The sequence below is a fragment of the Methylobacterium sp. AC433 genome (assembly GCF_979253015.1).
In genome coordinates this window covers 228,309-281,839 of the sequence record NZ_CEEDBN010000004.1, presented here as the reverse complement: position 1 = coordinate 281,839, position 53,531 = coordinate 228,309, and the positions used below count along the sequence as shown (strand labels likewise).

Genomic DNA, 53,531 nt, shown 5'->3' with positions numbered 1-53,531 from the left:
GCTTCGACGACAAGCGGGCCGCCGTCGAGGGCGATCTCGCTTGGGCCGGCTGGGAAGAAGCGATCGCGCTCCTCGGCCTCGCCGAGCTGGCGCCTCGCGTCTCTGCTGCGCGCCAGGATGGGCGGCTCACCGCGGAGATCAGCGACCCGTCCTGGTTCCCCGGGGCGCTGCGCGAGGCGATGGAGCTCGACGACCCCGCCCGGTTCGACCGCGAGCGCTTCGGTATCCTCGACGACCCCGTTGCGGAGCTCGCCTGGACGGCGGAGGGGTTCGGTCAGCCGGTCCGCAATCCGCTCAAGCATGTCGGCCGCAACGATCCGTGTCCCTGCGGCAGCGGCAAGAAGTTCAAGAAGTGCTGCCTCGATAAGGCCGTGGCCTGACAGAACCCAAGGGGAGCCCGCCCGTGCCACGGGCGCATCCTGAAAGCGGCCGGCTCGCCCTTCGATCCCCGTCTGCCGGCGTCACCGAGAGTCAAGACTTGCTGCGACAGGGCTGTTAATCCCGTCCGTCACGAAATTCTCGCATGGTGAGGCCCCGTTTTAATCCCGCCTGACCCGAACAAAATACCAGCAAAGGCGGGTGCGATTCACGCGATTCAGCCTTGGCCGGCCTCTTGTGCGGGGCAGCGTGACCGAACATATTTCGTCGTGAGGCGTCGCTTGGCGCCAAGAGGTCCTGTGCGTGAGCCTCATTCCGAAATCACACGCTGAGAGAGCTTCCAAGGGAAACTCCCATGGCATTCGATAACAGCCCCTTCCGGTACGGCGCCCAGCCGACCGGGTATGCCGGTAGCCAGGTCGAGATCGACCAGGGCCTGCGTACCTTCATGCTCGGCGTCTACAACAACATGGTCATCGGCCTCGGGATCTCCGGTCTCGTGGCGCTCGGCCTCAACATGGCCGCCGTCGCCCAGACGGCGACCGGTCGCGTCGCCCTGACGCCGTTCGGCCAGCTACTCTACACCAGCCCGCTCAAGTGGGTGATCATGCTGGCTCCGCTCGCCTTCATCTTCATCTTCTCGATGCGGATGGATCGGATGTCCGCCGCTTCGGCGCGCCTGACCTTCTTCGCCTTCGCGGCGGTGATGGGCGCCTCGATGTCCTCGCTGCTGCTCGTCTTCACGGGCGCGAGCGTGGTGCGGGTGTTCTTCATCACGGCGGCGACCTTCGGCGGTCTCAGCCTCTACGGCTACACGACCAAGCGTAGCCTGTCGGGCATGGGCTCGTTCCTGATCATGGGCTTGATCGGCCTGATCATCGCTTCGCTGGTGAATATCTTCCTTGCCTCCTCGGCGCTTCAGTTCGCGATCTCGGTGATCGGCGTCCTGATCTTCGCGGGCCTCACCGCCTACGACACGCAGAAGCTCAAGGAGATGTTCCTCTATAGCGGGGCCGATGCCGAGGGCGCGGCCAAGCTGTCGGTGAACGGAGCCCTGACGCTGTACCTGGATTTCATCAACATGTTCCAGATGCTGCTCTCGCTCCTCGGCGACCGCCGCTAAGCAGACCGGCTGCTGGACGAACCAGAAGGCCCCGGCGGATACCGCCGGGGCCTTTCTGCTGGGCTGGAGCTTTTTGCTGGGCGGGAGACCTGTCCGGCCCGGCTACACCGCACGAAGCGGCGGCTCCAGCACGGCGAGCACTCGGGCGAGGTCGGCGCCGCGCTTCAACACCAGGCCGGAGGCGGCCACGACCGCGTAGGCGCCCTGGCGCCGGGCGAGCTTCGGGTCCTTCTCGACCCGGTAGAGCGGCATCTCCGAACTGCGCCGGTAGATCGAGAACACCGCCTTATCGCGCCGGAAATCGAGGGCGTAGTCGCGCCATTCGCCCTGCGACACCATCCGTCCATAGAGATTGAAGAGGACGCGGAGCTCCGCGCGGTCGAAGGCGATCTGAGGCGGAACCGGCGCGGTCGGGAAGGGGATGACCCGCGCGGCCGCTTCGGACAATCGCGGATCGGCACCGGTTCTCTCGCTCATCGTCACTCCTGTTCCGGACTGATCCTTCATCATGGTGCCGCGCTTCCACCGCCGCAAGGGTGGTGATTCGCTGCGCGCTTCCGAAACACATCACCATGATTTCGCCGCCATAAGGCCCAGCGTCGGCCTTGATGCGGCGCGACACCTGTTGCCGAAACTTCGTCGATCCTGCCCCCGTGCGGCGTCCGATCTCACCGGCTCCCCAGCTCTTCGGCCGGCGCCCGGTTCGGCGGGACCGACATCCCAGAGGTTTCGAGACCCAAGGACTTCAGGCCGCCTCCCCGGAGCGCGGCCCTTTTTTTTGGCCCTGTGCCGCTTCGCGGATTCCAAAAGATCGGCCTCGCGGAGAAACTCCGTCTATGAAGGAGACGCATTCATCGCCGGGGACGGGTCGTGGTCAGCTTCGATGCCGAGTTTCGCCAGACGCTCACGACGCTGTTCGCCTGGCGCCGCGACGTACGCCGTTTCCGGGCTGACCCGGTCGACGAGGCGCTGCTGCGCCGCTGCCTCGATCTGGCGAGCTTCAGCCCCTCCGTCGGCAACAGCCAGCCTTGGCGCTTCGTCCGTGTCGCCGACCCGCAACGCCGCGCCGCGGTCGTCGCCAGCTTCGAGCGCTGCAACGCCGCTGCCGCCGAGGCTTACGCGGCCGAGCAACGGGAAGCTTATGTCCGCCTGAAGCTCGCCGGCCTGCGCGAGGCGCCGGTCCACCTCGCCGTCTTCTGCGACGAGGCCACCGCCACCGGGCACGGCCTCGGGCGCGCGACCATGCCGGAGATGTTGCGCTACTCCGTCGTCACGGCGGTCCAGACCTTCTGGCTCGCCGCGAGGGCCCACGGCCTCGGGGTCGGCTGGGTCTCCATCCTCGAACCCGAAACGGTCTGCGAGACCTTGGAGGTGCCCTGCGCCTGGAGCCTCGTCGCCTACCTCTGCGTCGGCTTTCCGGTGGAGGAGCACGAGGATCCGGAACTCGTCCGGCACGGTTGGCAGCAGCGCCTCGACACCGGGACGGCGCTGATCGAGCGCTGATCTTACCGGGACAGATAGAGTCAACGGACTCATAAGACGAAGCGCGGCATTTACCCGGATCCCGGACGCCATGCTTTACCGCGCCGAAAGGTTTCCGGGTACTGCCACCCACCGATCACTTCCCTTTACCGGAACGAGAACCTGCGCACGCGATTGATCATCGGGCAAACGGTCACGCTTTCGGAGAGTCAGGTCATGTTCGGGTACGGGAAGTGGATTGCGGCGGGTGTTGCCCTTGGCGTGAGCCTCCTGGGCTCGCCGGCTCAGGCGCGGGAAGTCGTCGCCTTCCCCGACGGCGTCACGCCCGGTTCGATCATCGTCCGCACCACGGAGCGGCGGCTCTATCTCGTCAACGGTGACGGAACCGCGATCCGTTATCCCGTCGCCGTCGGAAAGCCGGGCAAGCAGTGGAGCGGCGCCACACAGATCGATGGCAAGTACGTGGAGCCGGCCTGGTCGCCCCCACGCGAGGTCAAGCGCGACAACCCGCGCCTGCCCGCCGTGATCGCCGGCGGCTCGCCGTCGAACCCCATGGGCGTGGCGGCGATGACCCTGGCCGGCGGCGAGTACGCCATCCACGGCACCAACCGGCCGAACTCGATCGGCACCTACGCGTCCTACGGCTGCATCCGCATGTACAACCAGGACATCACCGATCTCTACGCACGCGTCTCGGTGGGCACCCAGGTCTACGTGACCCGCTGACGGATCCGACGCCATCGGGTCGATGGGCGGAGGCGGGCATGTTCCGCACCGTCTTGGCCGGGTTGCCGGAATGGGCGCATCGAGCCGCGCGCGTCCGAGCATCGCCGTACGACACGCGCCGGACAGGGCCGTTGCGGACCCTTTTGGCCCGTGATCCCCGGTGCGCAGCATCCCGTTTGGAACGAGGATTCGACCCGCAGCGTCGACCTTCTACGTTGAGTGGCATGATGGTGGATCATGACGACCGGCGACGGGCCCTCGATCGGGATGAAGCGGACGCGGCGCGCCCGGAGCCACGTCTCGAAACGACCGACGGGCAGCCGGAGACGACCGGCAGACATCCCGACGCATCGCCCCCCGTTTCCCTGATGATCACCAATCGTCAGAGGGCCGATCTGCGCGCCCTCGGGTTCACGGAAGATGCGATCAGGATGCTGACGCCCGCCGAAGCGCACCGGCATCTCGGGCTCGACCGCGCGAAGGGCTGAACGATCGAGCGAACACCCCGCCGTTCGACACGGCGGGGCCGATCATCTGCGTGAGCGCGCATTCTTCTGGGGATGCCGAATGAACCTGCCTATCCGAGCGCGTGCCTCCCCGTTTAGGTTCCCGGTCACGCAGCGCGGGGTCCGACCCGCGCGATCGGAGACCGGCCGGACCTGGACGAAGTGGTACCGATGCACGCCCTGGACGCGATCGCAGCCGCCCTCGAGACGACCGGGGCGTACCGGGTACTCCGTCAGATCGAGCCGTTCGCGGATGCCGAGGCGCGGCCCGACGAGCCGACCTTCATCGGGCTCATCGTCGACACCGAGACCACCGGCTTGGATCACACCCGCGACACGGTGATCGAACTCGGCATGATCAAGTTCGAGTACGGCGCGAGCGGGCGCGTCTATCGCGTGCTCGCCACCCTCAACCAACTCCACGACCCGGGCGTGCCCATCCCGGCCGAGATCACGCGCCTGACCGGCATCAGCGATTCCGACGTGGCGGGGCAGCGCATCGACGACGGCGCCGTGGCGGCCATGGCAGCCGACGCCGCCGTCGTGATCGCGCACAATGCCAGCTTCGACCGGCAGATGTGCGAGGCCCGCTGGCCGGTCTTCGCGGACAAGAACTGGGCCTGCTCATGCCATCAGGTGCCCTGGCGCGCGGAAGGGCACGAGGGGTCGAAGCTCGGCTACCTGCTCATCGACCACGGCTACTTCCACAAGGGCCACCGCGCCATCGACGATTGCCACGCGCTCCTGGCGCTCCTCGCCGTGCCTCTCAGGAACTCCGGGCGCCTCGCTCTGTCCTGCCTCCTCGAGACCGCGCGCAGACCCACCGTGCGGGTCTGGGCCGCCGGTTCGCCGATCGCCACCAAGGACGTCCTGAAGGGGCGCAGCTACCGCTGGAGCGGGCGGCGGCGCTGCTGGTACATCGACATCGAGGAAGACCGTCTCGACCTCGAACGCGCCTTCCTGTGTCGTGAGATCTACCAGCGCGAGATCCACGACCTCGTGGCCGACAGGATCACCGCCCGCGACCGCTTCTCCATCCGCACCAACCCGGACGCCTGACCCGGCCCACAGCGTCTCACGTCAGAGGGGGCGCTTGGCTCGCCGCCCGAGGACCAGGGCGCCCGCGGTCGCCAGGCCGGTGGCGATCGCCAGGGTCGTCAACGGATGGAGCGTGGCGCGGGTATAGGCACTCGTGCGCATGACGTAGATCGGCGGATCGCCGCGCTCCGCGCCGGCCTGGACAGGGGCGTGCAGCGCGCCGCTGGGGTTCCGGGGCGACTCGCTGCGCTTCTGAAGGGCGATGATGGCGGGCGCGAGCTCGTCGTAGGCGCCGGGCACGAATTCCTTGCCCATCACGAACATCTTGCCGCCGCCGCCCACGAAGATGTCCCGCTGTGGATGCACGGCGGCGTGCAGGATGGCGTTGGCGACCTCGGACGGCGGGTAGATCGGCGGGGGCAGCGTCGGCTCGCGGTCCATGTAGTTGCGCGCCCGGTTCGGCAGCGGCGTGTCGACGGAGGCCGGCTTGACCAGGGTGACGGAGACCGGCGCTCCCTCGGCGATCAGCTCCATGCGCAGGGTGTCGGTAAATCCCTTCACGGCGTGCTTCGAGGTGGCGTAGAGGCCCTGGAAGGGGAAGGCGAGGTCGGAGGCGACGCTGCCGACGTTGATCAGCGCGCCTCCGTGCCGGCGCAGGTGCTCGACCGCGACCAGGGAGCCGTTCACCGTGCCCCACAGGTTGGTCTGGATCAGGCGCTCGTGGTCGGCGAAGTCGATCTCGCTCAGCGGGCCGTAGACGGTCAGCCCTGCGACGTTGACCCAGGTATCGAAGCCGCCGAAGCTCGCCCGCGCCTCGTCGGCGATCGCCTGCACGTCCGCGCGTCGGCCGACATCCGCCGTGACGTGGACGGCACGTCCGCCCTCGGCTTCGATCTCGCCGGCCACGCGGGCGAGCACCTCGGTGCTGCGCGCCGCCAGCACGACCCGGGCGCCTCGCCGGGCCGCCATCCGCGCCGTCGCGAGCCCGATTCCACTGGAGGCGCCGGTGATGACGATGACCTGATCCCGCAAGGACTTATGTCTCATGCGCACGCCCCCTGATCGAACCGGGAAATCCGCCGGTCGAGGGAACTACGCATGGAAGCGCCGCCCGTTGCGTGAATGAGTGCCGCTTGCGGGAATTTCGCGCCGGGCGCCGGGCTGCGACGGCTACCCGCCGCCGAGAACCAGGCGCAGCGAACGGGCGAGCTCGTCCCGCCGATAGGGCTTGTTCAGCACCGGCACCTCGCCCCGACCGATGAGCTGGTCCTCGTCGAGGTTGGCGACGTAGCCGGAGGTGAGCAGCACCTTGATGCCAGGGCGCACGCGCTGCGCCTCGGCCGCCAGTTGCGAGCCGTTCATGCCACCCGGCATCACGACGTCGGAGAACAGGATGTCGATGCGTTCCACGCCCTTGAGGTGGTTCAGGGCCTCGGCGGCGTTGCGTGCGACGATGACCCGGTAGCGCAACTCCTCCAGGCTCTCGACCGCCATGCCGAGCACCTGCTCGTCGTCCTCGACCAGGAGAACCGTCTCTCCGTCGTCGGCGCGACGGAGCGGGATCGCGCCGATGAGGGCAGCGTTCGGTTCCTCGCCAGCCGGGTCGGTCGAGCGCGGGAAGTGGAGGTGCACGCTGGTACCCGTCCCGACCTCCGACGTGATGTCGACGAACCCCTTGGCGCTGCGCGTGAAGCCGTAGACCTGGCTCAGACCGAGGCCCGTGCCCTTGCCGACCTCCTTGGTGGTGAAGAACGGCTCGAACACGCGCTGGAGCCGGTCCGGTGGGATGCCGCTGCCGGTATCCGTCACCGAGACCACGACGTAGGGGCCGGGCGGAACGCCCTTGTCCGCGACCGCCGCCGTCCCGAGATGGATGTTGCGGCTCGTGACCGCCACGCGGGCGTGGCCGGCGATGCCTTCCATCGCGTCGCGCGCGTTGACGATCAGGTTCAGTACCGCCGCCTCGAACTGTGCCGGATCGATGCGGATCGGGTCCAGGGCCGGATCGAGGTCGAAGGCGAGCTCAACGGCGCCGCCGGCCGCGCGCTCCGCCAGCGGCTTGAACTCCAGCAGCAGACGGTTCGGATTGAGGGTCTGAGGGCGCAGCATCTGCCGGCGGGAGAAGGCCAGGAGCTGCTGCGTCAGCTGCTCGCCGCGCCGGGCCGCACTCATGGCCGCCTCCGCCAGCCGTTTCACTCGGTCGATCTGCTCGGGCCGGCGCAGGATCATGTCGAGGCCACCGACGATGACGGTGAGCAGGTTGTTGAAGTCGTGCGCGACGCCGCCGGTCAGCTGCCCGATCGCCTCCATCTTCTGGGCCTGGCGCAGGGCCTCCTCGGTGATCCGCTGGTCCGTCCTGTCCATCAGGATTCCGGCGATCCGGATCGGAACCCCCGTCTCGTCTCGCCTGACCCGCCCACGCATCGCGATCCACCGCACGGTGTCGTCGGTGCGCCGGATGCGGCACTCCAGGTCGAGCCGGTCCGTCGATGCAACGGCCGCGAAGGCGCCCTCGACAGCCGCGCGATCCTCCTCGACGACATGGGCGAGGAAGCGGTCCCGGTCCCAGCCATGGCCGGCGGCCTCGTAGCCGAACACGGCATCGAAGCGGGCCGAATGCCGGGACGTACCGGTGACGTAGTCGACGTCCCAGGAGGCCATGCCGGCGGCATTGAGCGCGAAGGCCAGCGTCTCGCTCGCCGTCTCGACCTCCCGCGTCCGTTCGGCCACGCGCATCTCCAGGCCTTCGTTGGCTTGGCGAAGCAGTTCCTGGGCGCGCTCGCGCTCCCGAAGATGCTCCCGGGCTTGGTACTGGCGTCGTCGTCCGCGCAGGGCCGAAGCGACGGCGCTCGCCAGCGTCTCCGCGTTGATGGGACGTTCCAGCAGGACGACGTTCCCGAGGCGGTCCAGGAGATCGGCGGCGCGTGCCGGGCGACGGCCGGGCTGGCGCGTGGCGAGGACCACGAAGGGGACGTCGGACCATGGCGCCTGGGCGTCCAGCCAGGCGAAGAGTGCATCCTGGGTGCCTTCGGGCAGCGCTTCCTCGGTGACCAGGGCCGTACCGGCGCCCTCGCGGAGGCCATCCACCCAGGCGGCCACGTCCGTGCAGACCTCGCTCGCCACGCCGGCTCCGGCGAGCACCTGGACGATGACGGCCGCATCCCGCCCTCGGGGCGCCAGGACGAGGACGCGCTCCTCCACCGACCGGGACTCCATCATTCGGCTTTCAGGGCGGAGGCCCCCGACAGCATGGCGACCCGGCCGTGATAGGCGGGAAGGCCCGTCAGGACGCCCTCGAAGTCGCTGAGCGCCTCGCCGACCCGCAGGCCTCCGGCACCGAGCCGCAGTTCCCGGATCGTGCGCTCATGCGCGTTGACGCGGCTCTTGACGACGGACAGTGCGGTGCGAACCTCGCCCTTGGCCTCGAAGAACCGGAACAGCACGATGCAGTCGCTGAGGTAGCTGAGGTCGACGTCGCTGCGCACCTCGCCGAGGATGCCGTGCTGACCGAGGACCAGCAGGGTCGTGACGCCCTTCTGATTGAGATAGCTGAGGAGTTCGTGCATCTGCAGGACGAGGAACTCCTCGCCCGGCATGGCATGCAGGTAGGCGTTCAGGCTGTCCACACCCACGAAGGTAGAGCCGCGCTCCTCGACCGCCATGCGGACCATCGCGGCGAACTCGCCCGGCGAAAGTTCGGCCGGATCGATCTGCGTGATGGTCAGGCGCCCCGCCTCCATGTGGGGCGCCAGGTCCATGCCGAGCATGACCGCCCGCGCCAGAAGCGTCGTGAGGCCCTCGTCGAAGAGATAGTAGGTCGCGGTCTCCCCGCGCTCCAGGGCGGCGAGCATGCAGGCGATCCCCGTGGTGGTCTTGCCGACACCGGAGGGGCCGATCAGCAGTGTGTTGGTACCCGGAACCAGGCCGCCGCCGAGGAGGAGGTCAAGCTCGGGCGAGCCGGTCGACTTGCCCCTGGAATCGAAGTCCGCACGATGCTCGGCCGCGATCAGGCGGGGAAAGACCTGGATGCCACCGGTCTCGATGCTGAGGTCATGATAACCGCCGCGGAACTTGATGCCGCGCATCTTGACGATGCGCAGGCGCCGGCGCTCCGCGCCGAATTCGCGCGGCGCCTGGTCCAGGGAGATCACGCCGTGCGCGATGCTGTGGAGTTGTACGTCGCCGGTCTCGGAGGTGCGATCGTCGAGCATCAGGACGGTGCAGGCGCGCTTGGCGAAGAACTGCTTGAGGGCCAGGATCTGACGCCGGTAGCGCAGCGGGCTCTGGGCGAGGAGCCTCAGCTCCGAGAGGCTGTCGAACACCACCCGGGCCGGCTTCACCGCCTCGACCCGGGCGATGACCTCCGTCACGGTTTCGCCGAGCTCGATCTCGGACGGGTGCAGAATGGACTGCTCGCTGTCGGGATCGAGTCCCAGATCGTTGACGAGTTCGTAGACCTCGATCCCGTCGAGGGACCAGCCATGGGTCGCGGCGGCGGCCGTCAACTCGTCGGCGGTCTCGGACAGGGTGACGTAGAGGGTGCGCTCGCCCCGGTCATGGCCCTCGCGCAGAAAGTGCAGCGCAAGGGTGGTCTTGCCGGTGCCCGGTGTCCCTTCCAGCAGATAGAGGCGGCTGCTGGTCAGTCCGCCGCCGAGGATGTCGTCCAATCCGGCGATGCCGGTCGATACGCGGGTACCTATGGCGGGCGCCGTTCCAGGTCCAAGCTCGCTCATCTGTCCCACGGTTCCTCGGCTTCATCCGTTCGGGCCGAACCGTAGCGGCTCGGCATGCGGTTGTCAGTCTGCTGGGGTGCCAAGTCGCAGACCGTGTCCCCGAAAGATCGGCACGATCCGGTCCGAGGGCCTAGGGAAACTCACGAGCAGCCGAATTCGGTGCATGCGACTGACCTTCGAAATCCGACGCCTCTGGCGTCGCGCAACGTCCCTGGTCGTGTGAGATCGCTCCTGTCCACATCGAGGCCAGCGATCGGATTCTGCTTCGTTTGGCGAAGGCGCCCTCGCGTCGCGAACGGCTCCCACGGGCGGCTTCCTGCCCTGCAGGAGGATTTCGGTTCGCTTTGCTTCCGCGATGGAGGGAACCCGATCGGCGGCGGCTTCTTCCCGTCGAGAGGCCGGAATCGGAGAGGACACCATGAGTTCGGACAAGGTACCGTCGGATGACCGCGCCATCCCGCCCAAGGCTCGATCCCTGGTCGAGCCGGGAGTCGATGCCGATCCCGTCGAGCCTGGCCCGACCGCGCCGGGCCGCGTCGCGCCGTCGCGGGATCCGGGCCCCGAGACGGGTGGCTATGATGACCACTCGCCGAACCGGCATCCGACGAACGAGAAGGGTGGCTACGGGGCGGGCTGAGGCGGGACGATGGGCGACGACACGGAGCGTTCCGAATGGCGACGGCGCGGGCTCGAGGCCGGTCGGGCCTACGCCGTGGATCTGGCGACCCGGATGCAGGATTCCGGTGCCGATGATCCTGCGGTTCAGGACCTGATCGCGTCGATTGGCCTGCGCCTGCAGGGCGAGGCGCAGGAGTTTCGCGACATCGGGACTTCGGAAGACGCGATCGAGGAATACACCAGGGCCGTGGTCGAGACCGTGATGCTCGGAATGCACGCCCTGCGCCGCGGGTCCGATACGCCATCTGAATGAAGACGAACGGGGCACCCCGCATCGGCGGAATGCCCCGTCAACCGCTGCCTTCCCGGCTCTGTTTCTCTCGGTGAGCGGATGCGCGTGCCGATCAGCCGTCGACGGCCGGGATGGCGAGGGGCGGTGTCTGCTGGTGCTGTACGACGCGCCACACCTCGTGCGCGATCCGCCGGTACGTCGAGGTGCAATTGGCCTCGTAGAATTCGTCGTCGCGCGACGCCTTCGCATTGTAGGCGACGATGATGAGCCCCTCTTGCGGACGCGCGATCTGCCCCTTGGAGATCTCGATGTTCGACCAGCGTGGCGTCGCGGCGACGGCCTCGATGGCCTGCGTCCCGCTGAGCACGAAGGGCGGCGTCGGCAGAACCATCAGGCATTCGTCGTCGACCAATTCGCGGTAATGGTCGGCATCTCCGGTCCACAAGCTCTTTTCGAACGACCAAACGCGATCATCGTCCATGGCGGTCTCCTCGACGTCTCAGGGTCGAAGGATGACGCCCCTTGCGCACGGTTCGTTCCCTTGGCCGAAGCGGCGGGATGGATCGCGCCAGCGGCATTTTCTCCTCACCCGGCGGACTTCAGGCCACCCGGAAGGGTCGGTCTCTGCTAGGCAGGCGGGACGCACCGACGAGGGTGCGCGTCATCGCCGAACAAGGTCCCCGACATGGCATCCGGTCGTAGGCTCTCCGAACGCTGGTTCACGTTCCTGCTCTGGCTGGTCGCGATCCTCTTCGCCTGGTTCCTGATCGGCCTCGGGTCCCTCGTCGTCGGCGATCTGCCACAGGTCGAGCATCGCTATAGCCTCGACCAGTTCCTCGACGCGGATCAGGCGCGGCCGGCCGCCGAAGCCTTGCGGCAGATCCGCCGCGAGCAGGCGGACAACCGGCGCCGGACGGACCAGGACCAGCTTGCCCTCGCGGCCGCCCGCTCCGCCTCCGAGGCGGCGCAGGAGACGTTCGCCAATTGGCTCAAGACGCGCGATGCCACCCAGCGGGTCGACCAGGATCCAGGCCTGGTCGCCCGCACGCAGCAGCTCGATACCCTGAAGAGTGCCGAACGCACCATCGAGGAGCGCCTGGAGGAACGGGCGAGCACCCAGCTCGGCCTCGCGGAGCGCGAGGAGGCCCAGGAGCGGATCGACGGGGCCTTGCGCGAAGCGGCTCAGGCGAAACTCGACGCGGCCGAGCGCGACCAGGAACTGCGCGTCTTCGGCTATCGGCTCGCCCTCACGCTTCCGCTGCTGGCCTTGGCCGGTTGGTTGCTGCTGAAGCGGCGCCACACGCGCAACTGGCCCTTCGTCTGGGGCTTCGCCTTCGCCGCGGCCTTCGCGTTCTTCGTCGAGCTCGTGCCCTACCTGCCGAGCTACGGCGGCTACGTGCAGTACGGCGTCGGGGTGATCCTGACCCTCGTCATCGGTCGCGCCGCGATCAACGCCCTGCACGCCTACAACGAGCGCCAGAAGGCGGCCGAGGCGCGCCCCAAGGAGGAGCGCCGGACGGAGATCGCGACCGACCAGGCCCTGCTGCGTCTCGCCAAGAAGGTCTGTCCCGGCTGCGAGCGGCCCGTCGACCTCACCAATCCGGAGGCGAATTTCTGCCCGCATTGCGGAATCGGCGTGTTCGAGCGCTGTCCGGCCTGCACCCACCGCAAGAGCGCCTTCGAACGCTTCTGTTACGCCTGCGGAACCCCGGCCGCCGGACCCGCCTGAACGTCCCTCGTCGTTAAGCCGACCCTAACCCGATGGACGCACCCTGGGCGCAACCTCGGGAATGGATCATGCGCGCAGCCCTCGATCGGCTCTGGATCACCGTGAAGGCGATACTCGCGATTGGGCTTCTGGCGGCCGGTTCCCTGTATTCGGCCAACGTCGTCGACCGAAAGAGCCAGAACACGGTCGCGTCCCCGCTCTACGAGCCGGCTCTCACGGGTTCGATCAAGCCGGGACCGGGACGGTAGCGCCGCATCATCGCGCCGGCGGCGCCGTCGCCTCGATCGCCGTGAAGGATTCCAGGATGCGGTAGGTGTGCTCGGCGCCCTCGGGCACGAGCCAGGAATCACCGGGTTCGAGGAGGACCGTCTCGCCTTCGACCACCAACTCGGCCCTGCCGGCGACGACGTAGCCCACCGTGTCGTAGGCGCTCCTGGACATGGGCTTGTCGGAACCGGGCGCTTCGTCGCGCCACATCCGCATCGCCACCGTCTGGCCACGCGCCAGGGCGACCTCGCCGTGTGCGCCCTCGACCGCGTTCCGGCTCGAAACCTTGATCACCATATCGTCGTCCCTCCCGTTCTGCTCGTGGCCGGAACAACGGGAGGGGACCTCCGTCGTTCCGACGGCCAAGCGTCCTCAGAAGTCGACGGCGATGCCCTTGATCTCCCAGTCGTCGTAGCGCACCGGCTCCAGGCCGCCCCGGCCCTGGCGCTCCCGCTTCTCAGCGATTTCGGCCGCATGGGCGTCGATCGCCGCGCGCCGCTCCGCCGCCTCGGCCAGCGCCCGTGCAGCCTCCGGGGTCAACGGGCGGCGCTCGGCCGGCGCCTCATCGGCGGTGATTTCCGTCGGTTCCGTGGCGGTCATGGCTTGCATCTCGGTGTGTCGGGTGGAAGGGCATCGGAGATCGGCCCGTCGCGAACGGGCTCCTGGGTTTAGGAAGTGGCATTCATGGCGATACGCCGCAACACGGATGCGCCGACGGCGCCGATCGACCGCACCGTCGCCGGCCTGGCGGCCCGGCAGGTGGCCCACGGCGCGGTGGCCGACCTCATCGGCAAGACCCGCGGCTTCGCCCTGGAGGATGCCCTGGCTCAGGCGAGCCGAAACGCCGGACTGGACGCCGCCGATGCGGGCCTCGCCCGCGCCATCGCCACCGCCAGCTTCCGTCGCCTCGGCTTCCTGCGCCGGGTGCTCGCCGAGCGGATGTCGCAGGGACTGCCCGAGGACCAGCCGCGCCTCGTGGCGCTCCTGGCGACCGGTGCCGTGCAGATCCTCGACCTGAACGTGCCCGACCACGCCGCCGTCGACCTCGGCGTGCGCCTCGCCAAGGCCGATCCGCAGCTTCAGCACCTCTCCGGCCTGGTCAATGCGGTGCTCCGCCGGATCGTGCGCGAGCGCGCGGAGATCGTGGCCGATCCCGGCGATCCCTTGTCCGACAACACGCCCGACTGGCTCGCGCGCCGCTGGCAGGCCGCCTATGGCGAGGACACGGCCCGCGCCATCGCGGCGGCCCATCTTCAGGGCGCGGCCCTCGACATCACCGTGCGGGGATCGGCGGCCGAGTGGGCGGAACGTCTCGGCGGCGTCGCCCTGCCGACGGGGAGCGTGCGCCTGCACGACGTTCACGCCTCCGTCGCCGATCTGCCGGGCTATTCCGAAGGTCAGTGGTGGGTGCAGGACGCTGCCGCCGCGCTGCCGGCTCGACTTCTTTCCGTGCGTCCTGGCGAGCGCGTCGCCGACCTCTGTGCCGCGCCCGGCGGCAAGACCGCGCAGCTCGCCGCCGCCGGTGCCTCGGTGCTGGCCGTGGACCGGTCGGGTCCGCGCCTGGAACGCCTCTCGCAGAACTTCGCCCGCCTCGGACTGGAGGCGGAGATCCGCATCGGCGACGCCCTGGCGCTGCCGGAAGACCCGACCTTCGACGCCGTCCTGCTCGATGCGCCGTGCTCGGCCACCGGCACCCTGCGACGCCACCCGGACGTGGCCTGGACGAAGACGGAGAGCGACATCAGTCGCCTGATCGGGCTGCAGAAGCGGCTGTTCGACAAGGCCGCTGCCCTGGTGCGGCCCGGCGGGCGCCTCGTCTACTGCACCTGCTCGCTGGAGCGAGAGGAGGGCGAGTATCAGGTCGCGACCTTCCTCGCCCGCAACCCGGGTTTCGAACGCGTGCCCATCGAAGCCGCAGAACTCGGCGGGTTGTCGGACCCGATCGATGCCGCGGGGGACCTGCGGACGCTGCCCGCACATCTCAATGGCGCGACGCCGGAAATGCGCGGTGGACTGGACGGGTTCTTCGCGAGCCGCTTGCGCCGGAAGGACTGACCGATGGGGCCGTCACGGCTTGGACAGGTCCTCCGCATCCGCAAGGCGGCCTCGACCGCCGCGCTGCTGGCATCGCTGGTCGCCGGTACGACGGTCGCCCGGGCGCAGTTCGATGCCCGCATCCTGCCGCTGCACCCGACCTATGCACGCAATTCCACCTGCGCGTCTGTCGAGACCAGCATCCCCTTCGAAGCGCATGAAGGAACGCGCGACGTCGCCGTGTCGCCGTCGCCGCGCGAGATGCCCCTGAACCAGGGCGAGAGCGCGATCTGTTTTGCCTACGCCACCGCCGATATGATCTCGCACCGGCTGGGGCGCCAGATCGCTCCCCTCGACGTCGCGACGAAGTACTACTTCGCCGACCCGGAGCGCCTGGCGACGATCCCGGCCCTTCGCGAACACCTGAAGGCGCATCCGGATTGGCGGGCCGACATCGCCTGGAGCCGCAATGCCGCCGAGATGTCCAACGTCGGCAATCCGAAGCTGCTGCCCTACTTCGACAAGATCGAGGGCGGCGAGGAGGACACGGCCGCGCTCCTCTACAACATCGGCGGCTTGTGCGAGGACCGCGACCTGCCCTCCAACGATGGCTACCGCTACGTCAATCCGGTCCTGCGGCGCCTGCGCTACCGCAGCCGCCTCGCGCCGCGGCCGATGTGCTTCCGCAGCCTCGCCGGCACGGTTCCGCACCTGCGCCACCCGCAGACGGACACCTTCAATGCGGGCTGGATCGCCCATGTGGAGGCGCGCTGCCGGCGCGTGCCCCTGCCGGTGCCGCTGCTGCCGGTGTCCTACAGGGTTGCGGCCAATCAGGCCGAGTTCGTCGAGATGCGCGATTCCGGCACGCCGCCGAGCCCGCGTGCGATCGGCCGTATCCTGGCGATGATCGATTACGCCCTCGACCATGGCCGCGTGCCGACCATCGGCTACAGCTGGTACCTTCTCGAGGACCGTGATCCCAAGGATCCGGACATCCACGCCGATCATGCCAGCCCGGTCATCGGCCGGCGAAGGGTCGGCGGACGCTGCGAGTACCGAGTGCAGGACAACACCGGCGAGTACTGCGCCCGCATGCGTCCGGGCATGCGCGAGGCCTGCGAGAACGGCCGGGTCTGGGTCGACGAGGAAGCCCTGCGCCGCACGCTCTACAGCGTGACCTACCTGCGCTGAGCGCCGGCTGTCTCCACGAATCAGAGAAACAAAACGGACCCTCGGGCCGTTGCCTCCTCGACCACGAGGGAGCCAATCATGTCGTCACGCTGGATGACCCTGCAGGACATCGCCGAGGCCCGCAGCATCAGTCTCGATCAGGCACGGGCCTGGATCGACGCCGCGCACTGCCCGCGGATCTTCCGGGCCGAGACGACGCTCTACCTCGTCTGACCCCGTCCGACGCTCAGAGAAGCCGCCGATCGAGCCGCAGGATACGGCAGGGGTCGCCGGCCTTGGCGGCCGGCGCGTGCGGAGCCCGGATCAGCAAGGCCTCGGCCGACCCCAGGATGAAGAGCATCGAGGAATCCTGCCGATTTTCGGGATGGACCACCGGAATCCTGCCGGGGTCCGTCTCGATCCGCGACCGGAGATAATCCTGGCGCAGGTCGTTCTCGGGTAGATCATGGCCGAGGATGGCCGGTTCGGACAGGTCGGCGGACGCGCGCGGATCGCCGAGGAGTGCGCGGATCGCCGGCACGACGAACAGCAGCCCGCAGACCACCGAGGCGACAGGATTGCCGGGGAGCCCGAGGACCGCCATGCGGCCGAGCCGGCCATGCATCAAGGGTTTTCCGGGACGCAGGGCGACGCGCCAGAAGCCGAGTTCCAGACCGCGGGTCCGCAGGGCCGATTGCACCAGGTCGTGGTCGCCGACGGACGCCCCCCCCAGCGTGATCAGGAGATCGGCGTCCGCTGCGACGGCCCGAAGGATCGCGTCGTCCAGGGCGGCCAGCGTGTCGCCTGCGATCCCGAGATCGATCGCTTCGGCGCCGGCCTCCCGGACCAGGGCCGCCACGGCGAGCCCGTTCGAGGCGACGATCTGATCCCACCGCGCCGGATCTCCGGGCGCGACCAGTTCGTCCCCGGTGGCGAGGATCGCCACGCGCGGGCGCCGCCGGACCGACAGCGTGCCGTGGCCCCCCGCCGCCGCGAGCGCGATACGACGTGGATCCAGGGTGTCGCCGGCGGCGAGCAGCCGCTCGTCCGTTCGGAAATCGAGTCCGCTCGGGCGGATGAAGCGCCCGCGGAGCACCGGCTCCCGCCCGGTGACCGTCTCCGACGTCGCCTCGGCATTCTCCTGGATCAGGATCGCGTCGGCGCCCTCCGGCACGGGTGCGCCGGTGAAGATCCGGATGGCTTCCCCACCCTTCACGGAACCGGCGAAGCCGTGGCCGGCCGAACTGGTGCCGACGAGCCGCAGGGTCGCGGGAGCCTCGGCGAGGTCGGCACTGCGGACGGCGTAACCGTCCATGGCCGAGGCCGGGAAGGGCGGCTGCGTGCGGGTTGCCCGCACATCCGCCGCAAGCGTGCGCCCGGCCGCCTGCGCGATCGGGACGGTTTCCGCCTCGACCGGACCCGGGATCGCCGCGAGGACCCGCGACAGCGCCTCGGCGACCGGGATCATGCCCCCGGAGGCCTTCCCCCCGGAGACCTTCCCCCCGGAGACCTTCCCCTTCGGAGGTGCGTCGCTCAAGCCTCGTCCTCGGCGCGGTAGGCACCGGAGCGCCCGCCATCCTTGGCCAGCAGGCGGATGCCCTCGATGCGCATGCCCCGATCGGCTGCCTTCACCATGTCGTAGATCGTCAGGCAGGCCACCGAGACGGCCGTCAGGGCTTCCATCTCGACGCCTGTCGGTCCGAGGACCTTCACCTCCGCCGTCACCCGGAGGCCCGGCAGCCGGTCGTCGGGCTCGCAATCCACCCGGACCTTCGCGAGCAGAAGGGGGTGGCAGAGGGGGATGAGCTCGTGGGTTCGCTTCGACGCCATGATGCCGGCGAGCCGCGCCGTGCCGATGACGTCGCCCTTCTTGGCATCGCCTTCCCGGATCAGCCGCAGGGTCTCGGGCAGCATGATCACCGAGCCGGTCGCCCGCGCGGTTCGCGTGGTGGCGTCCTTCTCCGAGACATCGACCATGTTGGCCGCGCCGGAGGCGTCGAGATGCGTGAGCTCGGCCATCGGCGTCCTCAGGCCTTCGTGTCGCCGAAGAGCAGGCGGCGGGTGGCGGCGGTGACGTCGGCCTCGCGCATCAGGCTCTCGCCGACCAGGATGGTGTCGAGACCGCTCTCGGCGAGGCGGACCACGTCGGCATGTCCGGCGATCCCGCTCTCGGCCACGGCGATCCGATCGGCCGGCACACCCTCGGCAAGGCGGATCGCCGTTTCGAACGAGACCTCGAAGGTCTTCAGGTTGCGGTTGTTGATGCCCACGAGCCGGGTGCCGAGCGGGATGGCCCGCGCCAGTTCTTCGGAATCATGCACTTCGACCAGGACGTCCATGCCGAGGTCGTGCGCGGTCTCGACCAGGGCGGCAGCCTCCTCGTCGTCGAGGCAGGCCATGATGACGAGGATGCAGTCGGCCCCCCAGGCCCGCGCCTCGAAGACCTGGTAGGGCTCGAACAGGAAGTCCTTGCGCAGGACAGGCAGGGAACAGGCTGCCCGCGCCTCGGTCAGGTACTCGGGCTTGCCCTGAAACGAGGGCGTGTCCGTGAGGACAGACAGGCAGGTGGCGCCGCCGGCCTCGTAGGCGGCGGCGAGCACCGCCGGGTCGAAGTCGGCTCGGATCAAGCCCTTCGACGGAGAGGCCTTCTTCACCTCGGCGATCAGCGCCGGCCGCTTCTGGGCGATATGCGCCGCAATGGCGTCGGCGAAGCCGCGCGGGGCCGAGACGTCGGCGATGCGCCTCTCGAGCCTGGTCTGCGGAACGCGCAGCTTCGCCTCTGCGATTTCGCGCCGCTTGTAGGTCTCGATGCGGGCCAGCACATCCTTCCGCTCCGTGGGAGGGATGTCGGAGACGGACCCGGGCTTAGGCTCGGACATGACGGGCTTTCAAGCGTTCGAGCGAAGGTTCGAGATGCGGACCAGCGTGTCTAGTGTGGCGCGCGCGGCGCCGCTGTCGAGGGCTTCGCCGGCGCGCGCGACGCCTTCGGCGAGGGACTGCGCGGCTTCCGCGACGACCAGGGCGGCACCGGCATTCAGCACCGCGATGTCGCGATAGGCGTTCCGCGCGCCGTCGAGGACCTGCGCGAGGGCGGCTGCGTTGTGCGCCGGATCGCCGCCGCGCAGGGCATCGAGGCCGTGCAGCGGCAGGCCGACCTCACGCGGGTCGATGGTGAAGCGCGAGACCCGGCCTCCTTCCAGCGCCACGACGGCGGTGGGACCCGTGACGGTGATCTCGTCGAGGCCGTCGCTGCCGTGCACGGTCCAGACCCGGTCGCTGCCGAGCTGGGCCAGCACGTCGGTCAGCGGCTCGGCCCAGGCCGCGGACGACACCCCGAAGAGCTGGCGCCGCACACCGGCCGGGTTGGCCAGGGGGCCGAGCATGTTGAAGATCGTTCGCGTCGGCAATTCGGCCCGCACCGGCGCCACGTGACGCATGGCGGCGTGGTGCGTCTGCGCGAACATGAAGCACAGGCCCGCCTCCGCCAGGCAGAGGCTCAGCTCGTCGGGGGAGAGCCCGATCCGCACGCCGAGGGCCGCGAGCACGTCGGCCGCGCCCGAGCGGGAGGTGGCGGCCCGGTTGCCGTGCTTGGCCACGGGCACGCCGCACGCGGCCGTGACGATGGCGGCCAGGGTCGAGACGTTGTAGCTGCCCGAGTGGTCACCGCCGGTGCCGACCACGTCGATCGCACCGGGTACGCTGTGGACCGGCAGCATTCGCGCCCGCATCGCCTCGACGGCGCCGACGATCTCGTCCGGCGCCTCGCCGCGGACCTTTAGGGCGACGAGAAAGGCGCTGGCCTGGACCGGCGTGACGTCGCCCGAGAGCAGGTCGTCGAAGGCCCGGCGGGCCTCGTCGCGCGTGAGGCTCGCACCCGTGGCGACCTTCGCGAGGAGGGGCTTGAAGGATTCCATGAAACTCGGGTGCGCAGACTCGGTGCGAAGGACCGGGATTATTCCTGACGGGTGACGTGTCCCGTCAATGCACGCCGTTGCGACCCTTGTCACGCGCCGCGTTCCACGCCGCCGCGATGTCCAAGAAATTCCGCAGGATCTGCGATCCGTGGTGCGAGAGGATGCTCTCCGGGTGGAATTGCACGCCGTGCACGGGCAGGTAGGCGTGCTGGAGTCCCATGATCAGGCCGTCGGCTTCCGCCGTGACGTTCAGGTCGGCCGGACAGCCGCCGCGCTCCACCACGAGGGAATGGTACCGGGTCGCGTCGAAGGGCCCGTTGAGGCCGCGGAAGATGCCGGAGGCCCGGTGCTGGATGCTGGAGACCTTGCCGTGCATGGGCGTCGGAGCCCGCACGACGTCGCCGCCGAAGGCCTGCCCGATGGCCTGCAGGCCGAGACAAACCCCGAAGATCGGGATCTCGGCCGAGAGATCCTTGACCACGTCGAGACAGATCCCGGCCTCGTTCGGCGAGCAGGGGCCGGGCGACAGCACCACGGCGTCGGGCCGGCGCGCACGGATCTCCTCGGTGCCGATTTCGTCGTTGCGCACCACGTCGATCGAGCCGCAGAGCGGACCGATCAGGTGGACGAGGTTCCACGTGAAGGAATCGTAGTTGTCGATGACGAGGACGTCGGACATGGGCGGCTCACGCGCGGGCATAGGAGCGGTTTGACCGGACTCCTCCGGGGGGTCAACACGTCCCCGCGCCGTCCCGCTACTGTCCCCGCCGCGCCCGGCTCGCGAACACCACCGCGTCCTCCGCCGCGCGGAACAGCGCCTTGGCCTTGTTGACGCATTCCTGCTGTTCGGAGGCGGGGTCGGAATCGTACACGATGCCGGCGCCGGCCTGGACGTGCATGCGGCCGTCCTTCACGAGCGCGGTGCGGAGAACGATGCAGGTGTCCATCTCGCCGCGCGCGCCGAAATAGCCGATGCAGCCCCCGTAGGGACCCCGCTTTTCGCGCTCCAACTCGTCGATGATCTCCATGGCCCGCACCTTGGGTGCGCCCGAGACCGTGCCGGCCGGAAATCCGGCGGCCAGCGCCGCCAGGGCATCGTGCTTCGGGTCGAGGTCGCCCTCGACGTTCGAGACGATGTGCATGACCTGGCTGTAGAATTCGAGGAAGAACGAGCCCGTCACCGTGACGCTGCCGATGCGCGCGACGCGGCCGACGTCGTTGCGGCCGAGGTCGAGCAGCATGAGGTGCTCGGAGCGCTCCTTCGGATCGGCGAGCAGTTCCTCCGCCAGGGCCTTGTCCTCGGCCGGGTTGGCCCCGCGCCGGCGCGTTCCGGCGATCGGCCGGATGGTGACGCGCCCATCCCGCACCCGCACCAGGATCTCCGGCGAGGAGCAGACGAGCTGGAAATCCTCGAAGTCGAGGTAGCACAGGAACGGAGCCGGGTTGGTCCGCCGCAGCGAGCGGTAGAGGGCCAGGGCCGGCAGGGTGAAGGGCGCTTCGAAGCGCTGCGACAGCACCACCTGGAAGACGTCTCCCGCGACGATGTACTCCTTGGCCCGGGCCACCATCGCCAGGTACTCGTCCGGCGTGGTGTTCGAGACGGGCTCGGGATGCGCGATGGCGCGCGGGTCGATGCGTGCCTCGACGGGGAGGGGACCTTCGAGGATCTCCGCCACCCGCTCGAGCCGTTCGAGCGTCGATTCGTAGGCTGCGCGCGCGCCGATGCCGGGCGCCGGACGCACCGGGCCGACCACCGTGATGAGATCGCGCACCGAATCGAAGACCACCATGACGCGCGGGCGCACCAGGATCGCGTCGGGCACCCCGATGGGATCGGGATTGGGCGTGCCGAGCGTCTCCATGGCGCGAACCATGTCGTAGCCGAGATAGCCGAACAGGCCGGCCGCCATCGGCGGCAGCACGTCGGTGTCGGCGTCGGCCCCGATGGCGCTTTCGGCGATCAGAGCCCGCAGGCTCGCCAAGGGCGCGGCATCCTCGGGCGTGAACGCCGACAGGTCGGGACCCCGAGCGATCTCCGGGCGTCCGTCGCGGCAGCGCCAGGCCAGGTCGGGATCGAGGCCGATCATCGAGTAGCGCCCGCGCACCACGCCGCCCTCGACGGATTCGAGGAGGAAGGCCGTGCCGGCGTGCTGTGCCCGCAGCTTCAGGAAGGCGGCGACCGGCGTCTCCAGATCCGCCACGAGGGTGAGGCTGAGGAGCGTCGGACGACCCGCGCCGTAGGCGTCCGCGAAGGCCGGAAAGGCCGGTTCCTGCAAGCCCGGTTCCTGCAAGGCCGATTCCTGCAAGGCTGATTCCTGGAAGTCTGGCTCCTGGGTCATCGGCGGATCAGTACTCACCGCCGCCGATCGCCCGGCGGAAGGCGGCCTGGTTGATGGTCACGCCCACCGAGGTCTGCACATCGCCGATGTACTCGCCGAGGACGTCGTCGGCGATGGTCGGCTGGAAGCGCTTGGTGATCGCCTCGTCCTCCGGCGAACCGGTCACGAAGGCCGGCATCGATGCTGCGGTGACCTTGAACAGGGCGCGGCTCTCGCCGGCCTCGGCCGAGGCCGACTTGTCGACGGCCGTCGCGAAGACGCGGTTCACCACCTCGGCCGTCAGGTCTCCCTGCGCCTGGTTGCGGGCCAGATCGGTCAGGGTCTGGACGTTCAGACCGGCTTCCGACGCGATCGCCTCGACGGTTTCGCCCTTGTCGAGGCGCGCCGACAAGTCCTTGGCCCTCGCGAGGAGTCGGCTCTGGACCTCGGCCGCGCGCCAGCGCGTGACGACCTCGTCGCGGACTTCGTCCAGGGGCTTGTCGTGGGCGCGGTCGATGCTCGTCACGTCGTACCAGACGTAGCCGCCGGTCTTCGTGCGCAGGGGCTCGTTGTCGCCGCCCATCTCGGCCCGGAACAGGGCCGTCAGGGTGGTGTCGCGATCCGGGATACCCTCGACGGTCCTGCCCGCGGCATCGAGACCCTGCGCGCCGACGGCCGGAATGGTCCGCAGAGGCAGGTCGCGCTCCTTCGCGATGTCGGCCAGGGGTTTCGAATTCGCGCGCTGATCCTCGATCGCGTCATGCGCCGTGTCGATCCCGCTGGCGGCGCGCTCCAGGGCGATGGTCTTGGCGATGTCGGCCGAAACGTCGGCCAGCGGCTTGACCGTCTCCGGTGCGATGGCCGTGACGCGCAGCAGAACGGTGCCGAAGCGGCCCTTCACCGGAGCGCTGATCGTGTTCACCGGCAGGCTGAAGGCGGTGTCCGCCGCGGCGGGATCGAACAGCTCGGCCTTCGACAGGGTGCCGAGCGAGAGGTTCTTCGGATCGGCGCCGGTCTCGGCGGCCACCGCCTCGAACGGCTTCTCGCCGGACTCGACCGCCTTGCGCGCCGCCTCGGCGGCGGCCTGATCCGGGAAGACGATCTGCTGGATCGTGCGGCGCTCGGGCGTGCCGTAGCGGCTCTTCTCGGAATCGTAGCGCTTGGCGATGTCCTCGGCGGTCACGGCCTCCGGCTTGGCCATCGCCTGCGGGTCGAGAACCAGCAGGGTGACGGCGCGCGTTTCCGGCGCGCGGAACGCCGATTTGTTCTCCTCGTAATACGCCTTCACCGCGTCTTCCGAAGGGGCCGGGACGTCGCCGGCCACGGAGGGCGGCAGCATCATCAGGGCGACCGACCGGCGCTCCGTGGTGTAGCGGTGGACGGCCTCGCGCAGGGCCTCGGGAACGTGGAGGTCGGCCGCGACGGCTTCGGCGAGCTGCAGACGGGCGGCGACGGCGCGCTGCTCACGCACGAAGGTGGCTTCGTTGATGCCGGCGCGCTGAAGCGTCTGGTAGAAGAGGGCGGGATCGAACTTGCCGTCGGCGCCCTGGAAGCTCTTCTCCTCCTGGATCGCCCGCAGCACGGCCGCATCGGGTATGCTCAGGCCGAGGGCGGCGGTCTGCTGATCGAGGGAAGCCTCGCTGACGAGCTGCGCCAACACCTGCCGGTCGATGCCGAGCGCCCGGGCCTGATCCGGCGTCAGGGTGCGGCGGGTCTGGCTCTGGTAGCGCTGAAGCTGGTTCTGGTAGGCGCTGCGCACGGTCTCCGCGGAGATCTGCGCCCGACCGACGGTGGCCACGCTGGTGGACGAGCCCGCGCGGAAGAACTCCTCGACGCCGAAGATCGCCACGCCGGCGATCAGGAAGGTGAAGACCACCGTGAGGATGATCTTGCCGAGCCAGTGCTGGCTGGCCTTGCGCATGTTCTGCAGCATCGGACGTCCGGGTACCCGTCGGGTGGGCGCCGGGAGCGCCCGTCGTTTCTGGGAAAGCCGCCCGCGATAGACCATCCGCGCTGTCACCGCAAAGGGCGTTCGCGGTTTGCGCCGCCCAGGAGGCTCTGTTAGGGCCGGCGCAACCGCGAAGCGAAGCCATATCAGTGAGGAATGGGATGACGAAGTCGGGGCGACGGCCGCTGGTTGCCGGCAACTGGAAGATGAACGGGCTGCGCAGCTCGGTTGCCGTGGTCGAGGCCGTCCGCAATGGCCTGACCGCCGACCTCCTCGAGACCGTCGACGTCCTGATCTGCCCGCCCTCCACGCTGATCGCCTCCTGCGTCGCGGCGACCTACGGATCGCCCATCGCCATCGGTGGCCAGAACCTGCACGCGAAGCCGAGCGGTGCCTTCACGGGCAGCATCTCGGCCGAGATGCTCGCCGATCTCGGCGCCTCCTACGTCATCGTCGGCCATTCCGAACGGCGGGCCTACCATCACGAGACCGATGACGGCGTCCACGCCAAGGCGCTCGCCGCCCGCCGCGCCGGCCTCTGCGGCATCATCTGCGTCGGCGAGACCAAGGAGGAGCGCGAGGAGGGCCGGACCCTCGACATCGTACGCGCGCAGCTCGCGATCGGTGTGCCGAAGGGAGCCACGGCGAAGGACACGGTCATCGCATACGAGCCGGTCTGGGCGATCGGTACCGGTCTGACCCCGACCCCAGCCGACATCGCCGAGGTTCACGCCTCGCTGCGCGAGATGCTGGGGCAACTGATCGGCACCGAGGCGCAGGCGGTGCGAATCCTCTACGGCGGCTCCGTCAAGCCGAGCAACGCCCGCGAGTTGATGGCCGTTGAGAACGTCGACGGCGCATTGGTGGGCGGCGCCAGCCTCGTCGCCGACGATTTCCTCGGCATCGCCCGCGCCTACCTGCGCTGATCGGCTGTCGGGACGCTTCGCGCTCGCGGTCCTGAGCGGTCGTGCAGGAGAGTCCGCGTCGATGACGGAGTCCACGTCGATGACCCGACGGCTGAGATGATCTGGCGGTCGGACGAGGACCGTGCCTGGGCCGTCGAGGAGGCCTGCCGCAACGCCCGGCCTTCGCCGCTCGAGATCGCCCTCGGCGGCTGGATGCTGCGGGCGTCCGGCGGTCCGACGCGGCGGACGAACTCGCTCAATCCCCTGCGCGGATGGCGCGACGATCCCGCCGTCGTCATCGCGGAGGCCGAGACCGTCTACCGCAGCCTCGGTCAGCCATTGATCGTCCGGGTACCCGATCTCGTGCCGGAGATGGATCTCGTCCTCGACGATCTCGGGTTTCGCCGGGAGGGCGAGACCTGCACGCTCTTCGCCGAGCTTTCTGCGTGCGAGACCAGCTCCTTCGAGAACGTTCGTCTCGCCGACGCCCCGGACGCGGCGTGGCTGACGGCGCGGGCAGCCTGCGAGGGGGTGGTGTCGGACGCCGCCTCGACGAGCTACCGCGCCTCGATCGACTGCCTCATCCTGCCGAGCCTGTTCGTCCGGCGAACCGAGGCGGACGTGACGGTGGCCGTCGCCTACGGCTCCGTGCACCGCGGGATCCTCGTCTTCGAATCCGTGGCGACCCACCCGGACCACCGCCGGGCGGGACACGCGCGCAGCCTGATCCTGGCCCTGATGGCCTGGGCGCGGCGTCGGGGAGCGACCGGGGCCTGCCTGCAGGTGGTCGCCGAGAACGCGCCGGCCCGTGCCCTTTATGCCGGACTCGGGTTTTCCCGCACTCTCTATGGCTATCGCTATCGGCGCCGAGATTGAGCCTCCCGGCGCGACGGCCCCTTACAACTTGAAGGCTTGGCGTGCCAGCAGCCGCCAGCGACCGTTGTCCCGATGCCAGACCTGAAGCACGCCGATATGCACGGGTCCGGTCTTGCCGTTCGCGACGGTCTCTCCGTCGAAGACGTGCCGGACCACCGCGTCATCCCCGACGACGGAGGCGGTGCGGTTCGTCAGGGTGATCGTGGGGAAACGGGAGCGTCCGCTGGTCAGCGCCTCCACGAAGGCGGACTTGTCCTGCACGGCGCCGCTCGAATGGCCGTAGCTCAGACCATCGAGGACCAGCGCGTCCAGTGCCGCCCCATCCGCGGCCAGCATGGCCTGCGTCAAGGCATCGACCGCCGCCTCGACCTCCACCTCGGGACCGGCCGCCCGGACCGGGAGCGCGACGAGACATTCGACGGCGAGGACGAAGCCGAGCAGGGCTCCGAGTATGGATGAACGGTGCTTGGCCAAGACGTTCGCCTTCCGCAGGGGGGCTTCGGCGCCTCGCAGTCTGAAGGCAAGGCGTGACAGAATTCGGTCCGGAGCCAGCATAGACCCGGCCAGCCCCGATGGGGACAGCGCTCTTCCTCGGATTTTCCCATTGTCCGGTGTCCCGACGGCGCATCGGTCCAGTTGGCGCGCGAGGCCATCTGGTGTATGGCCCCGCGGATATGTCGACGGTGCCAGGACTCTCCGGCCCGTGGTGCACCCGTTCCTGTTCCATCACGTTGGAGCCGGCATGCGGTTGGTGAATCTTCCGGAAACCCGATGCAGACCGTTCTGATCTCGATCCACCTCATCGTCGTCCTCGGCCTCATTGCCGTGGTCCTGCTCCAGCGCTCCGAGGGCGGCCTCGGCCTCGGCGGCGGCGGCAGCGGTGGCGTCGCCGGGTTCATGACCGGTCGCGGCCAAGCCAACGCCCTGACGCGGGCGACTGCCATCCTCGCCGCGCTGTTCTTCACCACCAGCATGGCGCTGGCGATCCTGTCCCATCGGAGTGCTGCGCCGCGCTCGATCCTGGAAGGCACCGGGACCAGCCAGCCGGCGACGCAGCCGAATGCCGGCAACCTGCTCGACACCCTCCGGGGCCAGAGCGGCGGCCAGCCCGGTACTCCTGCCCAGCCCGGTACTCCTGCCCAGGTGCCCGAGACCGCGCCGGCCCAGCCGGCCGTTCCGCAGGCACCGCAGTCGCGCTGATGAAGTGCGCGCCGGCCCGCCGGGCACCCGTCCCGGCGAAGGCGTAGCGGCGACGGGCTCGCAGGATCCATCGGGGTCGACCGAGCGGACAATTCGTTGAGGGATGCGGCGTCCAAGGGATTGGACGCCGATCATCGTTGAAATGCCGAGGCAACGACGTCCTCGCCGCGCATGCGCTCGCATCGCGGGGGATAGGCGTTTTTGCCGTTTGGCGAATCGTTTCCCCTTGTTTATGGACCGAGGCCCATGACGCGGTACGTATTCATCACCGGCGGCGTGGTCTCCTCGCTCGGTAAGGGCCTCGCATCGGCAGCGCTCGCTGCCCTGCTGCAGGCGCGAGGCTACAAGGTCCGCCTGCGCAAGCTCGACCCCTACCTGAACGTCGATCCGGGCACGATGAGCCCGACGCAGCACGGCGAGGTCTTCGTCACGGACGACGGCGCCGAGACCGACCTCGACCTCGGGCATTACGAGCGCTTCACCGGGCTCGCCGCGACCCGGGCCGACAACATCACCACCGGGCGGATCTACCTCGACATCATCACCAAGGAGCGGCGCGGGGACTATCTCGGCGCGACGATCCAGGTGATCCCGCACGTCACCAACGCGATCAAGGACTTTGTCCTCGAAGGCAACGAGGCCTTCGACTTCGTGCTGGTGGAGATCGGCGGCACCGTCGGCGACATCGAGGGCCTGCCGTTCTTCGAAGCGATCCGGCAACTCGGGCAGGAACTGCCGCGCGGCGCCACCGCCTTCGTCCACCTGACGCTGCTGCCCTACATCCCGTCCGCCGGCGAGTTGAAGACCAAGCCGACGCAGCACTCGGTGAAGGAGCTGCGCTCCATCGGCATCCAGCCCGACCTGCTGCTCTGCCGCTGCGACCGGCCGATCCCCACCGACGAGCGGCGCAAGCTCGGCCTGTTCTGCAACGTGCGCGAGACCGCCGTGATCGAGGCGCGCGACGTGGCCTCGATCTACGACGTGCCGCTCTCCTACCGCGAGGCCGGGCTCGACCGCGAGGTGCTGGCGCATTTCGGCCTGCCGTCGCAGGATGAGCCCGACCTGTCGCGTTGGCGCACCATCTCCGAGCGGGTCAAGAACCCCGAGGGCGAGGTCTCGATCGCGATCGTGGGCAAGTACACGGGCCTCAAGGACGCCTACAAGTCGCTCACCGAGGCGCTGACCCATGGCGGCATCGCCCATCGGGTCAAGGTGAACCTCGAATGGATCGAGGCCGAAGTGTTCGAGCGCGAGGATCCCGCGCCGTTCCTCGAGGGCATCCACGGCATCCTCGTGCCGGGCGGGTTCGGCCAGCGCGGCGCCGAGGGGAAGATCCGCGCCGCCCGCTACGCCCGCGAGCGCAAGATCCCGTATTTCGGCATCTGCTTCGGCATGCAGATGGCCGTGATCGAGGCGGCCCGGGCGCTGGCGGGCGTCACGGACGCCAACTCGACCGAGTTCGGCGAGACGACCGAGCCGGTGGTCGGCCTCCTGACCGAGTGGCTGAAGGGCAACGAGCTCGAGCGCCGCGCTGCGGCCGGCGACCTCGGCGGCACCATGCGTCTCGGAGCCTATCAGGCGAGTCTGCGCCCGGATTCGAAGATCGCCGAGATCTACGGCACCACCGCGATCTCCGAGCGCCACCGCCACCGCTACGAGGTCAACATGGCCTATCGCGAGTGCCTGGAGGCGAAGGGCCTGCGCTTCTCCGGCCTGTCGCCGGACGGGCTCCTGCCGGAGACCGTGGAGCATGTCGGGCATCCCTGGTTCATCGGCGTGCAGTTCCACCCGGAGCTGAAGTCGCGCCCCTTCGAGCCGCACCCGTTGTTCGAGAGCTTCATCGGTGCCGCCATGGTGCAGAGCCGTCTGGTCTGATGCGTCGGAGGGGCTCCGCATGACGTCGATCGCGGGGCTGGGGCCTTTCCTGGCCTACCTGGCGGTCGCCCTTGGCTTGGTCGCGGTCTACCTCGCCGTCTACCTTCAGGCGACGGGGCATCGCGAAATCGCACTGATCCGCCGGAACAATCTCGCGGCGGCGATCGCGCTCGGCGGCAGCCTGGTCGGCTACACGCTGCCGCTCGCCGTCTCGATCCACAACGCGCAATCGATTCTCGATTGCATCGTCTGGGGGCTGGTGGCGCTCATCGTGCAGGTCACGGTCTATCTCGCGACGCGCCTTCTCCTGCCGGACCTGTCCCGCCGCATCGAGGCCGGCGAGACCGCGGCCGCGACCCTGCTCGCAGCGAGCTCGCTGGCGGCCGGCATCCTCGACGCGGCGGCGATGACCTACTGAACCGGTCTCGGATCCCGTCCTGGAGATCCCTTTCCGACGGTCAAGCGCGTCACCACATCCGCAATCGGCTGGGTCATCGGACCGGCAAGGAGCTGGCCGCGATGCGCGGCCTGAACGGGAATGTCTTCGCAGGACGAGACGGGTGGGACGGATCGGAGTCGGAGCCTCAAGCGCTCCGAGACGGTGACGCTGATCCTCCTGGCAGGTGCGGGCGCGGCATCCGTGGCCCTGGCGAGGATCGATCCGAGCCAAAGGATGGAAGACGTCCGCATCTATCCGAACGCGGAGGCCTGCAGTGTGGGCCGCGTGCGGACGGCCGACGAATGCCGGTCCGATTATGCGGAGGCCCTTCGGACTTACGCGACGGCGGCACCCACCTATCCGACGCTCGATCTTTGCGAGGCCCAGCACGGCATCGGGCAGTGCCGGCGACGGGACACGGCCCCGCAACCGGGCGGCGATGCCTTCGTCCCGCTGATGGTGGCCTACGCGGTCGGGCTCACGGCGGCGCAAAAGCTCGAACCCCAACCGCTCTTCCGGGATGCCGACGCGCGACGAGGCCTCGGCCTGGCATCCGCTGCGAGCTACCGGACAAGCTGGGGATGCCCGATCGCTCCGGCCGCCGACGGGGCGAGCAGCGCCGCCAGGGTGCCCGCGGCGTCCGTCCGCCGCACGGTCTTCGGAGGCTTCGGCGCGACGGGACGCGAGGTCTGCGGCGACCCGGAAGCCACGCATCACGGGGGCAGTTGATGCGCCGCGTCTTCCTCGGCGAACGTCCGGACTGGCGTGACTCCGCGAGGCGCAACGGCTTCCACTTCCACAGCCTGGATGACCTGCCGTACTGGCAGGAGAGCCACGCCTATGCGTTCTCGCTGGCGGAGATCGAGGGGGACCTCGAAGCGGCGAGCGCGGATCTGCACGCCCTCTGCCTGGATTTCGTCGATGCGGCCGTCGAGGATGCGCGCATCCTCGCTTCCCTTCGGATCCCGGAGCAGGTCTGGGACGTGGTGCGCGAGAGCTGGCGCCGCGGAGACCCTTCGCTCTACGGCCGCCTCGATCTGGCCTATGACGGCGCAGGACCGGCCAAGCTCCTGGAATACAACGCGGACACGCCGACCGCCCTCTACGAGACCGGCGCCTTCCAGTGGCTCTGGTTCGAGGACCTGCTCGCGCGCGACCGTCTTCCGCCCGGCTCCGACCAGTTCAACTCCGTCCACGAGCGACTGATCGGACATTTTCGTCAGATGCCCGGGGACGGCACCCTGGCTTTCGCCGCCTTTGCGGATGCCCCCGAGGATCGCGGCACCGTGGCCTATCTGGAGGATTGCGCGCGGCAGGCCGGCCTCGATTGCCGGTTCCTCGATCTTGCCGATATCGGCCTCGACGAGGGGGCCCGCTTCGTCGATCGGCACGCGGTGCCGATCGGCCGGCTGTTCAAGCTCTACCCGTGGGAGTGGGCGTTTCAGGATGCCTTCGCGGCGGAACTCGGCCGGACCGAGACCCGCTTCCTGGAGCCGCCCTGGAAAGCGGTGCTGTCGAACAAGGGGCTGCTGCCGCACCTCTACGCGCGCGAGCCGGGCCACCCGAACCTGCTGCCGGCCTATTTCGAGTCCGACCCGGCCAAGGCGCGCCTGGGAGAAAGCTTCGTGCGCAAGCCGCTCCTGTCACGGGAAGGGGCCAACATCCTGATGGTGGAGAACGGCGTGACGATCGCGCAGCCCGAAGGTCCCTACGGGACGGAAGGCCATATCTGCCAGGCGCTGGCGCCACTGCCGAACTTCGACGGGCGGCGACCGCTCGTCGGATCCTGGATCGTCGGTGATGCGCCGGCCGGGATCTGTATCCGGGAAGGGGCCGGTCCGGTGACGACGAACACGGCCCTCTTCGTCCCGCATTACATCGAGCCGGCTTGAGGCTCGGGCGGAACGTCGCCAGCGCTGCTCGATTGACAGGGACCCGATACCGTCGTCGCCCTGCATGGAGCCATGGAATGCCGCCGATCTTCACCGCCGATTTCGAAACCCGTCGCGATGCCGAGATGAGCGTGGAGCACCTCGTTCAGGAGCACGGCATCGACCGGAAGGCGATCACGGTGGTCTCGGCGGGCGATCGCAACAGCGCCGGCACGGAGCAAGCCGGCGCCGATCTCGAGGATGGCCGCAACAAGACCGAAACCGTGGGCGAACCGGCGCTGACCGGGGCGATTCAGGTTCGCGTCGAGGCCGATTCCGCTCAGCGCGGCGTCATCGACGAATCGTTCTCGACCTTCGGTGGCAAGACCATTCGGCGCTGAGGTCGAACCTTGGAACGACGTTCGCGGCTCAGGCCGCGAGCTTCGTCACGGCCGCCTCGGCAGGCGCCTGGCCACGCGGCCCGAACAGGTGCCGGTGGAGGGCGTCCGGGCAGTGGACGCGCCCGTCCGCGTCCGTGATTCGGACGTCCGTCATCCCGGCGGTCATCAGCGACCAGCCCTGCTCCACCGCGCCCAGGATCGAGCTGTGGCGGAAGCTGACGCAACGCTCCGAGACGCGCGCACTGACGGTGAAGCTCACGGGATGAGATCCTTGGCTGATCGCCCGGCCCCCGCTCTCAGGGCGCCGGCGGAGGGTCGAGAGAGGGTCGTGCAGGCGGCGCGCGCATCCGCGGCGCCGGTGGACTGCATGTGCGCTGCAATAATGGCTTCCGGTTGACGAACCTTGAGCCAAAGCGAGCGTCTCGGAAATTTGATCAGGCATTTTCGTGTCCCTGACCGGCGATGGCCCGGGCCGCTTCCAGGACGGCTTCGGGATGCTGGTGGTGCAGCATGTGCCCGGTCCGCGAAAGGCCGGTGAAGACTGCCCCCGGGATGCGGTGCGAGGCCCAGTATCCGTGCCTGGGCGTGCTGACGACGATATCGGAATCGCCGGCGAGGATTCGCACCGGAGCACGGCAGGTGTGATAGGCGAGGGCACTTCGGGTCAGCCCGGCCATCAGCCCCGCCGCATCCTCGCCCTCGGCCACCAGCTGTTCCGCATTCCCGACGAGCCCGAAGGGATAGGCTTCCGCGTAGCCGGGCGGCATCGTGGCCGGCAGGAACATCGCGTTCCACAGGAGGGGCAGCAGCGCAGGGTCGACGGAGCGTCCGAGGAGCGCCGAGGCGAGGCCGCCACCCGGAGCCGCCCGGGGGCCGAACAACAGGTGCTCGAGCCGGGGCTCGGGAAAGCAGATCGGCGCCAGCGCGACGACACCCGCGATCTCGTCCGGAAACTGCAGGCCGTAGGCGATCCCCACCGCCCCTCCGAAGGAATGGCCGACGATGATCGGCCGCTCGAGGCCGAGCGCCCGCACGCCGTCGCGGATCAAGGCGGCCTGCCGCCAGGAATGAGCATCGGCGATGCCCTGGCGCCGGCTGAAGCCATGTCCCGGGCGGTCGACGGCGATGACCCGAAAATGCTCGGCGAGATGCGGCACCGGCCCGAGCCACATATCCTCCAGGGACATCAGCGTCCCGTGAATGATCACGAGGGCCGGCCCCTGTCCCGCCTCGGCATAGGCCAGCGTCCGGCCGTCGTGGAGATCGATGGTCGAACGCGGGACCAGGCGCGCGGCGACACTCGGCGAGATGCGCCCGACCGGGCTGGCGACGGGTCCGACCTCCATCAGAGCGCGCGCTTGCCGACGTCGGCCGCGATTGCGACGGCGCGACCGCCCTGGGTTTCGATCTCCTGAGCGATGCGCTCGAGGGTTTCGCCGCCGCGCGCCGCCAGGACGACCCGGACCCCGGCCTTCGCAGCCATGCGGGCGGTCGCGAGACCGATACCGCTCGAGGCCCCGGTGATGACCGCGACCTGATCGCGCAGCGCCTTCCGGTGTCGCATCCTGCCCATTCCCCGCCCGTTCGCACGGATCGCCATCGGCGTCCTCGAACGCTTACTCACGGGCGTGGCGCCGGTTCTGTTCCCAGGACGCGCCTGCGCGGTTTTCACGCGCGGGTCCGCGCGCCGGAAGAGGCGCGGTGGGAGGCGATGCCGCTGGCTTTGGCGCAGCGTATGACTACCTTGCAGGCTGTGACCGAGATCCTGTTCTACCATCTCCAGAACCAGCCCCTCGAGACGGTGCTGCCGAACCTGCTGGAGCGCTCGCTGGAGCGCCAGTGGCGCGCGGCGATTCAGGCCGCCAGCGAGGAGCGGCTTCAGGCCCTCGACGACCAGCTCTGGACCTACAGCGACGACAGCTTCCTGCCGCACGGGACCGATCGCGACGTCGATGCGGCCAGCCAGCCGGTCGTGCTGACCCTGAAGGATACCAACCCGAACGCCGCTTCGATCCGCTTCCTGGTCGAAGGCGCCGACCTGCCTTCGGACGCCGCCGGTTACGCCCGCATCTGCGTGCTGTTCGACGGCACCGACCAGGATGCCCTGTTGCGCGCCCGCGAGCAGTGGAAGGAGGCGAAGGCCGCCGGCCATGCGATCGCCTACTGGCAGCAGGACGACGACGGCCGCTGGCAGAAGAAGGCCTGACGGCGCTGCCGCCTTCCAACGATCGCCGAGAGGAAACGCCATGAGACGTCTCGCCATCGGCCTCGCGGCCCTCCTTCTCGCCGCACCGCCGCTTCAGGCGCAACCTGCAGCGCAGGGCGAGCGGCCGGCCGAAGCACGAAAGGCGCCCGAGCCCCGCGGCACCCAGGGTGGCAAACTCCCGGCGGACGCCGTCACCGAGCACGGCGTCACGCTGCCGGACGGTCGAGCTCTCGCCTTCACCGCCCGGGCCGGAAGCCTGCCGCTCGTCGACGAGGCCGGGAAGCTCCAGGCGGAGATCGCCTTCATCGCTTACACGCTGGTCAGCCCGGCAGGCGGGAAGAAGAGCGACCCGGCCCGCCCCGTGACCTTTGCGGTGAACGGCGGACCGGGTGCCGCGTCGGCCTACCTCAATATCGGGGCGATCGGGCCCTGGCGCCTGCCGGTGGAAGGCGCCAGCATCAGCCCGTCGGCGCCGATCGGCCTGGTGCCGAACGACGGGACCTGGCTCGACTTCACCGACCTCGTGTTCATCGACCCCGTGGGCACCGGCTACAGCCGTGCGGCCGATGGCGACGCCAAGCGCTACTGGAGCATCGATGCCGATGCGTCCGTGCTCGCTTCGGCCATCGCCCGATGGCTGCGGACCAACGACCGCATGGCGGCGCCGAAATTCTACGTGGGCGAGAGCTACGGTGGCTTTCGGGGACCGCTGATCGCCTCGAAGCTCCAGGAGGAGATCGGCGTCGGTCTGTCCGGCATGGTTCTGCTCTCGCCCGTGCTCGACTTCGCCTGGCTGCAGGCGCCCCGCACCACGCCCTGGGGCCACGTGATCAAGCTGCCGTCCTTTGCCGCCGCCGCCATCGAGCGGGCGGGCGGCACGCCGACGCGCGAGACCATGGCGGACGCGGAGGCCTATGCCACCGGACCATACCTCGCCGATCTCCTGAAGGGGCCGTCCGACGGCGCCGCCGTGGCACGGCTGGGTGACCGGGTCGGCGCCCTGACCGGGCTCGACCCGAGCTTCGTCCGGCGCCAGGCCGGGCGGCTCTCCGGCCAGAGCGTCCAGCGCGAGATCGGCCGAGACACCGGGCGGGTCGCCAGTGCCTACGACACCGGCGTGACCGGCTGGGACCCCGACCCCAATGCCGCCCATTCGGGTTTCGAGGATCCGCTGCTCACCGGGCTTCAAGCCCCGCTGACCAGCGCGATGATCGCGCTCTACAACGACACCCTGAACTACCGTGTGCCGGATCTGCGCTACGAACTGCTCAATGGCGCCGTGAACCGAGGCTGGTCCTGGGGTGGAGGGCGTTCGGCGCCCGAATCCCTTGGTGCCCTGCGCGGCGTGCTCGCCCTCGACGGCAACATGCGCGTGCTGGTCGCCCATGGGTACACCGACCTCGTCACACCGTACTTCGCGTCGAAGCTCCTGATCGACCAGATGCCGGCCTATGGCGGCGGACGCCTCGATCTCGCCGTGTACCCGGGTGGTCACATGTTCTATTCCCGACCGGATTCGCGCGCCGCGTTCCATCGGGACGCGGCGGCTCTCTACGCGGCCGCGCTCAGCGCGCGGAATCCCGCTCAGCGCTGAGGACCCTGCCTTGCCCGTTTCGAAACGACCGCGCCTGATCGTGCTGGCCGCTCTCGCGGCCGGTGGCCTGTCCGCCTGCTCCAGCACCGAGAGCGCGGCGCCCGCTCCGATTCCGGTCGCCCCGCCCAAGCCCGTGCCGGCACCGACCTTCCAGGGTCCGGTCCTGACCGGGGAGGGGACCTGCACCGCGCCGGCACCGGCCGGAGCCGCTGCGATCGAGATCGGCATCGGCGAGTGCGACCTCGTCCGGCTGAAGGGCAAGCCACCCACCGACGTGCTGGTGGGAGAGGGGCGCGCCGGCCGCGAAGTGCAGGTCCTCTACAACGAGCCCGGTGCGAAGGAGCTGTACTTCTTCGTCAACAACCGGCTCGACCGGATCGTGAAGTGAGACGCAGGCTCAGCGCTCGGTGAGCTTCATCTCGATGCGCCGGTTGCGGGCATAGGCCTCCTCGGTCGTGCCGGCCTCGATGGGCTGGAACTCGCCGAAGGCGGCCGCGAGGAGGTGCTGGGGCGGGATGCCCTTGGCGACCATGGCTTGGACCACCGCGATGGCGCGCGCCGCCGAGAGAGCCCAGTTCGACGGGAACTGCGCACTGGCGATCGGCCTGGCATCGGTATGGCCGTCGATGCGCAGCACCCAGGGAATGTCGGCCGGGATCTGCTTGGCGAGGTCGAGAATCGCGCCGGCGATGCGGTCGAGCTCTGGGCCGGCCTCCGGTTTCAGGCTGGCGGAGCCGGCCGGAAACAGCACCTCGGATTGCAGCACGAAGCGGTCGCCGACGATGCGGATGTCCTGACGGTTGCCGAGGATCTGGCGCAGGCGGCCGAAGAAGTCCGAGCGGTACCGCGCCAGTTCCTGCACCTTCTGGGCAAGCGCCACGTTCAGGCGGCTGCCGAGATCGGCGATTCGGGCCTGGCTCTCGCGGTCCCGGGTCTCGGATGCGGCGAGGGCATCCTCCAGCGCCGCGAGCTGCCGCCGCATCGCCGCGATCTGCTCGTTCAGCAGGTCGATCTGCGAGACGGCCCGGGCCGTGTTCGCCCGCTCCGCTGCCAACTGCCGGTCGACCTCGCCCTGACGCCCGGCCGAGCTCTCCGCCGCCTCGGCCTGGGACTTCAGGCGGTCACGCTCGGCTTGCGTTCCCAGCAGGGTGCTGCGCAGGGACGAGGCCTGATCCTCCTGCGTCTTCCGGGTCGAGCGCTCCAGGGCCAGCAGCTCCGTCAGGTCGGAGATCTGGCGGTTGAGACGGGTCAGCACCGAATCGCGGCCGCTGATCTCCTGGGACAGGAAGAACTGACCGACAACGAAGATCGTGAGCAGGAAGACGACGGCGAGCAGCAGCGTCGCCAGGGCGTCGACGTAGCCCGGCCAGACGTTCAGGCTCCGGTCGCGGCGACCGCGCGTCGAGGCCATCTCAGGTCCGCTCGCGGCCCAGGCGCTCGAGCACCTGCTTCAATTCGCGCTCGCGGGTCGCCTGGGCCTCGACCCAGTCGCGAATCATCTGCTGCTCGGCCCGCATGTGCTGCACGAGCCCCTGGATGCCTTCCGCCAGATTCGTCATGGCCTGGGTGGCGACCCGCCCGTTGGCGCCCTCCGCCACCACGCTGGTCAGGCGGTCCACGGCCTCTTTCAGTTCGCGGGCGCTGGCCGGGTCCTGTGTCGGAAGCGGCGCGGCTTGCGCCTTCGCCGGGGCCGCGACCTCGACACGACCTTGCGGTATTTCGCCGGAGAGGAGCCAGTCCTCCAGCTCGTTGTGGAAGCGCGCATGCGCCTGCCCGGCCTGCAGGTCGAGGAAGCCGATGATCAGCGAGCTCGCGAGCCCGAAGAGGGAGGCCGAGAAGGCGAGGCCGATGCCGGAGAGCGGCACCGCGAGGCCGTTCTTCAACTCGTCGAACATCGCCGCGGCCTCGCCGCCGCCACGCATGGTCCTGATCACCGAGCCGACCGCGCTCAGCGTGTCGATGAGGCCCCAGAACGTGCCGAGGAGGCCCAGCAGGATGAGGAGACCCGAGACGTAGCGCAGGATCTCCCGGCCCTCGTCGAGGCGGGCGGCCGCGGTGTCGAGGAAGGCGCGGTTGGTGGGCAGGGTCATCCCGTCGTGCCGGGCGGCGATGGCGGGTGCCAGCGGTGCCATCAGCGGAGGCGGCCGGCTCGGGCTCTCGCCCGCCGCAACGGCGTTGACGTAGGTCACCTCCCGGTAGAGCCGCACCACCTGCCCGAAGGCCAGAAGCACCGAAATGAGCAGGACGCCGAGGATGAGCCCGTTCAAGCCCGGATTGGCCAGGAAGGCCGGCGTGATCTGGCGGAACAGGACGAAGGCGAGGAACCCGACCAGGATCAGGAAGACCAGCATCCGGACGAGGTAGATGCCTGGCTTGGCGATCGTCGCGGGTGCGGGTGGGGTCGCCATCGGCTCGGGCACACTCTCAACGCGGAACTGGCAGCCCGGCGCAGCGAGCGCGCGGACGCGCCGGCACATTGCAGGGTGGTTCGGCACCGATCAAGTCGCCATTGGCGTCGGGCCGTGGATGGTTGCCCGTTGCGCCGGCTAATCCCACGCCCGCGGCCAGGTCTCCTCCAGATGCGGCCCGAGGCGCACGGCGGCAACGCTCTTCGCCAGGCCCGTCGCGTCGTCGGTCTCGACCGCGATGCCGCAGAGCGTGCCCTCGCCCTGAGCCGTTTCGAGACGAGCACCCGGCGTTTTCTGCAGGAAACGGCGCAGGGGCTCGTCCTTCTGCATGCCCAGGATCGAATCGTAGTCGCCGCACATGCCGGCGTCCGAGAGGTAGGCGGTGCCGGCAGGCAGGATCCTGTGATCCGAGGTCGGCGTGTGGGTGTGGGTACCCACGACCAGGCTGGCACGGCCGTCGAGAAAGTGGCCGAAGGCCTGCTTCTCGCTGGTCGCCTCGGCATGCACGTCCACGATGACCGCGTCCGCCACGGCGCCGAGGGGGCAGGCTGAGAGTTCGCGCTCGGCCGAGGCGAACGGATCGTCGAGAGCATCCATGTAGAGGCGGCCCATGACGTTGAGGACGAGGACGCGGGCGCCCTTTTGGGTCTCCACCACGGTGGCGCCTCGACCCGGCGTGCCCGGCGGATAGTTCGCCGGTCTCACGAGGCGCGTCTGGCGCTGGATGAAGACGAGGGCCTCGCGCTGATCGAAGGAATGGTTGCCGAGGGTCACCGCGTCGGCCCCCGCCTGAAGGAGTTCGTCGCAGATCGCTTCCGTGAGGCCGAAGCCGCCGGCGGCGTTCTCGCCGTTGATCACCACGCAGTCGAGGCGCCAGCGCTCGCGGAGGGCGGGAAGACGGTCCGAGATGACGGTGCGGCCGGGACGGCCCACCACATCGCCGAGAAAGAGAATGCGCATCGCGGAAAGTCAGGTCCGTATCAGCGGGACCGGGCCCGCTTCGGTGACGAGATGATCGAGCGGCTGGTCGTGCGGCTCGGAGGGGACTTCAGCCACCGCCTGGACCGAGAAGGCCACGCCGATCGTCAGCACCGGACCATTCCGGGACAGGCGCTCGATGGCTTGGTCATAGTAGCCGCGTCCGTAGCCGATGCGATGGCCACGTCGGTCATAGGCCGCCAGCGGGACGATCAACGCAGTGGGATCGAGGGGCGGCAGGGCGTCGTGCGGTTCACTGAGACCAAAGCGCCCGGCGACCAGCGCCTCACCCTCGCGCCATTCGCGAAAGACGAGTCCCTGGGGCGTCACCTTGGGCAGGGCGATGCGCTGTCCGCGCGCGAACAGCAGGCGAGCGAGCGGACGAGGATCGACCTCGCTGCGGATCGGCCAGAACGCTCCGACGATCCCGGCTTCGGCCAGTGCGCCGATGGCCATTACCGTCGTGGCGATGCGCACCGAGCCGGTACGGCGATCCTGTTCGTGGAGGGCGTCGCGGCGGGCCAGGGCCTCGGCCCGAAGAGCCGCCTTGTGGGCGGAGATGGCATGTCCGGCGGGAGAGGGGTCTGAGTGCGGAGCCACGTGAGCCGTTGGAGTGTCGATCCCGGGAAACCTACAATGTAGGTGGGCGCCGTGTTGGCCAAGTCCAGGGACGAGGCCAGGGACAGCTCCCTGGGGAGTCGATAAGGCCCCGGGGAAAAGTTCTCCTGACGGACCCGGCAGCCCCGCCATTCCCATGTAGCGTCGGCATGCGGGGAGCGCCAGGGGGGCATCTCCTCGCCTGGAGGAATTCCGGCCGCTGCGGCTTCACCCCGCGGAAATGACATGCGCGAGGCGCTCGATCCGCTCGGCGCAACGCACGAGGCCTTCCGCGAGCCGTTCCTCCTCGGCCGCACGCACGGACTCACCTGATTCCACCGTCGCCCGGAGGGCGGCGGCCTCCTGCTCCAGGGCCGCGAGACGCCCCTGCGCTTCCTGCAATTCATCCGCCTGCATCAGAGCTGCCATCACGTGGAGGCGCATGTCACCGATTTCGCCGAAGGATCGGCGCATCTCGGTGATGCGGCCGTCGAGCCCCTCGGCGAGGGCTGTGAGGTGCGCCTCCTCGCCCTCTGCGCAGGCCATCCGGTAGTTCTTGCCGTCGATTGTGACGTTGATCTGAGGCATCGGTTTCGGATCGCTGGAGCGTTGGATTTCGTGGGTTAGCGGCTGCTGCAGGACGGGGCCAGCATGCCCTCGACGGCATCGATCGCCCGCCCGAGGCGGTGGTCGACATCTGCGGAGGTCGCCTCGAATTCGGCGAAGCGGGCGCTCGCGGCATCGAGTTCGGCGGCGAGGCGCGCCCGATCCTCACCCATGATCGCCAGCTCGGTCTCGAGGTCGCTCGGGTCACGCTCGGCCTCGAAACGCTGGGTGACGGCGCCCTCCAGGCGGGAGAGCACGGCCTCCAGGCGCTGCAGCGCCAGATCGATGGTCTGGCTCACGGATGAATGCCCCTTTTCTTCAACAACGTTCCACCGGCCAAACGCTAAGCAGCACCTCGGTTCTACCGGAGGGAGCCCCCTGCGCCATGCCGGGATGGGACAGGGTATCCACCGGGAAAGGGTTATCCACCCCGTGTGGCGTGCCATGTAACCTTTGCCTCGATTTGTCACCATGTTAGAGACCGCCCGCCCACAGACCGGCTATACGGCAATCCGTGACGCGATCAGGCGAGAGGACAGGCCCCTGTCCGCCAATCTGGTCAGCGTCCGCCGCGCGCTTCCTTCCGGTCTTCGGCTGCGATCGCGCGCCCGATCCTGCGCGGCAGTTCATCTGTCGTTCAATCGGGACTCGCACAGAGCGGGCAACGGATCGAGGCCTGCCCGTCGGGCACGCCGCGACGATCATCATGCTGGAGGGTGCTGCGTGGCCGGCGCCCGATTATGGGAAGGACTCACGCTGTGTCGGTGAAGGTTGCCATCAACGGGTTCGGACGCATCGGCCGCAACGTCCTGCGCGCCATCCACGAGGCCGGTCGCAAGGACATCGAGGTGGTGGCGATCAACGACCTCGGCCCGGTCGAGACCAACGCCCACCTCCTGCGCTTCGATTCGATCCACGGCCGCTTCAACGCCAAGGTCGAGGTCGACGGCGAATTCATCGTTGTCGACGGCCAGCGCATCAAGGTCACGGCCGTGCGCAACCCGGCCGAGCTGCCGCATCGCGAGCTCGGCGTCGACATCGCCCTCGAGTGCACCGGCATCTTCACGTCGAAGGACAAGGCCAAGGCCCACCTCGACGCCGGCGCCAAGCGCGTCATCGTCTCGGCGCCCGCCGACGGAGCCGACCTGACGGTGGTCTACGGCGTCAACCACGACAAGCTGACCGCCGACCACCTCGTCATCTCGAACGCCTCCTGCACCACCAACTGCCTCGTGCCAGTGGCCAAGGTGCTGAACGATCTCGTCGGGATCGAGCGCGGCTTCATGACGACGATCCACTCCTACACCAACGACCAGCCCTCGCTGGACCAGATGCACAAGGACCTCTACCGGGCCCGTGCCGCCGCGCTCTCGATGATCCCGACCTCCACCGGCGCGGCTAAGGCCGTCGGGCTCGTGCTGCCGGAGCTGAAGGGCAAGCTCGACGGCACTTCGATCCGCGTGCCGACCCCCAACGTCTCGGCTGTCGATCTCGTCTTCACGGCCAAGCGCCAGACCACGGTGGAGGAGATCAACAACGCGATCCGTGCCGCCGCCGACGGTCCGCTCAAGGGCGTGCTGGCCTATACCGATCAGCCCAACGTCTCGATCGACTTCAACCACGATCCCCACTCGTCGACCTTCCATCTCGATCAGACCAAGGTCATGGACGGCACCTTCGTGCGCATCCTGTCATGGTACGACAACGAGTGGGGCTTCTCGAACCGCATGGCCGACACGGCCGTGGCCATGGGCAAGCTGCTCTGAGCCACTTCACCGCCTTCTGACGGTTCGAAGGTTCCCGAAGACCACGCGACGACCAGCATGGTGTGCCTGATATGACAGAGACCTCCCCCACCGGACGCGACTTCATTCCAGGCACTTCAGCACCCCCGTCGCCGGCGCCCGCGCCGGCTACGGCCCCCGCCGGTTCGGTTCCGGCAGATCCGGTCTTGATCGGCAAGGCCGAACCTCTCCCGGCGCACGGCAACGGACCGAGTAGCGATCAGCTGGCCCGGATTGAGGACAAGTGTTCGCGGATCGAGGACAAGTATGCGCGCTCCGAGGCACTGCTGTCCCGCGTCGAGGAGAAGGTCGAAGGTGCCGCCGGCCGCATGAATGAGGCGGCCCGCCAGAGCGATCTCTCCGCCCTCCGCAGCGAAGTCCGTTCCATCGCCGACCGCACTCGCGGTTTGCCCGGTTCCGGCGCCCTCGTGCTCACCGCGATCATCACTGCAGTCCTCACGGTCGCACTGACCATCGCCGCCCAGCGCTTCCACCTGGACGCGATGCTGCCGCCGCGCTGATCCAGACCCGTCCCGCCCGACCAGAGCCAAGGCCCCGATGACCGCTTTCCGCACCCTCGACGATGCCGGCCCGCTTCAGGGCAAGCGCGTGCTACTACGCGTGGACCTGAACGTACCGATGGAGGGTGAACGCGTCACCGACGCCACCCGTATCGAGCGGATCGTGCCGACGATTGCCGAGATCGCCGACAAGGGCGGCCGCGTGGTGCTGCTGGCGCATTTTGGGCGTCCAAAAGGAAAGCCCGTCGCGTCCGAGTCGCTGAAGCCCGTCGTGGAGACCTTGAGCCGGAAGCTCGGCCGCGAGGTCGCTTTCGCCGAGGATTGCGTCGGCCCGGCCGCGGCCGATGCCGTTGCGCGCCTCGAGGACGGAGACGTCCTCCTCCTCGAGAACACCCGCTTCCATGCCGGCGAGGAGAAGAACGACAAGGCCTTCGCCGAGCAACTGGCCGTCAACGGCGACCTCTACGTCAACGAGGCGTTCTCGGCCGCACACCGGGCACATGCCTCGACGGAAGGCCTCGCCCATCTGCTGCCCGCCTATGCCGGCCGCCTGATGCAGGCCGAGCTCGACGCCTTGACCAAGGGCCTGGAAGCCCCGACTCGTCCGGTCATCGCCCTCGTCGGCGGTGCCAAGGTCTCCTCGAAGATCGACCTCCTTCAGAACCTCGTCGCGAAAGTCGACATGCTTGTCATCGGCGGCGGCATGGCCAATACCTTCCTGCACGCGCAGGGCAAGGCTGTCGGCAAATCGCTCTGCGAGAAGGACCTTGCCGACACCGCCCTGCGCATTGTCGAGGCGGCCAAGGCGGCCAAGTGCCGGATCATCCTGCCGGTCGACGCGGTCTCGGCCTCCGAGTTCAAGGCGAACGCAGCGCACCAGACGGTGTCGGTCGATGCCGTGCCGGACAGCGGCATGATCCTCGATGCCGGCCCCGCATCGGTGGCCGAGATCAATGCGGCCATCGACGAGGCCGCGACCCTGGTCTGGAACGGTCCGCTCGGCGCCTTCGAGCTGACGCCGTTCGATGCCGCTACCGTCGCCGCCGCCCGGCATGCGGCCGAGCGGACCAAGGCCGGTAAGCTCGTCTCGGTGGCGGGCGGCGGCGACACGGTCGCGGCCCTGAACCATGCCGGTGTCGGCGAGACCTTCTCCTACGTCTCCACGGCCGGCGGCGCATTCCTCGAATGGCTCGAGGGCAAGGAACTGCCCGGCGTCGAGGCCCTGCGCGCCAAGGGCTGACCGCAGCCGCGACGCGGTGAATTCCGGGCGGACGGCCTACGTCCTCCGACACCGCGCCGCTTCCCTGGAATGCTGTCCCGCGAGAGTTGCAACGGACCCGCAAAGGTCCGAAAAGACGAACGAATTCGGAAGGATTGCGCCCCCTGGCGCGTCGGTTGGCGGATCGCCTTCGGGGCGTTCGCATCTGAGGAGAAACCCATGGCCCGCATCACCCTGAGGCAGCTCCTGGATCATGCCGCCGAGCATGAATACGGCGTGCCCGCGTTCAACCTGAACAACATGGAGCAGGGCCTCGCCATCATGGCGGCGGCCGATGCGACCGACTCTCCGGTAATCCTTCAGGCGAGCAAGGGCGCACGCGCCTATGCCAATGACATCGTGCTGGCCAAGCTCATTGACGGCCTCGTGGAGATCTATCCTCATATCCCGGTGTGCATGCACCTCGATCACGGCAGCGACGAAGCCACCTGCGCCACCGCCATCCAGTACGGCTTCACCTCGGTGATGATGGACGGATCGCTGAAGGCCGACGGCAAGACTCCCGCCGACTACAACTACAACGTCGAGATCACCCGCAACGTCACCAAGATGGCCCATTGGGCCGGCGTTTCGGTCGAGGGCGAACTCGGCGTGCTCGGGTCTCTGGAGAGCGGCCAAGGCGAGGCCGAGGACGGCCATGGTGCCGAGGGTGTGCTCAGCCACGACCAGCTCCTCACCGATCCCGACGAGGCCGTGAAGTTCGTCGAGGCGACGAAGGTCGACGCCCTCGCAGTCGCCATGGGCACGTCGCACGGCGCCTACAAGTTCACGCGCAAGCCCGACGGCGACGTCCTGGCGATGAGCGTGATTGAGGAGATTCACCGCCGTCTGCCCACGACCCACCTAGTGATGCACGGCTCCTCGTCGGTGCCGCAGGACCTCCAGGACATCATCAACCAGTACGGCGGCGAAATGAAGCCGACCTGGGGCGTGCCGGTCGAGGAAATCCAGCGCGGCATCAAGCACGGTGTGCGCAAGATCAACATCGACACCGACAACCGGATGGCGATGACGGGCCAGATCCGGAAGATCCTCGCCGAGAACAAGGCCGAGTTCGATCCGCGCAAGTACCTGAAGCCCGCCATGGAGGCGATGACCAAGCTCTGCAAGCAGCGCTTCGAAGAGTTCGGCACCGCTGGCCAGGGTTCCAAGATCCGCCCGGTTTCCGTGGCCACCATGGCCAAGCGCTACGCCAACGGCTCCCTCGACCCGAAGATCGGCGCGGCGAGCTGAGGAGTCGGAAGGACCCCGTATGTCGGAACCCCGCACCCGCCTCGCTCTGCTCAGTCCCCACCGGGTCGAGGCCGGTGACGCCGAAGCGCTCGGCGCCGCGATCATGGCCGCCTGCGCGGCCGGCGATGTCGCTGCCGTCATCCTACGCCTGGCCCCGGCCGACGAGCGCAGCCTCGTCAACCTGGTCAAGCGTCTGGCGCCGGTAGCCCAGGATGCGGGTGCGGCGGTGGTCGTCGCCTGCTCGGGCTTCGCCGGCGACCTCGTCAGCGTCTCGGCGCGCGGGGGGGCCGACGGGGTCCACTTGGACAAGGCGCGAGACGGTGATCTGCGCGACCTGCGGGAGCGCCTCGCCGACGGACGCATCCTCGGCGCAGGTGGGCACGAGCAGAAGCACGCGGCCATGGAGGCCGGCGAGGCCGGTGTCGACTATGTAATGTTCGGCGGTCTCTACGCCGACGGCATGGCGCCGGATGCCGAGACTGTGCTGGACCGGGCCGGCTGGTGGACCGAGATCTTCGAGACACCCTGCATTGCCGTCGCGCATGCAACAGATCAGGTCGGTCCGCTCCTAGGCACGGGCGCCGAGTTTCTCGGTTTGGAGAGCACCCTCTGGATCGGCGAGACCGCCAATGTCGCCGCGATCCAGATGCAGGTAGCCGCCGCCCGGGAGGCGACCGCGTGAGGGTGGCGCTCAGCCTCACGGCGCTGATGTTCGGTCTCGGCGAGGTTTACGGCGCGTCGTCGCTGTCGCCGGAAGCGGCGAAGCCCGCGACACGCGAGGTGTTCTCGGCCCCCCTCAAGGAACTGCCGACACCCTACTCCCCGAACGCCATGCGGTCCGTGCCCTTCACGGCGAAGCCCAGCGACAAGCCGGCGGATACGGCCTTCGGCGCCTACCAGCGCGGCCAGTACACGACTGCATTCCGCGAGGCGACGAAGCGGATCGCGGCCGATCCGAAGGATGCAGCGGCGATGACGTTGCTGGGCGAACTCTACAATCAGGGTCTCGGCCTCAAGCAGGACCCGGTGAAGGCGGCGGAATGGTACCGCCTCGCCGCCGCGCAGGGCGACGTGCACGCGATGGCGTCGCTCGGCCTGATGTCCATCGACGGGCGTGGGGGCGCCAAGGACTTGAAAGCCGGGCGGCAATGGCTGGAGAAAGCCGCCGAGAAGGGTGACACGACCGCTGCCTACAACCTTGCGCTGATCCTCCTGGGCACCGGTACCGAACCGGATCAGGCTAGGGCCGCCACCCTGTTCCGCAAGGCAGCGGACGGTGAGATCGGCGCCGCACAGCACGATCTCGGCGTCCTCTACCTGCAGGGCCGCGGTGTGACCAGGGATCCGGCCCAGGCCGCCGAATGGTTCCGGCGGGCAGCTGATAACGGCGATCTGGCCGGCGAGGTCGAGTTCGCCATCCTTCTCTTCAACGGCACCGGCCTGGCGAAGGATGAGCCGCGCGCTGCGCGCTACTTCCAGCACGCCGCCGCTCGCGGGAACGCCATTGCTCAGAATCGGATCGCGCGACTGTTCGTGGTCGGGCGCGGCGTTCAGAAGAATCTGGTGGAGGCGGCGGCCTGGAATCTTGCTGCCTCGGCGCAGGGATTGTCGGACCCCTGGCTCGACGAGAACCTGAAGGGTCTGGAGCCGGCGGAGCGCCAACGCGCCGAGGCTCTCGCGGCCGATCGCGCGAAGGTCAATTAGCAGCTCGTAGGGCAGACCCGCATTCGACAGGGGTGAGCCGGCGCGCAAACGTGCTATGGCCGCGCCGGATGTTTCTCGAACCAACGTTCTTTGAATCGGCCTGGACCTGAAGATCGATGATTAGCTCACCCCTCATGACCGTTATGGTCGACGCCGTGCGCAAGGCGGCCCGCGGCCTCAAACGCGATTACGGCGAGATCGAGAACCTGCAGGTCTCCCGTAAGGGTCCCGGAAACTTCGTCTCCGCAGCCGACCGCAAGGCCGAGGAAGTCCTGAAGGATGCGTTGATGAAGGCGCGGCCAGGCTACGGGCTCATCCTAGAGGAATCCGGCAACGTCGAGGGGGCGGACAAGAGCCACACCTGGCACGTCGATCCTCTCGACGGCACCACGAACTTCCTTCACGGCATCCCGCACTTCGCCATCTCGGTCGGTCTGGAGCGCGAGGGCCAGATCGTCGCCGGCGTAATCTACGATCCGGCCAAGGACGAGCTCTTCGTCGCCGAGCGCGGCAAGGGTGCTTATCTGAACAACCGCCGCCTGCGCGTCTCCGGGCGGACCGACATGGCCGATGCCCTGGTCGCCTACGGCTCGCCCTATCTCGGCCGAGGCGATCACCCGAAACTCCTGCGCGAGGTCGCCGCCGTGATGGCCGTGACCGGAGGTGCCCGCCGCTTCGGCTCGGCCGCCCTCGACCTCGCCTACGTGGCGTGTGGTCGCTCCGACCTCTACTGGGAGCGGGATCTGCAGACCTGGGACATTGCTGCGGGGATCATCCTGGTGCGCGAGGCCGGTGGCTTCGTCACCAGTGCCGACGGCGGTGCCGAGCCATTGGCCGCCCGTTCGGTGGCCTGTGGCAACGAAGTCCTGCACGGTGAACTCGTGAAGCTCCTGCGCCGCGCCAACGCCTGAGGGGTGCCGAGCGCCTCCTCGCTTCAATTCTCCTCGACAAGGGCTGCCCGTATGGAAACCCGCCGCCACATCGCATTGAAGGACTCGATCCGGTCGATCCCGGATTACCCGAAACCCGGGATCGTCTTTCGCGATATCACAACGTTGCTGAGCGACCCGCGGGCGTTCCGTCGCGCGGTCGACGCGCTGGTGCATCCTTATGCAGGCGGCCGGATCGATCAGGTGGCGGGTATCGAGGCGCGGGGTTTCATCCTCGGCGGCGCCGTAGCGCACCAGCTCTCCTCCGGCTTCGTGCCGATCCGCAAGAAGGGCAAGCTGCCTCACAAGACCGTGTCGATCGCCTACGCGCTCGAATACGGCACCGACGAGATGGAAATCCACGTCGACGCGATCAAGCCGGGCGACCGTGTGCTCCTCGTGGACGACCTGATCGCCACCGGCGGCACGGCCTGCGCCGCGGTGAACCTGCTGCGCCAGATCGGTGCCGAGGTGGTGGCGGCTTGCTTCGTCATCGACCTGCCGGAGATCGGCGGCGCACAGAAGCTGCGCGATCTCGATGTGCCGGTCCGGACCTTGATGGAATTCGACGGGCACTGAAGCCCGATGCGTCGTTCCCCGACAACGGAACGACGCGGCGGCAAGTTAGGCGGCGAGGCTCGTGAACAGGCCACGCCCGTCCGTTCCACCGACGAGATCCTCCACGAAGTTCTCCGGATGCGGCATCAGGCCGAGCACGTTGAGCTTCTCGGAGTAGATGCCCGCGATGGAGTTCAGCGAGCCATTGCGGTTCGCATCGACCGTCAGCTTCCCGTCGGCGTCGGAATACCGGAACGCCACCCGACCATCGCCCTCGAGGCGCGTGATGGTGTCTGGATCGGCGAAGTAGTTGCCCTCACCATGGGCCACGCAGACGTCGATGACCTGATTCCTGGTGTAGGCAGAGGTGAATTTCGTATCGGCGCGCTCCACGCGAAGCAGCTGGCGATGGCAGATGAAGCGCCGATCGACGTTCCGCATCAGGACACCGGGCAGCAGACCCGATTCGCATAGGATCTGGAATCCGTTGCAAATGCCCAGCACTAGGCCGCCGCGAGCCGCGTGGGCCCGAACCGCGTCCATAGCGGCCGCACGCCCTGCGATGGCGCCACACCGCAGGTAGTCACCATACGAGAACCCGCCCGGGAGAACGGCCAGATCAGTTCCTGCAGGCAACTCTGTATCCGCGTGCCAGACCTTCAAGACCTCGGCACCCGACTGGGTCAAAGCCCGGGCGACATCCCCGTCGCGATTGGAGCCAGGAAAGACAACGATGGCGGCACGCATCAGGCGATCTCGATGGCGTAGTTTTCGACCACGGTGTTGGCGAGCAGTTTCTCGCAGGCGCTCTTCAATGTCGCCTCGGCCGCCGCCCGATCCGCGCCCGCAATCTCCACGTCGAAGACTTTCCCCTGGCGCACGCTGTCGATGCCGGAAAGGCCGAACGACGTCAGGGCCGCCTCGATCGCCTTACCCTGCGGGTCCAGCACGCCGGTCTTCAGGGTGACGATGATGCGTGCTTTCATGGATTTGGACTCGTCTGCTGTCGGGGCACCCTGCGGATAATCGGGAAACGCCGGGCAAGCAACGCGAAACGGCCCCCGAGGGGGCCGCTCTTGATCTTCGGAACGATAGTTTTCGCTCAGCGTGCGCTCGGGTCCGTCTCGCGCAACGGCTCGATGCTGGTGGCGCGACGCCAGAGCTGGAGCATTACCCAGGCCGCGAAGAGGCTGAACAGGGCCATGAGCACGTGGCCGACCGTGTCGCCCAGGTCGAACAGACCGGCCAAAGCCCAGCCCGCCGCGATGGCGACCGCGAAGACCTCCGTGCCGACGAGCACCATCATGCTCAGGATCGTGATGAGATTCCGCGTATTCACTGCAGTGTCGCCCCGCTACGGCCTCGCACGGGAGGAAACCCGGCGCCAAGATAGATGCGGGGCGACTTAGCGCGAACCGAACTGGTCACGCAACGCCGCCCACGCCTTCACGTCGAAGCTCAGCGTGGCGCGCGCTTAGCAAGGATCCGCTGAAGCGTGCGGCGATGCATGTTCAGGCGGCGTGCCGTTTCCGAGACATTGCGTCCGCAGAGTTCATAGACCCGCTGAATGTGCTCCCAACGCACGCGGTCCGCGGACATCGGGTTTTCCGGCGGGTCGGCCCGCTCGCCTGGCTGCGCCATCAGGGTGCCATGGATCTCGTCGGCATCGGCTGGCTTGGCGAGGTAATCGAAAGCGCCGAGTTTCACAGCCGTTACCGCCGTTGCGATATTGCCGTAGCCGGTCAGGATGACGCCGCGCGCATCCGGCCGGCGCTCCTTGAGGCGCGCGATCACGTCGAGGCCGTTTCCGTCACCAAGGCGCATATCGATGACGGCGAAGGCGGGCGGGCGTACATCCACCATCGAGACGCCTTCGGCGACGCTCTCGGCAACCTGTACCTCGTAACCGCGCATCTCCATGGCACGGGCGAGCCGGGTCGAGAACGGCTTGTCGTCGTCGACAATCAGCAGCGACCGATCGCTGAAAGCGGCCAGGGGGTCGTTGTCGGCAAGCGGAGCGATATCGGCACCCGGCGCCGTTGTTCCAGTCTGCGTCAGCATCCGACGCTCCTCCGTAGTTCTCGAGCGATCCTCGAAAGGGTTTTGGTCTACGTCTCATATAGGTGTCGCACCGGCCTCCGTCAGGGGTTGCCCACGACTCAATTGCGCATGATCGACTGTCAGCGCGCCACGCTCGAAGATGTGACGGGCCCAGCTGATCCTTACTACGGCACCAGTCGCCTCGTGTTGCGAGACGTTCGACAACGTCAGCTGCGCGCCGGATCGTTCGATCAGTGTCTTTGCGATGAAAAGACCAAGCCCGAGGCCCGCTCCGGTGCTGTCAGGGCTTCGCGAGCGATCCGGGCTTCGGGTCGTCACATAGGGCTCGCCAGCGCGGAGGAGCACTTCGCTGGAGAAGCCCGGTCCGTCGTCCCGGATCTCAAGCCACACCCGCTCTAGGGTCCAGCGTGCCTCGATGATCACGCGGTCCGAGGCGAAGTCGACGGCATTGTCGACGATGTTGGCGAGCCCGAACATGACGCCCGGATTGCGTCGGCAGGCCGGCTCGGAACCTTCACCCTTGTTCGAAACGTCGAGGATGATGCCCATGGCACGCTGGGGTTCGACCAGTTCCTCGACGAGGTGGCTGAGGCTGACCGTCTGCAGAAACCCGGCCTCGTCGCTGTCGAGCGATGTTAGCTTCGAGAGGATGCCGCGGCAGCGGTCGACCTGATCGCGCAGAAGTGTCAGATCTTCCCTTACGGAAGGGCTGGCGGTGGTTGCCAACTGACGCGTCAGTTCCTTCGTCACCACCATGATCGTGCCGAGTGGCGTACCGAGTTCGTGAGCAGCCGCGGCGGCGAGCCCGTCGAGCTGCGACAGGTGCTGCTCGCGCGCCAGCACAAGTTCCGTGGCGGCAAGGGCCTGCGCGAGCTGGCGCGTCTCCTCAGCGACCTTCCAGGCGTAGACGCCCGTGAAGGCGGTGCCGAGCAGGATCGCGGTCCAGATGCCCGATATATACAGGAAGGGCAGTTCCAGGCGTCCGTCGGCGAACCAGGGCAGGGGACGGTGGACCAAGGCGAGCAGAGTCGCGAGGCCGATCGCCAGGAGCCCCAACGCCAGGGTCCGCTCAGGCGGAAGAGCGGTCGCTGAGATCAGCACGGGGGCGAGGAACAGCAGCGAGAATGGATTCTGTAATCCGCCGGTGAGGAACAGGAGGGCGGCGAGCTGGACGATGTCGAAGGCGAGGAGCAGGGCCGCGGAGTCGTCGCTTAACCGGTAGCTCGCGGGAAATCGGATGCGCAGCGCGAGATTCAGCCAGGACGAGGTGGCGATCACGAGGAAGCACCAGCCGAAGGGCAGCGGCAGGCCCAGCCCGAACTGCGCTCCGACGACAGCCGCGCTCTGTCCTGTGATCGCGAGCCATCGCAGCCGCACGAAGGTGTCGAGACGCAGGTGCCGTGCGTCGCGGACGAAGCCGTTGGTGCTCATGTCGATCATGTCAGGGAAACGATAGGGCCCGGCTGTCTCGCGTCTATCCCTTCGGCCACCGTCATGCGCTCCTGCCGCTGTCGCTTTTGCGCTAAATCGTTCCGACCGAATCCGCCGGGATCAATCTGGACGGCGTCCGGCAGGATGCGCATTTCTTGAGGCTTGGGCCAAGTATAGCCGGCGCAAGGGGGGTTTGTCCGTGAACTTGTCTTATCTCTGGTACGAGGCCGCCCGCCTGATGACGACGCCGGCGCGCCTCGTTGCGGATGTTGCCAAGCACAGCCTGCTGAACCCTGCCAACCCACTCGCTTACACGCCCTATGCCCGCTCGATGGCAGCGGCCTGCGAGATGTTCGAGCGGGTGACCCGACGCTACGGCAAGCCCACCTTCGGCTTCTCCAGCACCACCATTGATGGAACGAGCGTACCGGTAAGCGAGCGTGTCGTGTGGGAGCGCCCTTTCTGCCGCGTCATCACCTTCGACCGGGGTTTCGTGCGCCGCCCCGCAGAGCCGCAGCCCAAGCTCCTCATCGTCGCGCCGATGTCGGGTCACTACGCCACGCTTCTGCGCGGTACCGTGGAAGCCATGCTTCCGGACCATCAGGTCTTCATCACCGATTGGGCCGACGCCCGCATGGTGCCGATCGGAGCCGGGCGGTTCGATCTCGATTCCTACATCGACTACCTCATCGACATGTTCCGCGACCTCGGTCCGGATCTCCATGTCATGGCCGTGTGTCAGCCTGCCGTACCGGTGCTCGCTGCGATCGCCGTGATGGAGGCGCAGGACTATGCGCCGGTGCCGCGCTCGATGACGCTGATGGGCGGTCCCATCGACACCCGGCGCTCACCCACCGCGGTGAACTGCGTGGCGCAGGAGCGTGGAACCGCTTGGTTCGAGCGAAACTGCATCACCACGGTTCCTGCCGGCTATCCGGGCGTATGGCGCAGCGTCTATCCCGGCTTCTTCCAGCTCTCAGGCTTCATGGCGATGAACTTGGACCGGCACGTCAACGCCCATGCCGAGATGTTCGACCATCTTGTTCGGGGAGACGGTGATTCGGCGGAGAAGCACCGCGAGTTCTACGATGAGTACCTCGCCGTGATGGACCTCACGGCCGAGTTCTATCTGCAGACGGTGAAGACAGTCTTCGTCGATCACGCCTTGCCGAAAGGGACGATGATTCATCGCGGCGCCCGCGTCGATCTTGGTGCGCTCCGCACCTGCGCCATCCTCGCGATCGAGGGCGAGAACGACGACATCTCCGGTGTTGGACAGACGCAGGCCGCCCTGGATCTCACGCCGAATCTCCCATCCGAGCGGAAAGCCTATCATCTGCAGAAGGGAGTCGGGCATTACGGCGTCTTCAACGGTTCGCGCTACCGCACCATCATCGCGCCTCGGATCGCCGCCTTCGTCCGTGAGATGGCGGATTCCGACCGCGACGGGGCGCCGATCCGGCAGCAGCCCGAAGCGGATCGGCTCGGATCGCCCGCCTGAGGATGAGGGCGCGCGGATCGATGGCGAAGGTGCGCGACAGCGGTTAAGCTGGTCTCATGCGTTTGGCATTGCTGCGCGGGGCGGACCCGGATCACCTCGACATCGTGCATGAGGGCGAGACTCTTCGCGTCCTGTTGCGTCGCCGGCCGGCCGCGCGCCGCCTGACCCTTCGCGTCTCCAGCGCCACCGGCGACGTGGTGATGACCCTTCCAACACGGACTTCGGTCGGCGTCGCCCGGACCTTCGCAATCAGTCACGGTGGTTGGATCGCGGCGCGCCTGGCACGGATGCCCGAGCG

The 53,531-nt window shown here is 68.5% G+C and carries 62 protein-coding genes, 1 other RNA gene and 1 pseudogene (2 of these 64 cut by a window edge); 34 read left to right on the top strand and 30 right to left on the bottom strand.

Annotated features, from left to right (window positions below; all coding sequences use genetic code 11):
* On the top strand, positions 1–380 hold the 3' portion of the coding sequence (locus AC0IWM_RS09370; RefSeq protein ID WP_471754552.1) for a DUF1186 domain-containing protein. Its footprint begins 460 nt before the window's first position; only the last 380 of its 840 coding nucleotides appear in the window; the start codon falls outside the window, past its left edge; the stop codon is at positions 378–380.
* Between the two features lie 353 nt (positions 381–733).
* Positions 734–1,501 (top strand): Bax inhibitor-1/YccA family protein, encoded by a 768-nt coding sequence (locus tag AC0IWM_RS09365; protein ID WP_243911754.1) that lies wholly within the window; start codon positions 734–736, stop codon positions 1,499–1,501.
* Between the two features lie 102 nt (positions 1,502–1,603).
* Here the strand turns inward: AC0IWM_RS09365 and AC0IWM_RS09360 are convergent, their stop codons facing one another.
* On the bottom strand, positions 1,604–1,978 hold the full coding sequence (locus AC0IWM_RS09360; RefSeq protein ID WP_471754550.1) for a DUF2794 domain-containing protein: 375 nt from the start codon (positions 1,976–1,978) through the stop codon (positions 1,604–1,606).
* Positions 1,979–2,371: 393 nt separating this feature from the next.
* On the opposite strand from AC0IWM_RS09360, the gene bluB reads away from it, so the two are divergent.
* The 4 genes from bluB (at position 2,372) to AC0IWM_RS09340 (ending at position 5,274) form a co-directional block, all read left to right on the top strand.
* Positions 2,372–3,004, top strand: a complete 633-nt coding sequence (gene bluB, locus AC0IWM_RS09355) for a 5,6-dimethylbenzimidazole synthase (RefSeq protein WP_243214674.1) — start codon at positions 2,372–2,374, stop codon at positions 3,002–3,004.
* A 195-nt stretch (positions 3,005–3,199) separates the two neighbouring features.
* Positions 3,200–3,709, top strand: a complete 510-nt coding sequence (locus AC0IWM_RS09350) for a L,D-transpeptidase (protein WP_471754548.1) — start codon at positions 3,200–3,202, stop codon at positions 3,707–3,709.
* 224 nt (positions 3,710–3,933) lie between these two features.
* Entirely contained in the window at positions 3,934–4,197 is a 264-nt protein-coding gene (locus AC0IWM_RS09345; protein WP_471754546.1) for a hypothetical protein, read from the top strand.
* 189 nt (positions 4,198–4,386) lie between these two features.
* Positions 4,387–5,274 (top strand): 3'-5' exonuclease, encoded by an 888-nt coding sequence (locus AC0IWM_RS09340; RefSeq protein ID WP_471754544.1) that lies wholly within the window; start codon positions 4,387–4,389, stop codon positions 5,272–5,274.
* 21 nt (positions 5,275–5,295) lie between these two features.
* Here the strand turns inward: AC0IWM_RS09340 and AC0IWM_RS09335 are convergent, their stop codons facing one another.
* The 3 genes from AC0IWM_RS09335 to AC0IWM_RS09325 all read right to left on the bottom strand — a co-directional run bounded on the left by AC0IWM_RS09335 (position 5,296) and on the right by AC0IWM_RS09325 (position 9,986).
* Positions 5,296–6,300, bottom strand: a complete 1,005-nt coding sequence (locus tag AC0IWM_RS09335) for an SDR family oxidoreductase (RefSeq protein ID WP_471754543.1) — start codon at positions 6,298–6,300, stop codon at positions 5,296–5,298.
* 123 nt (positions 6,301–6,423) lie between these two features.
* Positions 6,424–8,472, bottom strand: a complete 2,049-nt coding sequence (locus tag AC0IWM_RS09330; RefSeq protein WP_471754541.1) for an ATP-binding protein — start codon at positions 8,470–8,472, stop codon at positions 6,424–6,426.
* Positions 8,469–9,986 carry an ATPase domain-containing protein gene (locus AC0IWM_RS09325; protein ID WP_471754539.1) on the bottom strand — a complete coding sequence of 506 codons (1,518 nt, stop codon included), beginning with the start codon at positions 9,984–9,986 and terminating at the stop codon, positions 8,469–8,471. The genes AC0IWM_RS09330 and AC0IWM_RS09325 overlap by 4 nt, the downstream gene beginning before the upstream one ends.
* 418 nt (positions 9,987–10,404) lie before the next feature.
* Here AC0IWM_RS09325 and AC0IWM_RS09320 point away from each other — a divergent pair, with 418 nt between their 5' ends.
* Positions 10,405–10,623, top strand: coding sequence for a hypothetical protein (locus AC0IWM_RS09320; protein WP_471754537.1), 219 nt, complete (start codon positions 10,405–10,407; stop codon positions 10,621–10,623).
* Positions 10,624–10,632: 9 nt separating this feature from the next.
* Complete coding sequence (locus tag AC0IWM_RS09315; RefSeq protein ID WP_471754535.1) at positions 10,633–10,917, top strand: hypothetical protein; 285 nt, start codon at positions 10,633–10,635, stop codon at positions 10,915–10,917.
* 91 nt (positions 10,918–11,008) lie between these two features.
* On the opposite strand, the gene AC0IWM_RS09310 is transcribed toward AC0IWM_RS09315, so the two are convergent.
* The gene (locus AC0IWM_RS09310; RefSeq protein WP_471754533.1) at positions 11,009–11,377 is read right to left on the bottom strand and encodes a DUF4440 domain-containing protein; all 369 of its coding nucleotides are present in this window, start codon (positions 11,375–11,377) and stop codon (positions 11,009–11,011) included.
* Positions 11,378–11,581: 204 nt separating this feature from the next.
* Here AC0IWM_RS09310 and AC0IWM_RS09305 point away from each other — a divergent pair, with 204 nt between their 5' ends.
* Both AC0IWM_RS09305 and AC0IWM_RS09300 read left to right on the top strand, forming a co-directional pair.
* Positions 11,582–12,625 (top strand): double zinc ribbon domain-containing protein, encoded by a 1,044-nt coding sequence (locus AC0IWM_RS09305; protein WP_471754531.1) that lies wholly within the window; start codon positions 11,582–11,584, stop codon positions 12,623–12,625.
* 68 nt (positions 12,626–12,693) lie between these two features.
* Positions 12,694–12,873 carry a hypothetical protein gene (locus AC0IWM_RS09300; protein ID WP_471754529.1) on the top strand — a complete coding sequence of 60 codons (180 nt, stop codon included), beginning with the start codon at positions 12,694–12,696 and terminating at the stop codon, positions 12,871–12,873.
* A gap of 7 nt (positions 12,874–12,880) precedes the next feature.
* Here the strand turns inward: AC0IWM_RS09300 and AC0IWM_RS09295 are convergent, their stop codons facing one another.
* Positions 12,881–13,189, bottom strand: a complete 309-nt coding sequence (locus tag AC0IWM_RS09295) for a cupin domain-containing protein (protein WP_471754527.1) — start codon at positions 13,187–13,189, stop codon at positions 12,881–12,883.
* A 75-nt stretch (positions 13,190–13,264) separates the two neighbouring features.
* Positions 13,265–13,492, bottom strand: a complete 228-nt coding sequence (locus AC0IWM_RS09290) for a DUF1674 domain-containing protein (RefSeq protein WP_471754525.1) — start codon at positions 13,490–13,492, stop codon at positions 13,265–13,267.
* Positions 13,493–13,576: 84 nt separating this feature from the next.
* On the opposite strand from AC0IWM_RS09290, the gene AC0IWM_RS09285 reads away from it, so the two are divergent.
* The 3 genes from AC0IWM_RS09285 to AC0IWM_RS09275 all read left to right on the top strand — a co-directional run bounded on the left by AC0IWM_RS09285 (position 13,577) and on the right by AC0IWM_RS09275 (position 16,330).
* Positions 13,577–14,947: an RsmB/NOP family class I SAM-dependent RNA methyltransferase gene (locus AC0IWM_RS09285; RefSeq protein WP_471754523.1), complete on the top strand. Its 1,371-nt coding sequence runs from the start codon at positions 13,577–13,579 to the stop codon at positions 14,945–14,947.
* A gap of 3 nt (positions 14,948–14,950) precedes the next feature.
* On the top strand, positions 14,951–16,117 hold the full coding sequence (locus AC0IWM_RS09280) for a hypothetical protein (protein ID WP_471754521.1): 1,167 nt from the start codon (positions 14,951–14,953) through the stop codon (positions 16,115–16,117).
* Positions 16,118–16,195: 78 nt separating this feature from the next.
* Positions 16,196–16,330, top strand: coding sequence for a hypothetical protein (locus AC0IWM_RS09275; protein WP_471754519.1), 135 nt, complete (start codon positions 16,196–16,198; stop codon positions 16,328–16,330).
* A 13-nt stretch (positions 16,331–16,343) separates the two neighbouring features.
* Here AC0IWM_RS09275 and AC0IWM_RS09270 read toward each other — a convergent pair whose 3' ends face one another.
* From AC0IWM_RS09270 to AC0IWM_RS09240, 7 genes are all read right to left on the bottom strand, one after another.
* On the bottom strand, positions 16,344–17,564 hold the full coding sequence (locus tag AC0IWM_RS09270) for a molybdopterin molybdotransferase MoeA (protein WP_471754517.1): 1,221 nt from the start codon (positions 17,562–17,564) through the stop codon (positions 16,344–16,346).
* Positions 17,565–17,629: 65 nt separating this feature from the next.
* Entirely contained in the window at positions 17,630–18,115 is a 486-nt protein-coding gene (gene moaC, locus AC0IWM_RS09265) for a cyclic pyranopterin monophosphate synthase MoaC (RefSeq protein ID WP_471754515.1), read from the bottom strand.
* A gap of 8 nt (positions 18,116–18,123) precedes the next feature.
* Positions 18,124–18,975, bottom strand: a complete 852-nt coding sequence (gene trpC, locus AC0IWM_RS09260; RefSeq protein ID WP_471754513.1) for an indole-3-glycerol phosphate synthase TrpC — start codon at positions 18,973–18,975, stop codon at positions 18,124–18,126.
* Between the two features lie 9 nt (positions 18,976–18,984).
* The gene (gene trpD, locus AC0IWM_RS09255) at positions 18,985–20,010 is read right to left on the bottom strand and encodes an anthranilate phosphoribosyltransferase (protein ID WP_471754511.1); all 1,026 of its coding nucleotides are present in this window, start codon (positions 20,008–20,010) and stop codon (positions 18,985–18,987) included.
* 64 nt (positions 20,011–20,074) lie between these two features.
* Positions 20,075–20,689, bottom strand: coding sequence for an anthranilate synthase component II (locus tag AC0IWM_RS09250; protein WP_471754509.1), 615 nt, complete (start codon positions 20,687–20,689; stop codon positions 20,075–20,077).
* Positions 20,690–20,765: 76 nt separating this feature from the next.
* Entirely contained in the window at positions 20,766–22,286 is a 1,521-nt protein-coding gene (gene trpE, locus AC0IWM_RS09245; protein WP_471754507.1) for an anthranilate synthase component I, read from the bottom strand.
* A gap of 70 nt (positions 22,287–22,356) precedes the next feature.
* Positions 22,357–24,261 (bottom strand): peptidylprolyl isomerase, encoded by a 1,905-nt coding sequence (locus AC0IWM_RS09240; protein ID WP_471754505.1) that lies wholly within the window; start codon positions 24,259–24,261, stop codon positions 22,357–22,359.
* Between the two features lie 176 nt (positions 24,262–24,437).
* On the opposite strand from AC0IWM_RS09240, the gene tpiA reads away from it, so the two are divergent.
* Positions 24,438–25,202 (top strand): triose-phosphate isomerase, encoded by a 765-nt coding sequence (gene tpiA, locus AC0IWM_RS09235; RefSeq protein WP_471754503.1) that lies wholly within the window; start codon positions 24,438–24,440, stop codon positions 25,200–25,202.
* Positions 25,203–25,298: 96 nt separating this feature from the next.
* Complete coding sequence (locus tag AC0IWM_RS09230; protein WP_471754501.1) at positions 25,299–26,057, top strand: GNAT family N-acetyltransferase; 759 nt, start codon at positions 25,299–25,301, stop codon at positions 26,055–26,057.
* 21 nt (positions 26,058–26,078) lie between these two features.
* Here AC0IWM_RS09230 and AC0IWM_RS09225 read toward each other — a convergent pair whose 3' ends face one another.
* Positions 26,079–26,531 (bottom strand): nuclear transport factor 2 family protein, encoded by a 453-nt coding sequence (locus AC0IWM_RS09225; RefSeq protein ID WP_471754499.1) that lies wholly within the window; start codon positions 26,529–26,531, stop codon positions 26,079–26,081.
* 297 nt (positions 26,532–26,828) lie between these two features.
* Between AC0IWM_RS09225 and secG the strand changes: the two genes are divergently transcribed.
* The 6 genes from secG to AC0IWM_RS09195 all read left to right on the top strand — a co-directional run bounded on the left by secG (position 26,829) and on the right by AC0IWM_RS09195 (position 31,843).
* Entirely contained in the window at positions 26,829–27,257 is a 429-nt protein-coding gene (gene secG, locus AC0IWM_RS09220) for a preprotein translocase subunit SecG (protein WP_056476208.1), read from the top strand.
* A 246-nt stretch (positions 27,258–27,503) separates the two neighbouring features.
* Positions 27,504–29,132 carry a CTP synthase gene (locus AC0IWM_RS09215; protein WP_471754497.1) on the top strand — a complete coding sequence of 543 codons (1,629 nt, stop codon included), beginning with the start codon at positions 27,504–27,506 and terminating at the stop codon, positions 29,130–29,132.
* Positions 29,133–29,151: 19 nt separating this feature from the next.
* Positions 29,152–29,550, top strand: coding sequence for a DUF350 domain-containing protein (locus AC0IWM_RS09210; RefSeq protein WP_056476201.1), 399 nt, complete (start codon positions 29,152–29,154; stop codon positions 29,548–29,550).
* Between the two features lie 183 nt (positions 29,551–29,733).
* Positions 29,734–30,300 carry a DUF1190 domain-containing protein gene (locus tag AC0IWM_RS09205; protein ID WP_471754495.1) on the top strand — a complete coding sequence of 189 codons (567 nt, stop codon included), beginning with the start codon at positions 29,734–29,736 and terminating at the stop codon, positions 30,298–30,300.
* On the top strand, positions 30,300–31,463 hold the full coding sequence (locus AC0IWM_RS09200) for a glutathionylspermidine synthase family protein (protein ID WP_471754493.1): 1,164 nt from the start codon (positions 30,300–30,302) through the stop codon (positions 31,461–31,463). Before AC0IWM_RS09205 ends, AC0IWM_RS09200 begins: the two co-directional genes overlap by 1 nt.
* A 77-nt stretch (positions 31,464–31,540) precedes the next feature.
* Positions 31,541–31,843 carry a hypothetical protein gene (locus tag AC0IWM_RS09195; protein WP_471754491.1) on the top strand — a complete coding sequence of 101 codons (303 nt, stop codon included), beginning with the start codon at positions 31,541–31,543 and terminating at the stop codon, positions 31,841–31,843.
* Positions 31,844–31,871: 28 nt separating this feature from the next.
* Here the strand turns inward: AC0IWM_RS09195 and AC0IWM_RS09190 are convergent, their stop codons facing one another.
* The 3 genes and pseudogenes from AC0IWM_RS09190 to AC0IWM_RS09180 all read right to left on the bottom strand — a co-directional run.
* The gene (locus AC0IWM_RS09190) at positions 31,872–32,102 is read right to left on the bottom strand and encodes a hypothetical protein (protein WP_471754489.1); all 231 of its coding nucleotides are present in this window, start codon (positions 32,100–32,102) and stop codon (positions 31,872–31,874) included.
* A gap of 175 nt (positions 32,103–32,277) precedes the next feature.
* The gene (locus tag AC0IWM_RS09185) at positions 32,278–33,189 is read right to left on the bottom strand and encodes an alpha/beta fold hydrolase (RefSeq protein ID WP_471754487.1); all 912 of its coding nucleotides are present in this window, start codon (positions 33,187–33,189) and stop codon (positions 32,278–32,280) included.
* 5 nt (positions 33,190–33,194) lie between these two features.
* A pseudogene (locus AC0IWM_RS09180) lies at positions 33,195–33,407 on the bottom strand (SDR family NAD(P)-dependent oxidoreductase); the annotation flags it as partial.
* 189 nt (positions 33,408–33,596) lie between these two features.
* On the opposite strand from AC0IWM_RS09180, the gene AC0IWM_RS09175 reads away from it, so the two are divergent.
* Genes AC0IWM_RS09175 through AC0IWM_RS09165 form a run of 3 tightly spaced genes read left to right on the top strand, consistent with a single transcriptional unit; the run spans position 33,597 to position 36,031 of the window.
* Positions 33,597–34,049, top strand: a complete 453-nt coding sequence (locus AC0IWM_RS09175; protein ID WP_471754618.1) for a DNA polymerase III subunit chi — start codon at positions 33,597–33,599, stop codon at positions 34,047–34,049.
* A 40-nt stretch (positions 34,050–34,089) separates the two neighbouring features.
* The gene (locus tag AC0IWM_RS09170) at positions 34,090–35,643 is read left to right on the top strand and encodes a S10 family peptidase (RefSeq protein ID WP_471754485.1); all 1,554 of its coding nucleotides are present in this window, start codon (positions 34,090–34,092) and stop codon (positions 35,641–35,643) included.
* Positions 35,644–35,653: 10 nt separating this feature from the next.
* Positions 35,654–36,031 (top strand): hypothetical protein, encoded by a 378-nt coding sequence (locus AC0IWM_RS09165; RefSeq protein ID WP_471754483.1) that lies wholly within the window; start codon positions 35,654–35,656, stop codon positions 36,029–36,031.
* 9 nt (positions 36,032–36,040) lie between these two features.
* Here AC0IWM_RS09165 and AC0IWM_RS09160 read toward each other — a convergent pair whose 3' ends face one another.
* The 7 genes from AC0IWM_RS09160 to AC0IWM_RS09130 all read right to left on the bottom strand — a co-directional run bounded on the left by AC0IWM_RS09160 (position 36,041) and on the right by AC0IWM_RS09130 (position 40,531).
* A complete protein-coding gene (locus AC0IWM_RS09160) occupies positions 36,041–37,054 on the bottom strand; it encodes a peptidoglycan -binding protein (protein ID WP_471754481.1) in 1,014 nt (337 codons plus the stop codon).
* 1 nt (position 37,055) lies between these two features.
* Positions 37,056–38,051, bottom strand: a complete 996-nt coding sequence (locus AC0IWM_RS09155; RefSeq protein ID WP_471754479.1) for a flagellar motor protein MotA — start codon at positions 38,049–38,051, stop codon at positions 37,056–37,058.
* Between the two features lie 138 nt (positions 38,052–38,189).
* Positions 38,190–39,011 carry a TIGR00282 family metallophosphoesterase gene (locus tag AC0IWM_RS09150; protein WP_471754477.1) on the bottom strand — a complete coding sequence of 274 codons (822 nt, stop codon included), beginning with the start codon at positions 39,009–39,011 and terminating at the stop codon, positions 38,190–38,192.
* 9 nt (positions 39,012–39,020) lie between these two features.
* Positions 39,021–39,629, bottom strand: a complete 609-nt coding sequence (locus AC0IWM_RS09145; protein WP_471754475.1) for a 5-formyltetrahydrofolate cyclo-ligase — start codon at positions 39,627–39,629, stop codon at positions 39,021–39,023.
* Positions 39,619–39,776: non-coding RNA, 6S RNA (gene ssrS, locus AC0IWM_RS09140), on the bottom strand. The genes AC0IWM_RS09145 and ssrS overlap by 11 nt, the downstream gene beginning before the upstream one ends.
* A 78-nt stretch (positions 39,777–39,854) precedes the next feature.
* Positions 39,855–40,214, bottom strand: a complete 360-nt coding sequence (locus AC0IWM_RS09135) for a cell division protein ZapA (RefSeq protein ID WP_471754473.1) — start codon at positions 40,212–40,214, stop codon at positions 39,855–39,857.
* A gap of 35 nt (positions 40,215–40,249) precedes the next feature.
* Entirely contained in the window at positions 40,250–40,531 is a 282-nt protein-coding gene (locus AC0IWM_RS09130; RefSeq protein WP_471754471.1) for a DUF4164 domain-containing protein, read from the bottom strand.
* A gap of 459 nt (positions 40,532–40,990) precedes the next feature.
* Between AC0IWM_RS09130 and gap the strand changes: the two genes are divergently transcribed.
* From gap to AC0IWM_RS09090, 8 genes are all read left to right on the top strand, one after another.
* Positions 40,991–41,998 carry a type I glyceraldehyde-3-phosphate dehydrogenase gene (gap, locus tag AC0IWM_RS09125; RefSeq protein WP_056476152.1) on the top strand — a complete coding sequence of 336 codons (1,008 nt, stop codon included), beginning with the start codon at positions 40,991–40,993 and terminating at the stop codon, positions 41,996–41,998.
* 71 nt (positions 41,999–42,069) lie between these two features.
* Positions 42,070–42,537: a hypothetical protein gene (locus AC0IWM_RS09120; RefSeq protein ID WP_471754469.1), complete on the top strand. Its 468-nt coding sequence runs from the start codon at positions 42,070–42,072 to the stop codon at positions 42,535–42,537.
* 37 nt (positions 42,538–42,574) lie between these two features.
* A complete protein-coding gene (locus tag AC0IWM_RS09115; protein WP_471754467.1) occupies positions 42,575–43,777 on the top strand; it encodes a phosphoglycerate kinase in 1,203 nt (400 codons plus the stop codon).
* Positions 43,778–43,975: 198 nt separating this feature from the next.
* The gene (fba, locus tag AC0IWM_RS09110) at positions 43,976–45,049 is read left to right on the top strand and encodes a class II fructose-bisphosphate aldolase (protein ID WP_471754465.1); all 1,074 of its coding nucleotides are present in this window, start codon (positions 43,976–43,978) and stop codon (positions 45,047–45,049) included.
* 19 nt (positions 45,050–45,068) lie between these two features.
* Positions 45,069–45,731, top strand: a complete 663-nt coding sequence (locus tag AC0IWM_RS09105) for a thiamine phosphate synthase (RefSeq protein WP_471754463.1) — start codon at positions 45,069–45,071, stop codon at positions 45,729–45,731.
* 26 nt (positions 45,732–45,757) lie between these two features.
* The gene (locus AC0IWM_RS09100; RefSeq protein WP_471754616.1) at positions 45,758–46,753 is read left to right on the top strand and encodes a tetratricopeptide repeat protein; all 996 of its coding nucleotides are present in this window, start codon (positions 45,758–45,760) and stop codon (positions 46,751–46,753) included.
* A 116-nt stretch (positions 46,754–46,869) separates the two neighbouring features.
* The gene (locus AC0IWM_RS09095; RefSeq protein ID WP_056476134.1) at positions 46,870–47,664 is read left to right on the top strand and encodes an inositol monophosphatase family protein; all 795 of its coding nucleotides are present in this window, start codon (positions 46,870–46,872) and stop codon (positions 47,662–47,664) included.
* Between the two features lie 51 nt (positions 47,665–47,715).
* Entirely contained in the window at positions 47,716–48,261 is a 546-nt protein-coding gene (locus tag AC0IWM_RS09090) for an adenine phosphoribosyltransferase (protein ID WP_471754461.1), read from the top strand.
* A gap of 45 nt (positions 48,262–48,306) precedes the next feature.
* Here the strand turns inward: AC0IWM_RS09090 and purQ are convergent, their stop codons facing one another.
* From purQ to AC0IWM_RS09065, 5 genes are all read right to left on the bottom strand, one after another.
* The gene (purQ, locus tag AC0IWM_RS09085; protein WP_471754459.1) at positions 48,307–48,987 is read right to left on the bottom strand and encodes a phosphoribosylformylglycinamidine synthase subunit PurQ; all 681 of its coding nucleotides are present in this window, start codon (positions 48,985–48,987) and stop codon (positions 48,307–48,309) included.
* Positions 48,987–49,226: a phosphoribosylformylglycinamidine synthase subunit PurS gene (gene purS, locus AC0IWM_RS09080; protein ID WP_471754457.1), complete on the bottom strand. Its 240-nt coding sequence runs from the start codon at positions 49,224–49,226 to the stop codon at positions 48,987–48,989. Before purS ends, purQ begins: the two co-directional genes overlap by 1 nt.
* A 116-nt stretch (positions 49,227–49,342) precedes the next feature.
* The gene (locus AC0IWM_RS09075) at positions 49,343–49,579 is read right to left on the bottom strand and encodes a hypothetical protein (protein WP_056476124.1); all 237 of its coding nucleotides are present in this window, start codon (positions 49,577–49,579) and stop codon (positions 49,343–49,345) included.
* A 119-nt stretch (positions 49,580–49,698) separates the two neighbouring features.
* The gene (locus tag AC0IWM_RS09070; protein WP_471754455.1) at positions 49,699–50,301 is read right to left on the bottom strand and encodes an ActR/PrrA/RegA family redox response regulator transcription factor; all 603 of its coding nucleotides are present in this window, start codon (positions 50,299–50,301) and stop codon (positions 49,699–49,701) included.
* Between the two features lie 54 nt (positions 50,302–50,355).
* Positions 50,356–51,741, bottom strand: a complete 1,386-nt coding sequence (locus AC0IWM_RS09065) for an ActS/PrrB/RegB family redox-sensitive histidine kinase (protein ID WP_471754453.1) — start codon at positions 51,739–51,741, stop codon at positions 50,356–50,358.
* A 190-nt stretch (positions 51,742–51,931) separates the two neighbouring features.
* On the opposite strand from AC0IWM_RS09065, the gene AC0IWM_RS09060 reads away from it, so the two are divergent.
* Together AC0IWM_RS09060 and AC0IWM_RS09055 are read left to right on the top strand one after the other, a co-directional pair.
* On the top strand, positions 51,932–53,233 hold the full coding sequence (locus AC0IWM_RS09060) for a polyhydroxyalkanoate depolymerase (RefSeq protein WP_471754451.1): 1,302 nt from the start codon (positions 51,932–51,934) through the stop codon (positions 53,231–53,233).
* Positions 53,234–53,289: 56 nt separating this feature from the next.
* Positions 53,290–53,531, top strand: the start of a protein-coding gene (locus AC0IWM_RS09055) for a M48 family metallopeptidase (RefSeq protein ID WP_471754449.1). It continues 493 nt past the right edge of the window; only the first 242 of its 735 coding nucleotides appear in the window; it begins with the start codon at positions 53,290–53,292; its stop codon lies beyond the right edge, outside the window.

Coding starts and splice junctions, on each gene's coding strand:
- AC0IWM_RS09365 (WP_243911754.1), top strand. CDS start 734: ATGGCATTCGATAACAGCCCCTTCCGGTACGGCGCCCAGCCGACCGGG.
- AC0IWM_RS09360 (WP_471754550.1), bottom strand. CDS start 1,978: ATGAGCGAGAGAACCGGTGCCGATCCGCGATTGTCCGAAGCGGCCGCG.
- AC0IWM_RS09350 (WP_471754548.1), top strand. CDS start 3,200: ATGTTCGGGTACGGGAAGTGGATTGCGGCGGGTGTTGCCCTTGGCGTG.
- AC0IWM_RS09345 (WP_471754546.1), top strand. CDS start 3,934: ATGATGGTGGATCATGACGACCGGCGACGGGCCCTCGATCGGGATGAA.
- AC0IWM_RS09340 (WP_471754544.1), top strand. CDS start 4,387: ATGCACGCCCTGGACGCGATCGCAGCCGCCCTCGAGACGACCGGGGCG.
- AC0IWM_RS09335 (WP_471754543.1), bottom strand. CDS start 6,300: ATGAGACATAAGTCCTTGCGGGATCAGGTCATCGTCATCACCGGCGCC.
- AC0IWM_RS09330 (WP_471754541.1), bottom strand. CDS start 8,472: ATGATGGAGTCCCGGTCGGTGGAGGAGCGCGTCCTCGTCCTGGCGCCC.
- AC0IWM_RS09325 (WP_471754539.1), bottom strand. CDS start 9,986: ATGAGCGAGCTTGGACCTGGAACGGCGCCCGCCATAGGTACCCGCGTA.
- AC0IWM_RS09320 (WP_471754537.1), top strand. CDS start 10,405: ATGAGTTCGGACAAGGTACCGTCGGATGACCGCGCCATCCCGCCCAAG.
- AC0IWM_RS09315 (WP_471754535.1), top strand. CDS start 10,633: ATGGGCGACGACACGGAGCGTTCCGAATGGCGACGGCGCGGGCTCGAG.
- AC0IWM_RS09310 (WP_471754533.1), bottom strand. CDS start 11,377: ATGGACGATGATCGCGTTTGGTCGTTCGAAAAGAGCTTGTGGACCGGA.
- AC0IWM_RS09305 (WP_471754531.1), top strand. CDS start 11,582: ATGGCATCCGGTCGTAGGCTCTCCGAACGCTGGTTCACGTTCCTGCTC.
- AC0IWM_RS09300 (WP_471754529.1), top strand. CDS start 12,694: ATGCGCGCAGCCCTCGATCGGCTCTGGATCACCGTGAAGGCGATACTC.
- AC0IWM_RS09295 (WP_471754527.1), bottom strand. CDS start 13,189: ATGGTGATCAAGGTTTCGAGCCGGAACGCGGTCGAGGGCGCACACGGC.
- AC0IWM_RS09290 (WP_471754525.1), bottom strand. CDS start 13,492: ATGACCGCCACGGAACCGACGGAAATCACCGCCGATGAGGCGCCGGCC.
- AC0IWM_RS09285 (WP_471754523.1), top strand. CDS start 13,577: ATGGCGATACGCCGCAACACGGATGCGCCGACGGCGCCGATCGACCGC.
- AC0IWM_RS09280 (WP_471754521.1), top strand. CDS start 14,951: ATGGGGCCGTCACGGCTTGGACAGGTCCTCCGCATCCGCAAGGCGGCC.
- AC0IWM_RS09275 (WP_471754519.1), top strand. CDS start 16,196: ATGTCGTCACGCTGGATGACCCTGCAGGACATCGCCGAGGCCCGCAGC.
- AC0IWM_RS09270 (WP_471754517.1), bottom strand. CDS start 17,564: ATGATCCCGGTCGCCGAGGCGCTGTCGCGGGTCCTCGCGGCGATCCCG.
- moaC (WP_471754515.1), bottom strand. CDS start 18,115: ATGGCCGAGCTCACGCATCTCGACGCCTCCGGCGCGGCCAACATGGTC.
- trpC (WP_471754513.1), bottom strand. CDS start 18,975: ATGTCCGAGCCTAAGCCCGGGTCCGTCTCCGACATCCCTCCCACGGAG.
- trpD (WP_471754511.1), bottom strand. CDS start 20,010: ATGGAATCCTTCAAGCCCCTCCTCGCGAAGGTCGCCACGGGTGCGAGC.
- AC0IWM_RS09250 (WP_471754509.1), bottom strand. CDS start 20,689: ATGTCCGACGTCCTCGTCATCGACAACTACGATTCCTTCACGTGGAAC.
- AC0IWM_RS09240 (WP_471754505.1), bottom strand. CDS start 24,261: ATGCTGCAGAACATGCGCAAGGCCAGCCAGCACTGGCTCGGCAAGATC.
- tpiA (WP_471754503.1), top strand. CDS start 24,438: ATGACGAAGTCGGGGCGACGGCCGCTGGTTGCCGGCAACTGGAAGATG.
- AC0IWM_RS09230 (WP_471754501.1), top strand. CDS start 25,299: ATGATCTGGCGGTCGGACGAGGACCGTGCCTGGGCCGTCGAGGAGGCC.
- secG (WP_056476208.1), top strand. CDS start 26,829: ATGCAGACCGTTCTGATCTCGATCCACCTCATCGTCGTCCTCGGCCTC.
- AC0IWM_RS09215 (WP_471754497.1), top strand. CDS start 27,504: ATGACGCGGTACGTATTCATCACCGGCGGCGTGGTCTCCTCGCTCGGT.
- AC0IWM_RS09210 (WP_056476201.1), top strand. CDS start 29,152: ATGACGTCGATCGCGGGGCTGGGGCCTTTCCTGGCCTACCTGGCGGTC.
- AC0IWM_RS09200 (WP_471754493.1), top strand. CDS start 30,300: ATGCGCCGCGTCTTCCTCGGCGAACGTCCGGACTGGCGTGACTCCGCG.
- AC0IWM_RS09195 (WP_471754491.1), top strand. CDS start 31,541: ATGCCGCCGATCTTCACCGCCGATTTCGAAACCCGTCGCGATGCCGAG.
- AC0IWM_RS09185 (WP_471754487.1), bottom strand. CDS start 33,189: ATGGAGGTCGGACCCGTCGCCAGCCCGGTCGGGCGCATCTCGCCGAGT.
- AC0IWM_RS09170 (WP_471754485.1), top strand. CDS start 34,090: ATGAGACGTCTCGCCATCGGCCTCGCGGCCCTCCTTCTCGCCGCACCG.
- AC0IWM_RS09160 (WP_471754481.1), bottom strand. CDS start 37,054: ATGGCCTCGACGCGCGGTCGCCGCGACCGGAGCCTGAACGTCTGGCCG.
- AC0IWM_RS09155 (WP_471754479.1), bottom strand. CDS start 38,051: ATGGCGACCCCACCCGCACCCGCGACGATCGCCAAGCCAGGCATCTAC.
- AC0IWM_RS09150 (WP_471754477.1), bottom strand. CDS start 39,011: ATGCGCATTCTCTTTCTCGGCGATGTGGTGGGCCGTCCCGGCCGCACC.
- AC0IWM_RS09135 (WP_471754473.1), bottom strand. CDS start 40,214: ATGCCTCAGATCAACGTCACAATCGACGGCAAGAACTACCGGATGGCC.
- AC0IWM_RS09120 (WP_471754469.1), top strand. CDS start 42,070: ATGACAGAGACCTCCCCCACCGGACGCGACTTCATTCCAGGCACTTCA.
- AC0IWM_RS09115 (WP_471754467.1), top strand. CDS start 42,575: ATGACCGCTTTCCGCACCCTCGACGATGCCGGCCCGCTTCAGGGCAAG.
- fba (WP_471754465.1), top strand. CDS start 43,976: ATGGCCCGCATCACCCTGAGGCAGCTCCTGGATCATGCCGCCGAGCAT.
- AC0IWM_RS09105 (WP_471754463.1), top strand. CDS start 45,069: ATGTCGGAACCCCGCACCCGCCTCGCTCTGCTCAGTCCCCACCGGGTC.
- AC0IWM_RS09100 (WP_471754616.1), top strand. CDS start 45,758: ATGTTCGGTCTCGGCGAGGTTTACGGCGCGTCGTCGCTGTCGCCGGAA.
- AC0IWM_RS09095 (WP_056476134.1), top strand. CDS start 46,870: ATGATTAGCTCACCCCTCATGACCGTTATGGTCGACGCCGTGCGCAAG.
- AC0IWM_RS09090 (WP_471754461.1), top strand. CDS start 47,716: ATGGAAACCCGCCGCCACATCGCATTGAAGGACTCGATCCGGTCGATC.
- purQ (WP_471754459.1), bottom strand. CDS start 48,987: ATGCGTGCCGCCATCGTTGTCTTTCCTGGCTCCAATCGCGACGGGGAT.
- purS (WP_471754457.1), bottom strand. CDS start 49,226: ATGAAAGCACGCATCATCGTCACCCTGAAGACCGGCGTGCTGGACCCG.
- AC0IWM_RS09070 (WP_471754455.1), bottom strand. CDS start 50,301: ATGCTGACGCAGACTGGAACAACGGCGCCGGGTGCCGATATCGCTCCG.
- AC0IWM_RS09065 (WP_471754453.1), bottom strand. CDS start 51,741: ATGATCGACATGAGCACCAACGGCTTCGTCCGCGACGCACGGCACCTG.